At 71.8% G+C, this 55,994-nt stretch carries 51 protein-coding genes, 3 tRNA genes and 1 pseudogene (1 of these 55 running past the window's edge); 20 read left to right on the forward strand and 35 right to left on the reverse strand.

Features of this window, described 5'->3' with window-relative positions; translation table 11 throughout:
* Positions 1 to 122 precede the first annotated feature (122 nt).
* Both ABD269_RS15680 and ABD269_RS15685 read right to left on the reverse strand, forming a co-directional pair.
* A complete protein-coding gene (locus ABD269_RS15680; RefSeq protein ID WP_344118377.1) occupies positions 123 to 311 on the reverse strand; it encodes a DUF397 domain-containing protein in 189 nt (62 codons plus the stop codon).
* Complete coding sequence (locus tag ABD269_RS15685; protein WP_344118378.1) at positions 308 to 1,123, reverse strand: helix-turn-helix domain-containing protein; 816 nt, start codon at positions 1,121 to 1,123, stop codon at positions 308 to 310. The genes ABD269_RS15680 and ABD269_RS15685 overlap by 4 nt, the downstream gene beginning before the upstream one ends.
* Positions 1,124 to 1,280: 157 nt before the next feature.
* Here ABD269_RS15685 and ABD269_RS15690 point away from each other — a divergent pair, with 157 nt between their 5' ends.
* Entirely contained in the window at positions 1,281 to 1,712 is a 432-nt protein-coding gene (locus ABD269_RS15690; RefSeq protein WP_344118379.1) for a cupin domain-containing protein, read from the forward strand.
* A gap of 690 nt (positions 1,713 to 2,402) precedes the next feature.
* Here the strand turns inward: ABD269_RS15690 and ABD269_RS15695 are convergent.
* A complete protein-coding gene (locus ABD269_RS15695) occupies positions 2,403 to 5,090 on the reverse strand; it encodes an AAA family ATPase (RefSeq protein ID WP_344118380.1) in 2,688 nt (895 codons plus the stop codon).
* A gap of 157 nt (positions 5,091 to 5,247) precedes the next feature.
* Between ABD269_RS15695 and ABD269_RS15700 the strand changes: the two genes are divergently transcribed.
* A complete protein-coding gene (locus ABD269_RS15700; RefSeq protein ID WP_344118381.1) occupies positions 5,248 to 6,096 on the forward strand; it encodes a catalase in 849 nt (282 codons plus the stop codon).
* Between the two features lie 381 nt (positions 6,097 to 6,477).
* Here the strand turns inward: ABD269_RS15700 and ABD269_RS15705 are convergent, their stop codons facing one another.
* Complete coding sequence (locus ABD269_RS15705; RefSeq protein WP_344118382.1) at positions 6,478 to 10,650, reverse strand: PAS domain-containing protein; 4,173 nt, start codon at positions 10,648 to 10,650, stop codon at positions 6,478 to 6,480.
* 224 nt (positions 10,651 to 10,874) lie between these two features.
* A complete protein-coding gene (locus ABD269_RS15710) occupies positions 10,875 to 11,318 on the reverse strand; it encodes an SSI family serine proteinase inhibitor (protein ID WP_344118383.1) in 444 nt (147 codons plus the stop codon).
* Between the two features lie 269 nt (positions 11,319 to 11,587).
* On the opposite strand from ABD269_RS15710, the gene ABD269_RS15715 reads away from it, so the two are divergent.
* From ABD269_RS15715 to ABD269_RS15725, 3 genes are all read left to right on the forward strand, one after another.
* Positions 11,588 to 11,678 (forward strand) — tRNA-Ser (locus tag ABD269_RS15715).
* 233 nt (positions 11,679 to 11,911) lie between these two features.
* A tRNA-Arg gene (locus ABD269_RS15720) sits at positions 11,912 to 11,984 on the forward strand.
* Positions 11,985 to 12,032: 48 nt separating this feature from the next.
* Positions 12,033 to 12,106, forward strand: a tRNA-Met gene (locus ABD269_RS15725).
* 64 nt (positions 12,107 to 12,170) lie between these two features.
* Here the strand turns inward: ABD269_RS15725 and ABD269_RS15730 are convergent.
* Positions 12,171 to 13,055, reverse strand: a complete 885-nt coding sequence (locus ABD269_RS15730) for a TIGR03620 family F420-dependent LLM class oxidoreductase (RefSeq protein ID WP_344118384.1) — start codon at positions 13,053 to 13,055, stop codon at positions 12,171 to 12,173.
* Between the two features lie 124 nt (positions 13,056 to 13,179).
* Here ABD269_RS15730 and ABD269_RS15735 point away from each other — a divergent pair, with 124 nt between their 5' ends.
* The 6 genes from ABD269_RS15735 (at position 13,180) to ABD269_RS15760 (ending at position 21,594) form a co-directional block, all read left to right on the forward strand.
* Positions 13,180 to 13,920 carry a response regulator transcription factor gene (locus tag ABD269_RS15735; RefSeq protein ID WP_344118385.1) on the forward strand — a complete coding sequence of 247 codons (741 nt, stop codon included), beginning with the start codon at positions 13,180 to 13,182 and terminating at the stop codon, positions 13,918 to 13,920.
* A 50-nt stretch (positions 13,921 to 13,970) separates the two neighbouring features.
* Positions 13,971 to 15,422 (forward strand): sensor histidine kinase, encoded by a 1,452-nt coding sequence (locus tag ABD269_RS15740; RefSeq protein ID WP_344118386.1) that lies wholly within the window; start codon positions 13,971 to 13,973, stop codon positions 15,420 to 15,422.
* A gap of 50 nt (positions 15,423 to 15,472) precedes the next feature.
* Positions 15,473 to 16,741 carry a bifunctional glycosyltransferase family 2/GtrA family protein gene (locus tag ABD269_RS15745; RefSeq protein WP_344118387.1) on the forward strand — a complete coding sequence of 423 codons (1,269 nt, stop codon included), beginning with the start codon at positions 15,473 to 15,475 and terminating at the stop codon, positions 16,739 to 16,741.
* Positions 16,738 to 18,798, forward strand: coding sequence for an ArnT family glycosyltransferase (locus tag ABD269_RS15750; RefSeq protein ID WP_425572900.1), 2,061 nt, complete (start codon positions 16,738 to 16,740; stop codon positions 18,796 to 18,798). Before ABD269_RS15745 ends, ABD269_RS15750 begins: the two co-directional genes overlap by 4 nt.
* A 93-nt stretch (positions 18,799 to 18,891) precedes the next feature.
* Positions 18,892 to 20,382 (forward strand): MFS transporter, encoded by a 1,491-nt coding sequence (locus tag ABD269_RS15755; RefSeq protein ID WP_301894406.1) that lies wholly within the window; start codon positions 18,892 to 18,894, stop codon positions 20,380 to 20,382.
* 450 nt (positions 20,383 to 20,832) lie between these two features.
* Positions 20,833 to 21,594 (forward strand): TetR/AcrR family transcriptional regulator, encoded by a 762-nt coding sequence (locus ABD269_RS15760; RefSeq protein WP_344118388.1) that lies wholly within the window; start codon positions 20,833 to 20,835, stop codon positions 21,592 to 21,594.
* A gap of 199 nt (positions 21,595 to 21,793) precedes the next feature.
* Here the strand turns inward: ABD269_RS15760 and ABD269_RS15765 are convergent.
* Positions 21,794 to 23,347: pseudogene (locus ABD269_RS15765) on the reverse strand (MDR family MFS transporter); the annotation flags it as partial.
* Positions 23,348 to 23,481: 134 nt separating this feature from the next.
* Positions 23,482 to 23,931 (reverse strand): MarR family winged helix-turn-helix transcriptional regulator, encoded by a 450-nt coding sequence (locus ABD269_RS15770; RefSeq protein ID WP_301893944.1) that lies wholly within the window; start codon positions 23,929 to 23,931, stop codon positions 23,482 to 23,484.
* A 208-nt stretch (positions 23,932 to 24,139) separates the two neighbouring features.
* Between ABD269_RS15770 and ABD269_RS15775 the strand changes: the two genes are divergently transcribed.
* Positions 24,140 to 24,379, forward strand: coding sequence for a hypothetical protein (locus ABD269_RS15775; protein WP_344118390.1), 240 nt, complete (start codon positions 24,140 to 24,142; stop codon positions 24,377 to 24,379).
* Positions 24,380 to 24,601: 222 nt separating this feature from the next.
* Here the strand turns inward: ABD269_RS15775 and ABD269_RS15780 are convergent, their stop codons facing one another.
* From ABD269_RS15780 to ABD269_RS15800, 5 genes are all read right to left on the reverse strand, one after another.
* Positions 24,602 to 25,309 carry a hypothetical protein gene (locus tag ABD269_RS15780; protein ID WP_344118391.1) on the reverse strand — a complete coding sequence of 236 codons (708 nt, stop codon included), beginning with the start codon at positions 25,307 to 25,309 and terminating at the stop codon, positions 24,602 to 24,604.
* Between the two features lie 67 nt (positions 25,310 to 25,376).
* A complete protein-coding gene (locus ABD269_RS15785) occupies positions 25,377 to 26,210 on the reverse strand; it encodes an RNA polymerase sigma factor SigF (protein WP_116212976.1) in 834 nt (277 codons plus the stop codon).
* 185 nt (positions 26,211 to 26,395) lie between these two features.
* Positions 26,396 to 27,364, reverse strand: a complete 969-nt coding sequence (locus tag ABD269_RS15790; RefSeq protein WP_301893938.1) for an RNA polymerase sigma factor SigF — start codon at positions 27,362 to 27,364, stop codon at positions 26,396 to 26,398.
* Positions 27,365 to 27,504: 140 nt separating this feature from the next.
* Entirely contained in the window at positions 27,505 to 27,798 is a 294-nt protein-coding gene (locus ABD269_RS15795; RefSeq protein WP_301893936.1) for a Dabb family protein, read from the reverse strand.
* Positions 27,799 to 27,808: 10 nt separating this feature from the next.
* A complete protein-coding gene (locus tag ABD269_RS15800) occupies positions 27,809 to 27,973 on the reverse strand; it encodes a hypothetical protein (protein WP_301893934.1) in 165 nt (54 codons plus the stop codon).
* Between the two features lie 584 nt (positions 27,974 to 28,557).
* Here ABD269_RS15800 and ABD269_RS15805 point away from each other — a divergent pair.
* Complete coding sequence (locus tag ABD269_RS15805) at positions 28,558 to 28,929, forward strand: STAS domain-containing protein (protein WP_344118392.1); 372 nt, start codon at positions 28,558 to 28,560, stop codon at positions 28,927 to 28,929.
* A 33-nt stretch (positions 28,930 to 28,962) separates the two neighbouring features.
* Here ABD269_RS15805 and ABD269_RS15810 read toward each other — a convergent pair whose 3' ends face one another.
* The 6 genes from ABD269_RS15810 to ABD269_RS15835 form a co-directional block, all read right to left on the reverse strand.
* On the reverse strand, positions 28,963 to 29,280 hold the full coding sequence (locus ABD269_RS15810) for a cupin domain-containing protein (protein WP_301893930.1): 318 nt from the start codon (positions 29,278 to 29,280) through the stop codon (positions 28,963 to 28,965).
* Positions 29,277 to 29,567 (reverse strand): hypothetical protein, encoded by a 291-nt coding sequence (locus ABD269_RS15815; protein WP_344118393.1) that lies wholly within the window; start codon positions 29,565 to 29,567, stop codon positions 29,277 to 29,279. The genes ABD269_RS15810 and ABD269_RS15815 overlap by 4 nt, the downstream gene beginning before the upstream one ends.
* Complete coding sequence (locus tag ABD269_RS15820) at positions 29,564 to 30,634, reverse strand: type III polyketide synthase (protein ID WP_344118394.1); 1,071 nt, start codon at positions 30,632 to 30,634, stop codon at positions 29,564 to 29,566. Before ABD269_RS15820 ends, ABD269_RS15815 begins: the two co-directional genes overlap by 4 nt.
* Before the next feature lie 219 nt (positions 30,635 to 30,853).
* Positions 30,854 to 31,567 (reverse strand): SDR family oxidoreductase, encoded by a 714-nt coding sequence (locus ABD269_RS15825; RefSeq protein ID WP_344118395.1) that lies wholly within the window; start codon positions 31,565 to 31,567, stop codon positions 30,854 to 30,856.
* Positions 31,564 to 31,971, reverse strand: a complete 408-nt coding sequence (locus ABD269_RS15830; RefSeq protein ID WP_344118396.1) for a 5-carboxymethyl-2-hydroxymuconate Delta-isomerase — start codon at positions 31,969 to 31,971, stop codon at positions 31,564 to 31,566. Before ABD269_RS15830 ends, ABD269_RS15825 begins: the two co-directional genes overlap by 4 nt.
* A gap of 165 nt (positions 31,972 to 32,136) precedes the next feature.
* The gene (locus ABD269_RS15835) at positions 32,137 to 33,570 is read right to left on the reverse strand and encodes an MFS transporter (RefSeq protein WP_344118397.1); all 1,434 of its coding nucleotides are present in this window, start codon (positions 33,568 to 33,570) and stop codon (positions 32,137 to 32,139) included.
* 196 nt (positions 33,571 to 33,766) lie between these two features.
* Between ABD269_RS15835 and ABD269_RS15840 the strand changes: the two genes are divergently transcribed.
* A complete protein-coding gene (locus tag ABD269_RS15840; RefSeq protein ID WP_344118398.1) occupies positions 33,767 to 34,132 on the forward strand; it encodes an ArsR/SmtB family transcription factor in 366 nt (121 codons plus the stop codon).
* Here ABD269_RS15840 and ABD269_RS15845 read toward each other — a convergent pair.
* The 13 genes from ABD269_RS15845 to ABD269_RS15905 form a co-directional block, all read right to left on the reverse strand.
* The gene (locus ABD269_RS15845) at positions 34,035 to 35,420 is read right to left on the reverse strand and encodes a hypothetical protein (protein ID WP_344118399.1); all 1,386 of its coding nucleotides are present in this window, start codon (positions 35,418 to 35,420) and stop codon (positions 34,035 to 34,037) included. The two genes, ABD269_RS15840 and ABD269_RS15845, sit on opposite strands and share 98 nt — an antisense overlap.
* A gap of 2 nt (positions 35,421 to 35,422) precedes the next feature.
* Positions 35,423 to 36,325, reverse strand: coding sequence for an FAH family protein (locus ABD269_RS15850; RefSeq protein WP_344118400.1), 903 nt, complete (start codon positions 36,323 to 36,325; stop codon positions 35,423 to 35,425).
* Between the two features lie 126 nt (positions 36,326 to 36,451).
* A complete protein-coding gene (locus ABD269_RS15855; protein WP_344118401.1) occupies positions 36,452 to 38,200 on the reverse strand; it encodes a thiamine pyrophosphate-binding protein in 1,749 nt (582 codons plus the stop codon).
* Complete coding sequence (locus ABD269_RS15860; protein WP_344118402.1) at positions 38,197 to 39,381, reverse strand: mandelate racemase/muconate lactonizing enzyme family protein; 1,185 nt, start codon at positions 39,379 to 39,381, stop codon at positions 38,197 to 38,199. Before ABD269_RS15860 ends, ABD269_RS15855 begins: the two co-directional genes overlap by 4 nt.
* A complete protein-coding gene (locus ABD269_RS15865; RefSeq protein WP_301893918.1) occupies positions 39,374 to 40,252 on the reverse strand; it encodes an alpha/beta hydrolase in 879 nt (292 codons plus the stop codon). The genes ABD269_RS15860 and ABD269_RS15865 overlap by 8 nt, the downstream gene beginning before the upstream one ends.
* Before the next feature lie 16 nt (positions 40,253 to 40,268).
* Complete coding sequence (locus tag ABD269_RS15870; protein ID WP_344118403.1) at positions 40,269 to 41,933, reverse strand: GH3 family acyl-acid amido synthetase; 1,665 nt, start codon at positions 41,931 to 41,933, stop codon at positions 40,269 to 40,271.
* A 222-nt stretch (positions 41,934 to 42,155) separates the two neighbouring features.
* Positions 42,156 to 43,148 carry an aldo/keto reductase gene (locus ABD269_RS15875; RefSeq protein WP_344118404.1) on the reverse strand — a complete coding sequence of 331 codons (993 nt, stop codon included), beginning with the start codon at positions 43,146 to 43,148 and terminating at the stop codon, positions 42,156 to 42,158.
* Positions 43,149 to 43,257: 109 nt separating this feature from the next.
* Positions 43,258 to 43,440, reverse strand: a complete 183-nt coding sequence (locus tag ABD269_RS15880; protein ID WP_116212992.1) for a MerR family transcriptional regulator — start codon at positions 43,438 to 43,440, stop codon at positions 43,258 to 43,260.
* Complete coding sequence (locus ABD269_RS15885; protein ID WP_344118405.1) at positions 43,437 to 44,099, reverse strand: OvmZ protein; 663 nt, start codon at positions 44,097 to 44,099, stop codon at positions 43,437 to 43,439. Before ABD269_RS15885 ends, ABD269_RS15880 begins: the two co-directional genes overlap by 4 nt.
* 255 nt (positions 44,100 to 44,354) lie before the next feature.
* Positions 44,355 to 44,972 carry a TetR family transcriptional regulator gene (locus ABD269_RS15890; RefSeq protein WP_344118406.1) on the reverse strand — a complete coding sequence of 206 codons (618 nt, stop codon included), beginning with the start codon at positions 44,970 to 44,972 and terminating at the stop codon, positions 44,355 to 44,357.
* Positions 44,973 to 45,114: 142 nt separating this feature from the next.
* Entirely contained in the window at positions 45,115 to 45,792 is a 678-nt protein-coding gene (locus ABD269_RS15895) for an HAD family hydrolase (RefSeq protein ID WP_344118407.1), read from the reverse strand.
* Complete coding sequence (locus ABD269_RS15900; RefSeq protein ID WP_344118408.1) at positions 45,789 to 46,931, reverse strand: acyl-CoA dehydrogenase family protein; 1,143 nt, start codon at positions 46,929 to 46,931, stop codon at positions 45,789 to 45,791. Before ABD269_RS15900 ends, ABD269_RS15895 begins: the two co-directional genes overlap by 4 nt.
* Positions 46,925 to 48,016 carry a ScbA/BarX family gamma-butyrolactone biosynthesis protein gene (locus ABD269_RS15905; protein ID WP_344118409.1) on the reverse strand — a complete coding sequence of 364 codons (1,092 nt, stop codon included), beginning with the start codon at positions 48,014 to 48,016 and terminating at the stop codon, positions 46,925 to 46,927. The genes ABD269_RS15900 and ABD269_RS15905 overlap by 7 nt, the downstream gene beginning before the upstream one ends.
* A 190-nt stretch (positions 48,017 to 48,206) precedes the next feature.
* On the opposite strand from ABD269_RS15905, the gene ABD269_RS15910 reads away from it, so the two are divergent.
* Positions 48,207 to 48,833: a ScbR family autoregulator-binding transcription factor gene (locus tag ABD269_RS15910; RefSeq protein WP_240351452.1), complete on the forward strand. Its 627-nt coding sequence runs from the start codon at positions 48,207 to 48,209 to the stop codon at positions 48,831 to 48,833.
* A gap of 184 nt (positions 48,834 to 49,017) precedes the next feature.
* Here the strand turns inward: ABD269_RS15910 and ABD269_RS15915 are convergent, their stop codons facing one another.
* Positions 49,018 to 49,752 (reverse strand): alpha/beta hydrolase, encoded by a 735-nt coding sequence (locus ABD269_RS15915; protein ID WP_344118410.1) that lies wholly within the window; start codon positions 49,750 to 49,752, stop codon positions 49,018 to 49,020.
* A 100-nt stretch (positions 49,753 to 49,852) separates the two neighbouring features.
* Between ABD269_RS15915 and ABD269_RS15920 the strand changes: the two genes are divergently transcribed.
* Positions 49,853 to 50,476, forward strand: a complete 624-nt coding sequence (locus tag ABD269_RS15920; protein WP_301893903.1) for a LysE family translocator — start codon at positions 49,853 to 49,855, stop codon at positions 50,474 to 50,476.
* A 72-nt stretch (positions 50,477 to 50,548) separates the two neighbouring features.
* Here ABD269_RS15920 and ABD269_RS15925 read toward each other — a convergent pair whose 3' ends face one another.
* On the reverse strand, positions 50,549 to 51,502 hold the full coding sequence (locus ABD269_RS15925) for an aromatase/cyclase (RefSeq protein WP_344118411.1): 954 nt from the start codon (positions 51,500 to 51,502) through the stop codon (positions 50,549 to 50,551).
* 227 nt (positions 51,503 to 51,729) lie between these two features.
* Between ABD269_RS15925 and ABD269_RS15930 the strand changes: the two genes are divergently transcribed.
* From ABD269_RS15930 to ABD269_RS15940, 3 genes are read left to right on the forward strand one after another with little or no spacing between them, the layout of a single operon-like run.
* On the forward strand, positions 51,730 to 52,995 hold the full coding sequence (locus ABD269_RS15930; protein ID WP_344118412.1) for a beta-ketoacyl-[acyl-carrier-protein] synthase family protein: 1,266 nt from the start codon (positions 51,730 to 51,732) through the stop codon (positions 52,993 to 52,995).
* The gene (locus tag ABD269_RS15935; protein WP_344118413.1) at positions 52,992 to 54,215 is read left to right on the forward strand and encodes a ketosynthase chain-length factor; all 1,224 of its coding nucleotides are present in this window, start codon (positions 52,992 to 52,994) and stop codon (positions 54,213 to 54,215) included. Before ABD269_RS15930 ends, ABD269_RS15935 begins: the two co-directional genes overlap by 4 nt.
* Positions 54,216 to 54,249: 34 nt before the next feature.
* Positions 54,250 to 54,504 carry an acyl carrier protein gene (locus tag ABD269_RS15940; RefSeq protein WP_301893895.1) on the forward strand — a complete coding sequence of 85 codons (255 nt, stop codon included), beginning with the start codon at positions 54,250 to 54,252 and terminating at the stop codon, positions 54,502 to 54,504.
* A gap of 75 nt (positions 54,505 to 54,579) precedes the next feature.
* Here ABD269_RS15940 and ABD269_RS15945 read toward each other — a convergent pair whose 3' ends face one another.
* A complete protein-coding gene (locus ABD269_RS15945; RefSeq protein WP_344118415.1) occupies positions 54,580 to 55,611 on the reverse strand; it encodes an LLM class flavin-dependent oxidoreductase in 1,032 nt (343 codons plus the stop codon).
* A gap of 181 nt (positions 55,612 to 55,792) precedes the next feature.
* Here ABD269_RS15945 and ABD269_RS15950 point away from each other — a divergent pair, with 181 nt between their 5' ends.
* Positions 55,793 to 55,994: the beginning of an SDR family oxidoreductase gene (locus ABD269_RS15950; RefSeq protein WP_344118416.1), read on the forward strand. The gene runs 536 nt beyond the window's last position; the window shows 202 of its 738 coding nt (coding positions 1-202); its start codon is at positions 55,793 to 55,795; the stop codon falls past the right edge of the window.

Here is a 55,994-nt window from a genome sequence, read left to right on the forward strand (position 1 = left end):
GCCACTCGACTACCTAAAGTCATACAACTTGTGGTACGCGGGAGTTGGGAGGGTGGGTGGGTTCAGCCCTCCACCCATTCCTTGGAGAAGTCGCTCGAATCCCGACCCCCGTCCCCCGAAGCTCAAGCGTCGGCGGACGCGTAGGTTATGAAATCCGCCCAAGCGGGGGCGGGTATGGCGAGTTGGGGGCCATGCCCGAGCTTCGAGTCTCGGACGTGGATGGTGTGCGAGCGGTTCGCGACTTCGACGCAACTCTTGTCTGCCTCCTCAGTGCTGTAGCTCGATTTGAACCACTGCAACGCGTCCCTCATAGCTCCTCCGACAGTTCGCTGATGAACTTTCTGGACTCTTCCTCGCTGAGCGCCTGCATGCGGAGCATGGCGAAGCGCTTTGTCATGCTGCTGGCCCTCTTGCCGTCGCAGTCCAGCTGAGAAGTGCTGTAGTTCTCCGTGTAGACGAGTTGCTCGCCTTCCGCGCTCTCCAGCAGCGTGAACGCACCGGTCATGCCCGGGAAGTAGCCTTGCCCGGTCGGCAGGATCTGGATGAACACATTGCGCTGCTCGTCGACATCGAGCAGGTGACGGAGCTGCCCCTTCATCGTCTCGGCTCCGCCCAGCATGGTGCGCAGAGCGGGCTCGAAGATCACGAAGTTGAACAGCGCGGTCGGCTCATCCAGCCGCTTCTGACGGTTCATGCGCAGCGCGACGCCGTTCTCGATTTCTTCGTCGCGGACGGGAGGAACACCGCACCGCATGAGCGTTCTCGCGTACTCCTCGGTCTGCAACAGACCCGGAATGATGACGAGCTCGAAGTTGTGCAAGGCGAGGGCTTCGGCCTCAGCTGCCACGTACTCCGGAACCTGCGGAGCTGTCGGTTCCGGCTGGAGATACGGGCACGCCGCCAGCAGCAGACCCTGCGCCCCGCACATCTGGTCGGCGACTTCGAGAACGCGGCGGGACGGTTTGCGGCGTCCCTGTTCCATCGACTTGATTGTTTCTACGCCGTAGTTGGACTCTCTGGCCAGGTCCTCGCGGCTGACGCCCGCGATCGCTCGCCAGGACTTGAGTTGATCGCCGCAGTACCGCCATGACACCGGCGGGTTGGCAATGCCGCGCATCAGCATTGGGGCTCACCTCACGCTACGTACCCTCATGGTCCCCGCGCACGCTAGACCTGCCCAGGGCTTCGCAAGCCCTATACGAGAAAAGTTCGCCCGCACGGGTGTGCTGTGCCTGGCGAGAAGTGATCCAGGGCTTCGGAGGGGCTGTTGTACTGCGCGCATGGCTGATCAGAAGCAGTGCACGGTGGTCCGTACCGGAGAGTACGAGGGCATCCAGGGCGGTACGTTCGGGGCGGGCATCAGTGCTCAGTCGGCGGGGGCGGAGCGGCTGTGCCTCCACCGGCTGGTGATGCCTGCGGGTACCCGGGGGCGTCCGCATCTTCATGAGGGCCATGAATCGGCCATTTTCATTCAATCGGGCCAGGTGGAGGTGTGGCACGGGGAGGGGCTGGCCGAGCATGTGGTGCTGGGGGCGGGCGACTACATCCACATCCCGGCGGATACCCCGCACATGCCGGTGAACAGCGGTTCCGAGGACATGGTGTGCGTGGTCGCGCGGACGGATCCGGAGGAGCAGGAGGGGGTCCAGCTGCTGGATCTGCCGGCTTGGCTGGAATCGCGGCTCGGCTTGCTGGTGGTGGGGGTGGGCTGAGCCGGTCTGTGGGCGGGTGGCCGCGACACTCTGTTGCGCTGAAGGTTGCCCGGGCGGGATGTGTGCGCGCTAGGCTGGGAGGCGTCTGGTCGTCGCCGGATTTCGGCGGCTGGATGTAGTTGAAGAGGCCCCCGCCACGGACCGGTATCCGCAGCGAGGGCCAACCGGAAGCAAGTTCCGGCCGGAGGCTTATCCTTCAAGCCTCCGGTCACTTCCCTCGCGACCACCTCCACAGTTCCCGGATCACCGCAGCGATCCGTTCCCGCAGAGACGGCTTCCGGTGGCGTCCTGTCATCGGACGCCCCCCTTTCATTACGCGGCCAAGATCCGGTGGCCGCTCCGGAGGAACCCGGCTGTCCGGGCCCTCCGCGAAGCCCGACAACTGTCGGCTCCTCCTTGAAGGGGGGCGCCCGCTCGGGGGCGCCACGGGACACGCTATCCCGTATCGGTCTCAACTCACGCTGAATTGTGGGAAGTTCTGTGGTTGCGAGATGTCGCACATGGGAACGGGTCATCGATCGATACGGTGATCGATCCGCGATGCGTTCTGAGGGGTGCCGCCTTTTGTTTCCCCCACCCCGCCCCTTCCCGAACTGGGGCTCGCGCCCCAGACCCCCGGCTGCGGGCCGGTGGTCGGGTTGTGCCCACCCGTTCCGCCCTGCGGAACGATTGCCCACAACCAGGTGCCTACTACGACGTCAAGCGCAAGCCGTTGTCGAAGTCCACGCGCGCCAGATCCGCGCGGGAAGTTATCCCCACCTTGGGGAAGACGTTCGACAAGTGGTGGCCCACTGTCCGTGGGCTGATCAGGAGTTGGGCTGCTATTTCGCGGTTCGTGAGGCCTTCCGCCGCCAGGCGGGCCACGCGGAGTTCCTGGGGGGTGAGGGAGATGCCGGGGGTGGGGGAGCGGCGGAGTTGTTGGCCGGTTAGTTCTTGTTCGTGGAGGGCGCGTTCCAGGAGGGTGGGGGCGCCCAGGCGGCGGAATGTCTCGGCTGCTTCGGCGAGTTGGATGCGGGCCTCCGTGCGGCGGCGGACGCGGCGGAGCCATTCGCCGTAGAGGAGGCGGGTGCGGGCCTGTTCGAAGGGGCGGGCCGGGCGGCCGTCCAGGGCGTGCAGGAAGTGGGAGTTCTTCGCCGTCGGGTCCTCGGTGAGGAGGGCCTCGCAGCGGTGCGCGGCGGACTTCGCCCAGGCCGTGCCCGTACGGTCGGCCCAGCGGGTCAGCAGCCGTACGTGCGGGAGGGCGGCGTCCGGGTGGTCGGCCCGTACGGCCGCCTCGGCCGTGTCCGCGGCGGCGAGCAGGGCGAACGTGCCGTGCGCGGCGGCGTGGCCCGGTTCCGAGATGCGGGACAGCCACTGGAGGGCCTCGTCCGCGCGCCCGGCCTGCAGGGCGGCCAGGCCGCGGCTCCAGTGGGCGGCGGCGGTGAGGGCCCGTATGCCGCGTGGCACGGATATCTCCAGCGTGCGGTCGGTCTGGGCCGTGACCGTCTCCTCGTCGCCGCGCAGGGCGGCGAGCCAGGCCAGGACGCTGCGGCACTGCGTGGCCGCGTGATCGGCGCCGATCTCCTCGGCCAGGCACAGGGCCTCGGTCGCTTCGGCGGTGGCGTCGCCCCACCGGCCGCGCACGGCGTCGAGGGACGCGGTCTGCGGCACGGTCAGGACGATGGCGGTGGCCGCGTCCGTGCGCCGCAACTCGGCGATCTTCCGCCGGAACGCCTCGGCCAGGGCCTCCTCCGCACCCCAGGCCACGCCGAGCGACGCGGGCGGAATGAGGCGCCAGCTACTGGCGCCGAGGCGGGCGACGGTGTCCTCGGTGAGGGCGGGCGGGGCGCCGTCCTCGCGCCACCAGCCGACGAGGGGCGGCACGTCGGGGAGGGTGGCGAGGACGTCGAGGGCGGCGGCGTGGAGGGCGGGCGCGCCCGCGGTCCAGCCGGCGCGTACGGCCATGGTGGCCAGTTCGAGCTTCTTCCCGGGCCGGGAGACGGCGCGCACGTCGCGCATGAGGTGGCGGTGGGCCGTCCTCTGGTCGCCGTACCCGAACTCGATCAGTCCGCGCAGTCCGCCGCTGAGCTCCGCGACGGCGTCCTCGGAGGACAGGTGCGTCGCCCTCGCCAGCAACTCCCTTGCCGCGGGCACCTGTCCGGCCTCCCACGCGGCGCGCGCACCGCGTGCCAGCCGGACCGCCGCCCCGTCGGGGCAGGGGGACAGCTCGGCGGCGCGCCGCAGGATCTGCGCGGCGGACGCGCAGCCGCCGCGCGCCCAGGCCCGGTCGGCGACGGCGACCAGGAGCGCGGCGACGTCCTCGTCGGGCCCGTCGCAGGCGGAGGCCAGATGCCAGGCGCGCAGCTCGTCGGCGTCCTCACCGGCTCCGGCGAGGACACAGGCGAGGGCCCGGTGCGCGGCCTGCCGTTCGGTGAAGGGCGCCTCCTCGTAGACCACGGTCCGTACGAGCGGGTGGCGGATGCGGACGCGGTCGCCGTGGGTGTCGAGGAGGCCGTGGCGGAGCGCCTCGTCCCAGGCGGCCGTGCCGACGCCGAGGGTGTCGGCCGCTTCGCGCAGGGCCCAGCGCTCGCCGCGTTCCTCGGCGGCGGCGAGCAGCAACAGGGTGCGGGTGCGGGGGCCGAGCGCCTCGACGCGGGCGTTGAAGGCGCGCCGCAACCGCGGCCCGACGGCGACGCGTTCACCGGGTGCGGACGGCCCGGCGGCCTCCAGCGCGCCCGGCAGCTCCTGGAGGGCCAGCGGATTGCCGCCCGCCGTGCGGACCGTACGGGCGAGGAGCCGCTCCCCGGCCGAGGGCGTCGCGGCCGCCGCGAGCCGGCGCGCGTCGGTGTCGTCGAGTCCGCCGAGCCCCAGCGCGGGGAGCTGCGCCCAGGGGCCGGTGGCCGGGTCGGCGTGGGAGGTGAGGAGCAGGGCGACGGGCTCGGTGCGCAGGCGGCGCACGACGAAGCAGAGGCACTCGACGGTGGGCGCGTCCAGCCACTGGGCGTCGTCGGCGACCAGCAGGACCGGCTGTTCGCCGCCGAGTTCGGAGAGCAGGGTGAGGACGGCGGCGCCGATGAGGAAGCGGTCGGGGACGTCACCGCTGTGGCCGAGCGCACCGCGCAGCGCGGCGGCCTGCGGTGCGGGCAGGGCGCCGATGCGGTCCACGACGGGCCACAGCAGTTCGTGCAGCGCGGCGAAGGCGAGCCCGGACTCCATGCGGGTGCCACGGCAGCTCAGCACGGTGAAGTCGGTGGCGGAGGCGGTCGCGTACTCCAGCAGCGCCGTCTTGCCGATGCCGGGGTCCCCCCAGAGCACCAGTCCCGCCCCTGTGCCCTCGCGCGCCCCGGTGAGGACGCGGTCGAGCTCTGTCTGTTCCTGGTGCCGTCCGTACAGCGTCATTTGACGGAGATTTTATAAGGGCTCATCTCACATCCCAGGTATGGAAATCCATGGGGAATGTCACGGCCGACACGGGGCGGAATATCCAATTCCGTTGTGGGGGGTACGGATACGGTGACGGATCCGCTCTGCGCGCCCCGGCCCTAGCGTTCCCGGCATGCGCACCCTTGCATCTGCCGATTCCCTTCTCGACGACGTGGCCGCGGCGGTCCGCGGTGACGCCTCCTGCGGTGTTCTGGCCACTGGGCGCTTCACCCCGGCCGCCGAGGCGGGTGAGCTCAGCGCGGCGGCGCTCTTCGCCGGGCCGTCGGTGCCGGTGACGGTCCGCTTCTCCAGCGCGGTCGGTGGCTTCGGCGGTTTTGGTGGCTTCGGCGATCAGGGGCTCGCCGTCCGCTTCCACGTCGGGGCCGAGCAGGACATGGACCTCCTGGCCTCCACCCTGCCTGTCCTCGCCGTCCGCAACGTACTGGGCATGCTCGAATTCCTGCGGGCCACCAACTCCGGTGATGCTGCGGCTGTTTCCGATTTCTTCGGACGTCATCCGGAAGCGGCCACGGCCATGGCTCTCGCCGAGGATGCGCTGCCTGCGGAGAGCTTCACGGGCGTGACGTATCACGCGGTGCACACGTTCGGGCTGGTGGACGAGGACGGGCGGACGACGTGGGCGCGCCTCAGCTGGGAGCCCTGGTGGCCTCTCGCCCCGCTCTCCCGCGAGGAAGCGCTCGGCCGGCCCGCGGACTATCTGACGCGGGGGCTCGCGGGGCGGCTGCCTTCGGGGTTTCGGCTGGTCGCGCGGTTTGCCGGGGCGGAGGATTTGGGGGTGTTGCATGATCCGACGCGGTTGTGGGCTTCGGGGGCTGGTCTTATGGCCGAGCTTGGGGAACTCATGCTGGATGGGGTGGGGGTGGGTGAGTCACCCGACTTTGATCCGTTGCGGCTGCCGCTGGGGTTTGAGGCGCCGCGGGATGATCTGTTCGGCGTGCGGGTTGCTGGCTCCCCCAGCTAGCGCTGGGAGGTGCCCCCAGCGGCGGGGTTTTCCCCCACCCCGCCCCTTCCCGAAACTGGGGCTCGTGCCCCGGACCCCCGGCTGTCCCGCCGTTGCCGCCTGCGGCGGGAGCTCCCTTCGGGAGCGTCCTCAAACGCCGGACGGGCTGAATTCGCACCCCGAAGCCCAAGCACCCTCCCGGGGTTGATGCCGTCCACCGGCGTGAGGGGGCGGGACGCGCAGGGGTGACGCGGGACGTAAAGCGAAGCAGTCCCGTGTTACCCCGGAGCGGCACGCCCCCGCCCGTCAGCGACGGCGAAGAACCCCACACCCAGCCCGGCCGGCGCTTGAGGCCGCGCCCGCAGGGCGCCCCGCCGCAGGCGCAACGGACCCGCACCCCGATCAGCCCAACTTCGAGAGCAGATCCACGATCCGCCCCTGAACCTCCGCACTCGTCGAGCGTTCCGCCAGGAAAAGCACCGTCTCCCCCGCCGCGAGCATCGCCAGTTGCGTCGGGTCCATGCCCGCTGACGTGTAGACGACGAGCGGCGTGCGGCTCAGGAGGCCGCCTGCGCGGAGCCAGTCGATGATGCCTGCGCGGCGGCGGCGGACCTGCATGAGGTCCATGACGACGAGGTTCGGGCGGAGTTCGGCGGCGAGGGTGGCCGCTTCGGCGTCGGTGGCCGCGTGGGCGACCTGCATGCCGCGTCGTTCGAGGGTCGCGGCCAGGGCGTCGGCGATCTCCTGCTGTTCCTCGATCAGGAGGACGCGGGAGGGGTGCATCTCGCTGTCGCGCGGGGCGAGGGCCTTGAGGAGGACGGCCGGGTCCGCTCCGTACGCCGCTTCCTTCGCCGCCTGCCCCAGGCCGGCCGTCACCAGCACCGGGACCTCCGCCGCACCGGCAGCCTCGCGCAGCGACTGAAGGGCGGTCCGGGTGATCGGGCCGGTCAGCGGGTCGACGAACAGGGCGGCCGGGTATGCCGCTATCTGCGCGTCGACCTCTTCGCGCGAGTGGACGATGACCGGGCGGTAGCCGCGTTCTGTGAGCGCCGTCTGGGTGGAGGCGTCGGGGGCGGGCCAGACGAGGAGCCGGCGGGGGTTGTCCAGCGGCTCCGGCGGGAGCTCGTCGTCCATCGGGGGGCGCGGCGTGTTGACGACCTCGACCGCGCCGTTGGGGCCGTCGAGCGGCTCGGGTCCTTCCGAGCCCTCGTCCGGAGCCCCTATGGCGAACGCGCGGCCCTGCGGCGCGCCGGGCGACTGCGGGCGGGCGGTCGCGGCCGACGGGGTGGGCGTCTGGCGCTCCTCCTCGGAGGGGTTGCCCAGCTTGCGGCGCCTGCCCGAGCCGACGGGCGTGCCGCCGGGGGGCGTCTCACCGGCGCCGGGCCCCTGGCCGAGCATGCGGACGCTGATGGGCCGGGCCGCCTCGCCCTGTGGCGCGGCCGCCCCCGGCTCCTCGGCGAGCGCGCGCCGCGCGCGGCGGCGGCCGGTGGGCGCGGCGGCGTCCGCGTGGGGATCCGGGTGCGCGGCGCCGCCGGGGCGGACCTCGCCGCCGGGCGCGTCCGTGTCCTGAGGGTGCGCGGAACCGTACGGCGCGCCGCCGGTCACCTTGGGCAGGCCCTGGTGCGGGGTGTCGTCCATGGCGGTGGCGGCGCCGTCGGGCTCGCTCGCCGCGACGACGGGGCGCGCCTGCTGCTGCACCCTGCTCACGGCCGCGGCGGCCGGGTCGACGGGTGCGCTCGCCGCCGGGGCGGGCGCCGGGGGCTGTCCCGTACCGCCGGGCGCGGCGTACGGAGCGGGTCCGGTCGGCGCGGTGCGGGTTTCGGCCCGGTCCTGGTGCGGAGCGGTGGGGTGGGCGCCCGTGTGCCCGGGAGCGCCCTCAACGGGTGAGCTGGCGTTGCCGGGTGCGGGGTGCGCGCCCGGGCGTCCCGGAACCGCGGGCGTGGCCGCGTCGACCGGCGCCGGGTTCGTCCGGGGCTGATCCTGCTGCGGGGCAGCCGCTGTTGTCGTACCGCCCGGTGCGGGGTGGCCTCCAGGCTGGCCCTGATGCGCGGGGCCCGCCTCGGGACGGACCGGGTGCGGTGCGTCCGCCGTGTTCGGGCCGCCTGCCACCGCGAACGGTGCGGGGCCCTGGACCGGGTCGGCCAGGAACGCCGCGGTGCCGCCCTCGGGGGCGTACGGCGCGGGTCCGCTCGGTGCGGGACCGCTCGGTGCGCCGCCACCCGGCTGCACCGGAGCCGCGGGCATGGCGATGGCACCAGGGGTGGAAGGGTGCTCGGGCCGGGCTGCGTCCGGGCTGCTCGCGGTGTCGCCGCCTCCGGCCAGGAAGGCCGCGGTTCCGCCCTGGTGGGGTGCACCCGGCGGAGCCGTGGGCGCGGGCTTGGGGGCCGGTGCCGGGGGAGTCTGCGGGGCGGGCGGCGCGGTGTCGCCGTTCCCGGACACGAACGCTGCGGTCCGGCCCAGCTCGGGAGCCGGCGGGGCCGCCACGTCCTGCCGCTGGTCGGCAGTGTCGGCCGGGGAGCCCTTCTCCTCGGCAGACGGGGCCGGCGAGGTCGGCGGGGCCTGCGGGGTCGGCGGCGTCGCCGGGGCCGGGGGGAGGGCGAACGCGGTGCGGGGAAGGTCCGGTTCGGCGTTGGCCTGGCCCGGGATGGGGCGTTCCGGCGCCTCCGTGACGCCTCGCCGCGCGCGGCGGCCGGTCGGGGCCGGGGCCGTGGGGTCGGGCGTGCGGTCCGCTTCCGCGGGCGGCAGCGCGAAGGCCGTGCGCGGGGCCTCGGGTTCCGCGGGCCGCTGCTCCCGCCGGGCGCGCCGCCCGGTCGGCGCGGGCGTGCCCTGCGGCGGCACGAGCCCGGCACCCTCGGTGCCCTGGCCCGGCGCGCCGTTCCGCCCGTGGCGGCCCTCCGCCGCCACGGCCTGCTCCTCGTCGGCGCGGGGGCGCGCCCGGCGCCGCCCGGTCGGCTGGGGCTCGGGCTGCTCCCCGGCGCCCTCGGCCTCGGCGTTCGCCCCGGACGGGGGCTGCGACGCCGCCGTGCCACGGGCCCGCTGCGCGGGCACCGGCATGACCGTCGTCGCGTTCATCGTGTCCATGGCCGCCCACCGCTCGGGCGAGGCGGTCACCGGCCCGGCCTCCGCGGAGACCGGGACCTCCAGGACGTAGGCGCTGCCGCCCGCTCCCGGCATGTCATGGGCCTGGAGCACACCGCCGTGCCCGCGGACGATGCCGCGCACGATCGGCCCGTGGACCGGGTCGCCACCCGCGTACGGGCCGCGCACCTCGATGCGCACGACCTCGCCGCGCTGTGCCGCCGCGACGACGATCGTCGAATCCCCGGAGCCGGAAGCGGCGGCGGGGGCGGAGGTGTTGCCCGTGGCGTCGACGCCCGCCACATCGGCGATCAGATGCGCCAGCGCCTGCGCGAACCGCTCCGCGTCGACCTCCGCCTCGATCGCGGGGGCGTGCACCGCGAACTGCGCGCGCCCCGGACCGATCAGCTCGATCGCACCCTCGACACCGGCCGCCACGACCTCGTCGAGCGGGACGGCCTCCTTGGTCAGCTTGGTCTCGCCCGCGTCCAGCTGCTGATAGGCCAGGACATTGTCGACAAGAGTCGACATCCGGGCGTATCCGGCCGAAAGGTGATGGAGGATCTGATTCGCCTCGGGCCACAGCTGTCCGGCCGGGTCGTCGGCCAGCGTGCCGAGCTCGCCGCGCAGTTGCTCCAGCGGTCCCCGCAGCGACGTCTCCAGGACGGCCAGCAGCTGGGCGTGGCGGGCGGCCAGCGCGTCGTGGGCCCGGCGGTCGGTGAAGGTCATCACCGCGCCGACGAGCTGGTCGCCGTCGCGCACGGGCGCGGTCGTCAGGTCGACGGGCACCGCGCGCCCGTCCTTCGCCCACAGCACCTGCCCGCGCACCCGGTGCTTGCGCCCGGACCGCAGGGTGTCGGCGATCGGCGACTCCTCGTACGGGAAGGGCGTGCCGTCCCCGCGGGAGTGGTGGATCAGCGGGTGCAGCTCCTGGCCGCCGAGGTCGCTGGCGCGGTAGCCGAGGATCTGCGCGGCGGAGGGGTTGACGAGGACGACCTTGCCCGCGATGTCGACGCCGACGACGCCCTCGGCCGCCGCGCGCAGGATCATCTCCGTCTGGCGCTGCTGGCGAGCGAGTTCGGCCTCGGTGTCGAGCGTCCCGGTGAGGTCGCGGACTACGAGCATCAGCAGCTCGTCACCGGTGTAGGAGGAGTGGTCGGCGTACGGGGTGCGGCCGTCCTCCAGGTTGGCGCTCGTCACCTCGACGGGGAACTGCGAACCGTCCGTGCGCCGCGCGATCATCCGCGTCGGCTTGGTGCGGCCGTCGTCGCTGTCGGGCAGCCGCATCGAACCGGGGATGCGCCGGGAGTCGAAGTCCGGCAGCAGGGAGAGCAGTCCGCGCCCCACGAGGCCGGTGCCGGGGACCTCGAAGGTCTCCAGAGCTATGTGGTTGGCGTTGACGACCGTGCCGTTGCAGTTGACGAGCAACAAGGCGTCGGGGAGGGCATCGAGTATGGCTGCGAGGCGAGCAGCGCCTCGGGATGGCCTGCTGCTCACGACGACGCTTCCTCCCTGGATACCGCAACCTTGCAGACTGCGCCGGACGGGCAGCGCGCTTCTCCGGCGCCCCTCCTGGCGTGTCACTGAGGGGAAGTCTACGGGCTGCGGAGGCGGGCGCGACGGCGGATGACGCGTGCGGCGGGGCGCACGGACCGGCCGCCGTCCGGTCGCCCCCGGGCCGTTGCGGGGCGTCCCGCCGCAGGCCGGACATGCCTCTTCTGTCAGTCCTCGTCGGAGACTTCCGGGTTGCCGAGCAGCTCGGAGAAGCGGTTCCAGCGCGCCGTTTCGCACCCGTTCGTCCGGTTGAAGTCCGTGTCCACCGGCCGTCCCGCCCAGCGGCCGGAGACATGGGCGCGCTGCGGGCCGCTGTAGATCATCGTGCAGATCTGGTTCCTGGGCACGGGCGCGAAGAGGTCCTTGCCCCAGTGCGTCTGCTTGTCGAGCTGCTCGCACGCCTCCTTGGGGTGCCGGTGGGTGCCGCCGGCGGGGTGGCAGTACAGCTCGAACCGTCCGTCGAGGTGCCCGGCCTCGGTGACGGTCACCGTGAGGTGGTCGCCGCCGGTCCCCGGCTGCGGCAGCGGGAGTGGCGCCGCAGAGACCGCGGGGGCGGCGAGCAGCGCGGGGGCCAGTGCGGCGGCGGTGAGGGCGAGCCTGCGGAGCAGCATGCGAAAACTCCAGGGTGACGACGGGAGCACGGCAGCCGGACGACCGGGGGACGGGCGTGCGCACCGGGGGGCCGGTGGCGCGGCCGGCGGGCCGGAAGGGCCCGACCGGACCCTTCACCCCTCTAACGCCCGAGAACGCAACGCGTTGCGCGCCGGAAACATCTTTGCCCCAGCCGGTGAGTGCCCGGTACCGTAGGGAGCGATTGGTGGCCGACCGCAAGGCTGTGTCATCATCTGCAAGCACCACTCGCGCCTGCGCGGGTGAGCGTGGAGGCGTCGCCTAGTCCGGTCTATGGCGCCGCACTGCTAATGCGGTTTGGGACTTAAATCCCATCGAGGGTTCAAATCCCTCCGCCTCCGCTTGTGTGTGGCCCCGGCCGTCTTCCGAGACGGCCGGGGCTTCTTGCTTTCCCGGCGGCAGGCTGTGCCGGGAAGGTGATCACCGAGGGCTCCAGGGCCCTGTCCGTGATCTTGCCGGAGGGGTGTTTTCGCAGGTCATCCTGCATGTGGGTAATGGATTTCGCGTCGCGGCGGAGTTCATGTAATGTTGTCCACGCAACGCCGACCGGCAAGAAAAACCGCCGGGAAGCCGAGCGCTCGTAGCTTAACGGATAGAGCACTTGACTACGGATCAAGAGGTTGCAGGTTCGAATCCTGCCGAGCGCACAGCCGAGAGACCGGTGCCACTTTTGTTGGAACCGGCCTTTCGACCGTCGCGGGGTGGAGCAGCTCGGTAGCTCGCTGGGCTCATAACCCAGAGGTCGCAGGTTCAAATCCTGTCCCCGCTACTAAGACCGCAGGCCCGGCACTCTTCGGAGTGCCGGGCCTGCGGCGTTTTCCGGCCGCGGCCGGTCAGCCGGTCAGCGGCAGCGCCCCGGCGAGGGCGCGCCACTCGGCGAGCGGGAGCTCGCCCGTCCTGCGCCGGGCCGGGTCCAGGACCACCTGGACGGCCACGTGATCGGCGCCCGCCGCGAGGAAGGCGTCCACCCGGGCGCGGACCGCCGCCGCGTCGCCGAGCGCGAAGACCGCGTCGAGCAGCCGGTCGCTGCCGTTGCCCTCGAAGTCCCGCTCCTCGAAGCCGAGCCGCAGCAGGTTGTTCGTGTAGTTGGGCATCGGCAGGTAGAAGGAGAGGTAGTCGCGGGCCGACCGCCGGGCGCGGTCCAGGTCGTCGTCGAGGACCACCTTCAGCTCCGGGGCGAGCAGCGCGCCCCCGCCCAGCAGCTCGCGCGCCTGCGCGGTGTGCTCGGCGGTGACGAGGTACGGCACGGCCCCCGCCGCCCGGTCGCGGGCCAGCCGCAGCATGCGGGGCCCGAGCGCGGCCAGCATCCGCCGTCCCGCGGGCGGACCGCCCGGGGCGGCGTCGAGCTCGTCCAGATACGCGGTCATCGCGGAGTACGGGCGCGCGTACCCCTCGACCATGTGGCGGTGGCTGACGCCCAGGCCCACGACGAACCGCTCCCGCAGGGCGGGGGCGAGGGCGGCGTACGCGGCGGCGATCCGGGCGGCCGGGTGCTGCCAGATGCTGATGATGCTCGTCCCCACGCTCACCCGCCCGGTCGCCTCCAGCACGTGCGCCGCGCGGGTGACGTCCGGGCTGCCGCCGATCCACAGCGTGCCGTAGCCCAGCTCCTCCAACTCCGCGGCCGCCGACCGGATTTCACCGAGCCGGCCCGGGTCGTCCTGCCGCAGTTCGTTGCTCCAGACGCCGATCCTGCCGAGCTCTGTGATGGGTGCCATGGGGCCGTCAACCGGAGGGTGATTGCTCATATTCCCCACCGTACGGAAGGGGCACCGCGGATTCTCAGACGAATCACAGGGAGCCGAAAGAAGCCTCTCAGCCTGCTCCCTCAGGATCACCCGTATGACCTCGATCTCGCCTGCCGCGCGAACGGAACTGCTCCACGACGACGGAAGTGCCGTACGGGTGCTGGTCGTCGACGACGAGGCACCGCTGGCCGAGCTGCTGTGCCTCGCCCTGCGCTACGAGGGGTGGGAGGTGCGGACCGCCGCCGACGGCGCCGGGGCGCTGCGCGCCGCCCGCGACTTCCGGCCCGACGCCGTCGTCCTCGACGTGATGCTGCCCGACATGGACGGACTGACCGTCCTCGGGCGGCTGCGGCGCGAACACTCCGACGTCCCCGTGCTGTTCCTCACCGCCAAGGACGCCGTCGAGGACCGGATCGCCGGGCTCACGGCGGGCGGCGACGACTACGTCACCAAGCCGTTCAGCCTGGAGGAGGTCGTGGCCCGGCTGCGCGGCCTGCTGCGGCGCGCCCGTACGGTGGCCCCGCGCGCGGACTGCGTGCTCACCGTCGGGGACCTCGTCATGGACGAGGACAGCCACGAGGTGTCGCGGGGCGGCACGGAGATCCACCTGACGGCGACGGAGTTCGAGCTGCTGCGCTTCCTGATGCGCAATCCCCGGCGGGTGCTCAGCAAGCCGCAGATCCTGGACCGGGTGTGGTCGTACGACTTCGGGGGGCAGGCGAATGTGGTGGAGCTCTACATCTCGTATCTGCGGCGGAAGATCGACGCCGGTCGCGAGCCGATGATTCACACGCGGCGCGGGGTGGGGTACCTGATCAAGCCGGCCGTGGTGTGAGGGTGCGCGGTTTCTTTCCCCGGTCCCGGGAGAAGAAGCGCGCTCGGTCGTTGCGGACGCGGCTCGTCGTTTCCACTGTCGTGCTCGTCGCCGTCGTCTGCGCGGTCATCGGGACGGTCACCACCATCGTGCTGCGCAGTTACCTCTACGGGCAGTTGGACACGCAGCTCAAGGATGTCGCGCGGCGGGCTGCCGGGCCGCCCGGGGGGCATCGGTTCACGGATCCGTACGACACCGATCCGCTGGGGTTCCTGCGCTCGGGCGGGCAGCCCATCGGGGCCGTGGGCGCGGTCACCGAGGGCAGCCGGCTGGCGGACGCGGCCGTCAGCGCCACCGGCTTTCCCCGGCCCGTGCTCGACCCGCTCACCGACGAGCAGCGCACCGCCCTCGACCGGCTCGCCCGCGACGGGCGGCCGCACGACCTGGACCTGCCGGAGCGGGGCGACTACCGCGCGATGTCCGTCGTCTCCGGGGACGGCACGATGTCCTACCTCGTCGGCATCCCCACCGCCGCCGCGCAGGACACGCTCGACACGCTCGTCCTGGTGGAGGTCTGCGTCACCGCCGCGGGGCTCGTCGCCGCGGGCATCGCCGGTGCCGCCAACGTAGGCATCGCCCTGCGCCCGCTGCGTCGCGTCGCCGCCACCGCCACCCGGGTCTCCGAACTGCCCCTGCACAGCGGCGAGGTGGCCCTCCACGAGCGGGTCCCCGACGCCGAGGCCGACCCGCGCACGGAGGTCGGGCAGGTCGGGGCGGCGCTCAACAGGATGCTGGGGCACGTCGGTTCGGCGCTGGCCGCGCGCCAGGAGAGCGAGACGCGCGTCCGGCAGTTCGTCGCCGACGCCAGCCATGAACTCCGCACGCCCCTGGCCTCCATCCGCGGCTACGCCGAGCTCACCCGCCGGGGGAGCGAGGAGACCGGGCCCGCGACCCGGCACGCGCTGGGCCGCATCGAGTCCGAGGCGCACCGGATGACCGGGCTGGTCGAGGACCTGCTGCTGCTCGCGCGCCTCGACGCCGGGCGCCCGCTCGCCCACGCCGACCTCGACCTGTCGCCACTCGCCGTCGACGCCGTGAGCGACGCGCGGGCGGCCGGGCCCGGCCACAAGTGGCGCCTGGACCTGCCCGCGGAACCCGCCGAGGTGCGCGGCGACCCCGCCCGTCTCCACCAGGTGCTGGTCAACCTCCTCGCCAACGCCCGTACGCACACGCCGCCCGGCACCACCGTGACCGCCCGGGTGCGCGACCGGGGGCCGCGGGTGGTGCTGGAGATCGAGGACGACGGGCCGGGCATCCCCGCGGAGCTGCTCCCGCACGTCTTCGAACGCTTCGCGCGCGGCGACGCCTCCCGCTCCCGCGCGGCCGGCGGCACCGGCCTCGGCCTCGCGATCGTCCGCGCGGTCGTCGCGGCGCACGCCGGGCGCGTGACGGTGGACAGCGCGCCCGGCCGCACGGTCTTCACCGTCGAACTGCCCACGCGGGCACGGCCTTTCACAGGGTGATCACAGGCTGACCACACGGCCGGGACAGCGGGGACCGGAAGGGTCGGCGCATGACCCAGCCACCTCCTGGCGCGGCCCTCCCGGCGCGCGTCCCGCTGTCCGCAGAACGGGCCGCGACGGTGCTCGACGTCGTGATCCCCGTGTACAACGAAGAGGACGACCTGGAGCGGTGCGTACGCCGCCTCCACGCGCACCTCACGGACACCTTCCCGTACGCCTTCCGGATCACCATCGCCGACAACGCGAGCACCGACCGCACGCCCGAGGTCTCCGCCCTCCTCGACGACTCCATCGAGGAGGTCACCGCCGTCCGGCTGGAGCAGAAGGGGCGCGGGCGCGCGCTGCGCACCGTCTGGTCGCTGTCGGACGCGCCGGTGCTCGCCTACATGGACGTCGACCTGTCGACCGACCTCAACGCGCTGCTCCCGCTCGTCGCCCCGCTGATCTCCGGCCACTCCGACCTCGCCATCGGGTCGCGGCTGGCGGGCGGCTCGCGGGTGGTGCGGGGCACGAAGCGGGAGTTCGTCTCCCGCGCGTACAACCTCATCCTGCGGACCGGGCTCGCCGCCCGCTTCTCCGACGCGCAGTGCGGCTTCAAGGCCATCCGCAAGGACGTCGCCGAACGGCTGCTGCCGCTGGTCGAGGACACCGGCTGGTTCTTCGACACGGAGCTGCTGGTGCTCGCCGAGCGGGCGGGGCTGCGGATCCACGAGGTGCCGGTCGACTGGGTCGACGACCCGGACAGCTCCGTGCACATCGTCCGGACGGCGACCGACGACCTGCGGGGCGTCTGGCGGGTGGGGCGCGCGCTGGCCACCGGCGCGCTGCCGCTGGACCGGCTGCGCCGCCCGTTCGGCGACGACCCGCGCGACCGGGCGGTGCCGGGCGTGCCGGGCGGACTGGCCCGGCAGGCGGTCGGCTTCTGCCTGGTCGGCGCGGTCAGCACCTGCTTCTACCTCGCGCTCTACGCCCTCTTCCGTACGGGCACGGGCGCGCAGACCGCGAACGCGGCGGCGCTGCTGCTGTCCGCGATCGCCAACACGGCGGCCAACCGGCGGCTGACCTTCGGGGTGCGGGGGCGGGACCGCGCGATCCGCCACCAGGCGCAGGGTCTCGTGGTCTTCGCGATCGGACTCGCCTTGACGAGCGGCTCGCTCGCGGCTCTGGACGTGACAAGCGGTCCTCACTCCCACGGAGCGGAGGTGGCCGTGCTGATCACGGCCAATCTGGCGGCTACGGCGTTGCGCTTTCTGCTGCTGCGGGCGTGGGTTTTTGCGCCTGCGCCTGCGTTGAACGATCAATCTGGGAGCGTCCGTTGAGTGCCGGCATTTTTCCCCTGTCCCGCCCCTTCCCGAAACTGAGGGCAAGCCCCCAGACCCCCGAAGAACGCTCACGCCGCAGGCGTCACGGTGCCGCGCTCGGCGCGCTGCTCCTCGCCACCGGCCTCCTCTACCTCTGGGGGCTCGACAAGTCCGGCTACGCGAACCAGTTCTACGCCGCCGCCGCGCAAGCGGGCAGCGCCAGTTGGAAGGCGTTCTTCTTCGGGTCGTCCGATGCCGCGAACGCGATCACCGTCGACAAGCCGCCCGCCTCGCTCTGGCCGATGGGGCTGTCCGTGCGGGTCTTCGGGCTGAGCTCGTGGGCGATCCTGGTGCCCGAGGTGCTCATGGGGGTGGCCACGGTCGGGGTGCTGTACGCGACCGTACGCCGGTCCTTCGGCCGGGCGGCCGGGCTGCTGGCGGGCGGGGTCCTCGCGGTCACTCCCGTCGCCGCGCTGATGTTCCGCTTCGACAACCCCGACGCGCTCCTCTGCCTGCTGATGGTGTGCGCTGTCGCCTGTGTGCTGCGCGCGCTGGAGGGTGCGCACACGCGGTGGCTGCTGCTCGCGGCGCTCTGCTTCGGTCTCGGCTTCCTGACGAAGACGCTCCAGGCGTGGCTGATCCTTCCGGCCCTCGCCGTGCTGTACGCGTTCTGCGCACCGGCCGCGCCCCTGCGCCGGGTGCGTCAACTGCTGCTCGCGGGACTGGTCCTGGTGGTGTCGGGCGGCTGGTGGGTCGCGGCAGTGGAGCTGTGGCCCGCGTCCTCCCGCCCGTACATCGGCGGCTCGCAGCACAACAGCTTCCTGGAGCTGACCTTCGGCTACAACGGCCTCGGGCGCATCAACGGCAACGAGACCGGCAGCGTCGGCGGGGGCGGCGGCCCGGGCGGCGGCCGGTGGGGGGACACGGGGCTCACCCGGATGTTCAACGCCTCCACGGGCGGCCAGATCTCCTGGCTGCTGCCCGCCGCGCTGGTGCTGCTGGTGGCCGGTCTGTGGCTGCTGCGGCGCGCGGCGCGACGGCCGGGGGACGACGGGCGGCGGCCCGCGTTCCTCGCGTGGGGCGGTGCCCTGTTGATGACCTTCGCGGTCTTCAGCTTCATGTCCGGGATCTTCCACGAGTACTACACCGTCGCGCTCGCCCCGTACGTGGCCGCCCTCGTCGCCATGGGCGCGGCCCTGGCGTGGGAGCGCCGCGCACACGCGCTGCTGTCCCTGGCGACGGTGGGCACGGCGGGCTGGGCGTACGTACTGCTGGACCGCACCCCGCACTGGCTGCCCTGGCTGAAGTGGGCGGTGCTCGCGGCGGGCGTCCTCGCGGGCGGTGCGCTGCTGCTCGTACGGCGGACGGGCAAGGGGTTCGCGCGGGGTGCGGTGGCGCTGGCGGTGGGGAGCGCGCTGGCGGCCCCGTTCGCGTACACGCTGAACACCGTGAACAGCGCGCACGGCGGGTCGATCGTGACGGCCGGACCGGCGGGCGCGCGCGGGCACTTCGGGCAGGGGGCGCGCTCCCGGCCGGGGAAGCCGGGCGGCGAGCGGCCGATCGGTTTCCCGGGCACGGGCGCTCCCGGCGGCCCCGGTGGCCCCGGCGGTGGGCGGACCGGTGACGCCGGCCGGGCAGGTTGGCCGGGCGGGCCCGGTGGTGCGGGCGGCATGGGCGGGCTGCTCGGCGGCCAGAAGGTGTCCGCCGCGGCGGCCGCCGCGCTGAAGCAGGACGCCGGGAAGTACACCTGGGCCGCGGCCGCTGTCGGCTCGCAGAACGCCGCGGGCTACCAACTCGCCACGCAGGTGCCGGTGATGTCCGTGGGCGGCTTCAACGGCAGCGACCCGTCGCCGACGCTCCGGCAGTTCCAGGCGTACGTGAAGGCGGGGAAGGTGCACTGGTTCATCGCCTCCGGGGAGTCGCGCGGCGGCGGCCTGGGCGGCGAACGGGGAGGTCAGGGCGGTGGCCGCGAGGCGCGCGGGTACTCGGCGGAGATCTCGTCCTGGGTCGCGGCGCACTTCACGAAGGTGACGGTCGGCACGGCCACGTTCTACGACCTGACGAAGGCCCGATAAAAAGCTGTTGTACAGCGTAGAGCGACTCTTGTACGGTGTACGACGACAGCCAGTCGTACACCGTACAAGGGGGGCCGTGTGACCGCCACGACCATGAACACTTCCGACGCCGCCGGGCAACGACCCGAGCGCAATCCGGCCCGTTGGGTCATCCTCGGCGTCATCTGCCTCGCGCAGCTCACGGTCCTCCTGGACAACACGATCCTGACCGTGGCGGTCCCCTCCCTCACCGAGGAACTCGGGGCCTCCACCGCGGACGTGCAGTGGATGATGAACGCCTATTCGCTGGTGCAGGCGGGACTGCTGCTCACCGCGGGCAACGCCGCCGACCGCTACGGCCGCAAGAAGATGCTGGCCACCGGGCTCGCCCTGTTCGGGATCGGCTCGCTCGTGGCCGGGCTCGCCCAGTCCACCGCGCAACTGATCGCCGCCCGCGCCGGCATGGGCATAGGCGGGGCGCTGCTGATGACCACGACGCTCGCCGTCGTCGTCCAGGTCTTCGACGACGAGGAGCGCACCAAGGCGATCGGCCTGTGGGGCGGGGTGAGCTCGCTCGGCTTCGCCGCCGGGCCGCTCATCGGCGGCGCGCTGCTCAACCACTTCTGGTGGGGCTCGATCTTCCTGATCAACCTGCCGGTGGCGCTGGTCGGCCTGGTGGCCGTCCTCAAGCTCGTGCCCGAGTCCAAGAACCCGACGGGCGACCGGCCGGACCTACTCGGCGCGCTCCTCTCCACGGTCGGCATGTCCGGCATCACCTTCGCGATCATCTCCGGCCCCGCCCACGGCTGGACCTCCGGACGGGTGGTGACCGCGGCCCTCATCGGTGCGGCCGCGCTCACCGCCTTCGCCCTGTGGGAGCGGCGCATTCCGTTCCCGATGCTGGACATGACCTTCTTCCGCAACAGCCGCTTCGTGGGCGCCGTCGCGGGCGGCATCCTCGTGGCCTTCGGGATGGGCGGCTCGTTCTTCCTGCTCACGCAGCACCTCCAGCTCGTCCTCGGCTACGACCCGCTGCAGACGGGCCTGCGGATGACGCCGCTCGCGCTGGTGATCGTCGTCCTCAACCTCACGGGCGTGGGCGCCCGGCTGCTGCCCAAGGTGGGCACGCCCGTCGCCATCGCCGGGGGCATGGGCCTGCTCGCCGCAGGGCTCGCGTCGATCGCGGTGCTCGGCGCGCACGGTTACGCGGGGATGTTCCTGGGCCTGGTGCTGATGGGCGTCGGCATCGCGCTCTCCATGCCGGCCATGGCCAACGCGATCATGTCCGCGATCCCGCCGGAGAAGGCGGGCGTGGGCGCGGGCGTCAACGGCACGCTCCAGGAGTCCGGCAACGGCCTGGGCGTGGCGGTGCTGGGCGCCGTCCTCAACTCCCGCTTCGCGGCGCTGGTCCCCGCGGTGGCGGCGGGGGCGGGCTCTCTCCCGGCAGCGCTCTCGCGGGCCTCGTCCGCGGCCGACCGCGCGGAGATCCGCGACGCGTTCGCCTCCGGCGTGCAGGCGAGTCAGCTGGTGGGTGCGGCGGCTGTGCTTGCGGGTGGCGTCCTCGCGGCGATCCTGCTGCGCCGGGCGGAGCGCGCCGGCAGGTGACCCGGGCCCCGGGTGCGGGTCCGTTGCCGCCTGCGGTGGGGGCGCCCTGCGGGGCCTTTCCCCCACCCCGCCCCTTCCCGAAACCGGGGCGCGTGCCCCGGGCCCCCGGCTGCGAGCCGGTCCGCCGCCTGCGGCGGGAGCGCCCTGCGGGCGCGTCCTCAAACGCCGGACGGGCTGAATATCCAGCCCGCCCGGCGTTTGAGGACAGCGCGCGAAGCGTGCTTCGGGGTCTGGGGCGGAGCCCCAGTTACGGGAAGGGGCGGGGTAGGGGAACAAGCCCGCCGGGCCGCACCCGACCGGGGGTCCGGGGCGGAGCCCCGGCCTCGGCGGAGCCGAGCATCAGACGCTGCGGGAAGGGGCGGGGCTGGGGAACAAGCCCGCCGCAGGCGCCGACGGGCCCGCACCCCCAACTAACATTCCGTACGTATCACCCGTAAGAAAGGGAATCGCATGGCGAGCACCAGTCGCGCGGACACCCCGCAGGCCAGCGTGTGGTTGTCCCGGAAGCCCGTTCCCAAGCGGAAGGGGGACGCCGAGGGCGGCGCGCTCGATCTGGAGCGGATCGTGGCCGCCACGGTGCGGCTGCTCGACGCCGAGGGGCTCGCGAAGTTCTCGATGCGGCGGCTGGCCGCCGAGCTCGGGGTGACCGCCATGTCCGTCTATTGGTACGTCGACACCAAGGACGACCTCCTGGAGATCGTCCTCGACGGGATCAACGGCACGATGGTGGTCCCGGACGTCTCCCAGGAGGACGGGGACTGGCGCGAGCAGCTGCGCCTCCTCGCCGTGGAGTACCGCAAGATGCTCTCCAGCCACACCTGGGTCACCCAGCTGCTTGGCCGCTATCTCAACATCGGCCCGAGCTCGATGGCGTACACCAACGCCTGCCTGGCCGTCATCCGGCGCAGCGGGGTGGGGGAGGAGCGGATCACCGGGGCGCTGTCGGCCGTCTTCCAGTTCGTCTACGGCTTCTGCACGGCCGAGGGCCTGTTCATGGAGCGCTGCAACGCCGCGGGCCTGACGGAGGACGAGTACTTCAAGCTGCTGATGTCAGAGGTCTCGGAACGCTACGACTACGAGGAGTCGTTCAAGGAGGCCGTCGACCTGATGGAGTCGCAGTCCGCCCTGACCCGGGAGGAGCGTCGCGAACAGGACTTCGGCTATGCCCTGGACACGGTGATCGCGGGCATCGAGGCCATGCGCGACCGCTGACCCCGACCCGGACCGCCCGCCGGGTACGGCAGAGCCCCGGTGGTGGCGCGCAGGCCGTCCCCTGCCTTTGCGCGCGCCGTCACCGGGGCTCGTCGTCCGGGACCGTTCATGCCGTTCCGGTCCCGGCTTCCGCCGGCGGGGGCACGACTCCGCTCGTGCCGCACCCCCGCCGCCGGGGTCTGTGTCAGCCGGCCTGCCGGGCCGGCTCGGCGTCCGCCGCGGACGTGGACCCGGAAGCCGCCGCCTGCGTACCGGACTTGCTCTTCAGAGCGACCTCCTTGATGAAGAGGGTCACGATGAAGGCCAGCAGCCCGCAGGGCGCCGCGTAGAGGAAGACGTCGCCGACGCCGTGCCCGTACGCGCTCTCGAAGACCTGCCGGAGCGGGGCGGGCATGTCGGACAGCTTGGGGATGCCGCCGCCGGAGCCGCTCTTGCCGAGGGCCGCCGCGGCCTTCGGGCCGAGGGCGGTGATGCCGTCCTTGACGTAGTCCGGGACCCGGTTGGCGAAGACCGCGCCGAGCGCCGAGACGCCGACCGCACCGCCGAGGGAGCGGAAGAAGGTGACGACGGAGCTGGCGGCGCCGAGGTCCTGCGGGGCGACCTGGTTCTGCGCGGCGAGCACGAGGTTCTGCATCATCATGCCCATGCCGAGGCCGACCAGGGCCATGTAGATCGCCAGGTGCCAGTACGGGGTGTCGTAGCGCATCGTGCCGAGCAGGCCGAGGCCCGCCGTCAGCAGCACACCGCCGGAGACCAGCCAGGCCTTCCAGCGGCCCGTCTTGGTGATGATCTGGCCCGAGACGGTCGACGAGATGAACAGGCCGCCGATCATCGGGATCGTCATCACGCCGGACATCGTCGGCGTCTTGCCGCGGGCGAGCTGGAAGTACTGCGAGAAGAAGACGGTGCCGCTGAACATCGCGACGCCGACGAACAGGCTCGCGATCGAGGCGAGGGAGATCGTCTTGTTGCGGAACAGCCGCAGCGGAATGATCGGCTCCGCCGCCTTGGACTCGACGAGGACGAAGAGCGCGCCGAGCGCGATCGAGCCGCCGACCATGACGTAGGTCTGCCAGGAGATCCAGTCGTAGTTCTTGCCGGCCAGGGTCACCCAGATCAGCAGCAGGGTGACGGAGGCGCTGATGAAGAACGCGCCCAGCCAGTCGACCTTGACGTCCCGCTTCACGACCGGGAGCTTCAGGGTCTTCTGGAGCACGATCAGCGCGATGATCGCGAAGGGCACACCGACGTAGAAGCACCAGCGCCAGCCGAGCCAGTCGGTGTCGGTGATGACGCCGCCGAGCAGCGGGCCGCCGACCGTGGCGACGGCGAAGGTGGCGCCGAGGTAACCGCTGTAACGCCCGCGCTCACGCGGGGAGATCATCGCGGCCATGACGATCTGGGCGAGGGCCGAGAGACCGCCGACGCCGATGCCCTGGACGACTCGGCAGGCGATCAGCATGCCCGTGTTCTGGGAGAGACCGGCCACGACGGAACCACCGACGTAGACGATCAGGGCTATCTGGACCAGCAGCTTCTTGCTGAAGAGGTCCGAGAGCTTGCCCCAGAGCGGGGTGGACGCGGTCATCGCCAGCAGCGAGGCCGTGACCACCCAGGTCAGGGAGGACTGGCTGCCGTGCAGATCGTGGATGATCTCCGGCAGCGCGTTGGAGACGATCGTCGACGACAGGATCGCGACGAACATGCCGAGCAGCAGCCCGGACAGCGCCTCCATGATCTGGCGGTGCGTCATGGGGGCGGCGTCGGAGCCGGAGTGGCCTCCGTGCTTGGTGTGTCCGCCCCCCACACCGGCGGGTGTGGTCTTGGCCATTGATTTCCTTACTGCCGATAGTGCGTGTGTGGGGTTGGTGTGTCCGCGGGGCGCGGCTACGGCTGCGGAGCGCGCAGCCGGCAGCCGCCGAAGCTCTCGCGGAGCCGGCCCAGCAGTTCGGTGAGCCGGACGACGTCCTCGTCGGGCCAGTCGCTGAGGCAGGCGGTGAGCGCCCGGGTGTACCGGGCCGAAACCTGCTCCAGCATCTCCACCCCCTGCGGGCTGATGCTGAGCAGCCGGGAGCGCTTGTCGAGCGGGTCGGGGTGCCGGTCGAGCCAGCCGCGCTCGGCCGCGTACGCGACATGGCGGCTGGTCACCGACATGTCGATGCCCAGGAGTTCGGCCAGCTTGCTCATCCGGACCTCGCCGCACTGCTTGAGCAGCGCGAGCGTCATCGCCGACGCGGGCGGGCACTCCGGGGGGAGCACGCGGCTCAGGTCGCGCCGGACGGCGGCGACGGCCCCGAGCTGGCGGCTGAGTTCCTCGTACTGCTCCTGTGCTGCCACTCGACGCACGCCTCCACTTCAGTTGCTCAGGGCAACCATAAGACCAGAACTTGGTTGCTGAAGGCAAACGAAATGGGGACTCTCCGGGTAAAGGAAACCTCAAGGTCTGCCCGGTGAGGTGTAAAGCGGCAGGTGGGGGGTGTGCGGATGCGCTTTGTACGCGGCCCGGCGCGCGAAACCCGGGGCTCCTTCGCTAGGGTCCTGGCCTATGGCCAACCCCCATCAGCACCCCCAGCAGAACCCCGAGGGCTACGACCCGGCGGGGAGCACCCAGATGTTCCGTGCGTTCGTGGACGAGGGCCCCGGTGGGGGCGGCGGCGGTGGCGGTCGCGCGGCTGCGCGCGCGGCTGCGCCTGCGGCTTCCGGGCCGCGGGTCGGGGTCACTGTCGCTGTGATCGCGGCGATCGCGGTCGTGGTGGCGGCGGTGGCTTGGCTGGCGCTCAGTTAGTGACCTGGGGTGGGTGAGGTAGCCAGTGCCCTGGGTGGGTGCGGGTTGCTTGCGCCTGCGGCGGGCTTGTTCCCCACCCCGCCCCTTCCCGAAACTGGGGCTCCGCCCCAGACCCCGAAGCACGCTTCGCGCGCTGTCCTCAAACGCCGGACGGGCTGATTCAGCCCGTCCGGCGTTTGAGGACGCGCCCGCAGGGCGCTCCCGCCGAAGGCGGCAACGGGCCTACGACCAAGTCGCCGCCGCCACCCGCGTCTCCACCCGCATACCCAACGGCACGCGCCACTCGTCCACACACACCACCCACGTCCCTTCCACCTCGCGTCCCGCGAGAATCGGCGCGGGCAGCGAGCGCGTGGAAGGGAGCGTCGCCCAGTTGATGCCGAGCGCGTCGATGACGTGCGTGCCGAAGGTGATCGTGCCCGCGGTGATCGGTGGGCCGGTGGGGTTGGTGAAGGTCACGGTGACCTTTTCGCACCATCGGCGGCCGTCGGGGTCCGGCTCCCGGTGGGGGTCGCCGACGCGGAGGTCCGCCGGGCTGCTCGCGGGCGGCGAAGGGGGCGAGGGGCGCGACGGGCGCGGAGGGGCGGGGGTCGGCCCGGAGGGTGCGGGGCCGTGGGTCGCTGCGCGAGGGCTCGGGCCGGCCGAGGTCGTCGGCGGGCTCACGGGACTCGGCGGGGCCTTGGAACTCGGCGGGGCCTTGGGTGAAGGCGGAGCCGAAGAAGCGTCGCTTTCGCCGTCGAGTGGAATCAGCTCCACACCGCCCTCGGGCGGAACGGCGCCGTCGACGGACCGGGACGAGCCGGGTCCGGCGGCTCCCGTCGCGACATAGGCGTCACGGCCGCTGCCACCGCATCCCGAGAGCAGGGCGCCCAGGGCGAGCGCGGCGGCCCCGGCGGAAGCGGAGGCGGAGACTAGCGTCTTCCGTCGCATCGGCCCAGTGTGGCTGACGCGGCGTCAGGTGTACATATGGGTGGACGGTCCCCCGTTGATCCCGTCCTCAGTCGGCGATGAGCCCCTCGCGCAGCTGTGACAGCGTGCGGGTCAGCAGCCGGGAGACGTGCATCTGGGAGATGCCGACCTCCTCGCCGATCTGCGACTGCGTCATGTTGGCGAAGAAGCGCAGCATGATGATCTGCCGCTCCCGCGGCGGCAGCTTGGCCAGCAGCGGCTTGAGGGACTCGCGGTACTCGACGCCCTCCAGCGCGCTGTCCTCATAGCCCAGCCGGTCGGCGAGCGAGCCCTCGCCGCCGTCGTCCTCGGGGGACGGCGAATCCAGTGAACTGGCCGTATAGGCGTTGCCGACCGCCAGCCCGTCGACCACGTCGTCCTCGGACACACCGAGGCACAGGGCCAGTTCGGGGACGGTGGGGGAGCGGTCGAGCTTCTGGGCGAGCTCGTCGCTGGCCTTGGTCAGGGCCAGTCGCAGCTCCTGGAGCCGGCGCGGCACGCGCACGGACCAACTGGTGTCCCGGAAGAACCGCTTGATCTCGCCGACGACGGTCGGCATCGCGAAGGTCGGGAACTCCACCCCCCGTTCGCAGTCGAACCGGTCGATCGCCTTGATCAGGCCGATCGTGCCGACCTGGACGATGTCCTCCATCGGCTCGTTGCGGCTGCGGAAGCGGGCCGCCGCGTAGCGCACGAGCGGCAGATTGAGCTCGATGAGAGTGTCGCGGACGTACGTACGCTCCGCGCTGTCCCGGTCGAGCGTGGCCAGCCGCAGGAACAACGAGCGGGAGAGGGTGCGGGTGTCGATGGCTTCGCAGTCGTCGAGCACGGCGTGCGGTGCGTCGTTGGCGAGCACCTTCGCGCTGCCCAGGTCTACGGACATGCCACCCCCTTGAGGTCGCGGACGGGTCACAGCAAGTCCCTCGTACGAGGGTCGGCCTCCACCTGAATACCGGACGCCGGGCTGTGGCAAACGCAGTTCCAGCAGAATGTCACATGTCGGCAACACGCTGTAGCGTCAAGTCGACATATCTGCCCGCTGGCCTCAAGGGCCTTCACCCTTGAGGGTTACGCGTCGATTCGATTTGCGGAACGCAGCCGGGCGAAGCTCCTGGAGAGCAGCCGGGACACGTGCATCTGGGAGACGCCCAGTTCGGCGCTGATCTGGGACTGCGTCAGATTGCTGTAGTAGCGCAGCAGCAGGATGCGCTGTTCGCGCTCCGGCAGTTGGACGAGCAGGTGGCGCACGAGGTCACGGTGTTCGACCCCGGCCAGCGCCGGGTCCTCGTAGCCGAGCCGGTCCAGCAGGCCGGGCAGGCCGTCGCCCTCCTGGGCCGCCTCCAGCGAGGTGGCGTGATACGAACGCCCGGCCTCGATGCAGGCCAGCACCTCGTCCTCGGGGATCCGCAGCCGCTCGGCGATCTCGGCGGTGGTGGGCGTCCGCCCGTGCAGCACCGTCAGGTCCTCGCTCGCGCCGTTGACCTGCACCCACAGCTCGTGCAGCCGGCGGGGGACGTGCACGGTGCGGACGTTGTCGCGGAAGTAGCGCTTGATCTCGCCGACGACGGTCGGCATCGCGAAGGTCGGGAACTGCACCCCGCGGTCGGGATCGAACCGGTCGATGGCGTTGATCAGGCCGATCGTGCCGACCTGGACGACGTCCTCCATGGGCTCGTTGCGGCTGCGGAAGCGGGCCGCGGCGTAGCGCACCAGCGGGAGGTTGGCCTCGATCAGGGCGGCCCGTACGCGCGTGTGCTCGGACGTGCCGGGCTGGAGGGTGACGAACTCCTTGAAGAGGACCTGGGTCAGCGCCCTGGCGTCCGCACCCCGGCTCCTGGGCTCCTCGGGCTCGTCCCCGGGGTCGTCGGGGGCGGGGGCCGCCCGCTCCTCCGGCGCCGGGGGGCGGGCCTCGGGGGCGGGCTTGTGGGCCTCCGCGGAGGCGGGGGGCTGGTCGCGTTGGAGGGGGGCTTCGGGGACGGTACGGGCCGACACGGTCACGCCACCCTTCACGGTCAACTCTCCGGCAAAAGCGGTCATAGCATCACAAGACATGTGCACTGTGTGCAAGCACCGCATAGCGCCGTGTTGAGGGCAAAAAAGGGCCCCTCGCCGAGGTCGGCGAAGGGCCCTCTGGGTCGTGCGGAGACCGCGATCCCGGCAGGTCGGCCGGGGTTCCCTCAGAACGGGTAGTCGGCGATCACCCATGTGGCGAATTCGCGCCACTGCGCGACGCCCGCCTGGTGCGCGGGGTGGTCGAGGTAGCGCTGGAGCGCCTCGGTGTCGTCGACGGCGGAGTTGATGGCGTAGTCGTACGCGATCGGCCGGTCCGTGACGTTCCAGGCGGACTCCCAGAAGCGCAGCTCGGGAATCTGCTTGCCGAGCTCCTCGAACGCCTGCACGCCGGCGGCGACGCGCGGGTCGTCGCGCTCGACGCCCTCGTTGAGCTTGAACAGGACGAGGTGACGGATCACGGTTCTGCCCTTACTTGATGAGCTGGGTCATAAACTCGCCGACGCTCTTGGCGGCGTCCGAGATGCCTTCGAACCCTACCTGGACGAGTTCCGCCGACCGCGCCGGGGAGTGGATGATCGTGTACGCCACAAAGATGATGACGGCGTAGAACGCGATCTTCTTCGCCTGTGCCACGGCCCCACAGCCTCCCCTGCTGTCCCCGATGCCCCTATGGTCGCGAGAGTCTAACCGTACGTATGGACGAAATGCTGGACCGGCGGCTCCGGGGAGCCACCGGGGAGGTACGGGACCTCACGGCACCTTTAAGGACCAAAGGCCCGCCAAGGGGGGTCCTTCGCCCGCCGGTCGGGCCCGGGCGCGGGCGGAGGATGGGGGTAAGCACATCGGATCTGGCAGGAATCCGGTGGGCCAGGGACATGGACCTCACTGCGGGGTCCGGGCCGCGATTCCCCCCGACTGCGGCCCGTACTTGGAGGACCGTGTCCTCATCGGGGGAGGCGGCCGCCTCGACCAGGTGTCGCTTCCCCCGTCCTTCACCTCGCGCTTTCCCACCGCCTTCGGGGCCCGGTCACGGTGCGCACGCCCATCCCGCGCGCCTCCCGTGGCGCGCAGCGCACTCCACTTCGTCCCGGCACGCGCCTCTGCCCCTCAATGCCTCAAGAGCTCACACCCTTGCGACGAAGGTGAGAAGTACGTACTGCCGGGGCACCAGAAAGGCATACGGCATATGCGGCCGAGGGAGGTCGGTGAGGGGCGACATGGGCGCGGACGAACCCGCCTTCGCCATGCGGGAGCGCGTGGCGTACGGCGCCATCATCATTGAACTGCACGGAGAAATCGACATCTTGGCGGAGCAGCTGCTCGGCCCGCGCGTGGACACGCTGACGGAGCGGTTCCGCGCCGACATCGTCATCGATCTCCGCCGGGTCACCTTTCTGGACGCCAGCGGACTGCGGCTGTTGCTGAGGGCGCGTCACCGGATGCGGGACCGGGGCGGGCGGCTGCGCCTCGTACGGGGGATTCCGCGGGTGGCGAAGGTGATGCGGATCGCCGGAGTCGACACGGCGTTCACCTTCGTGGACGCCTTCCCGGCCGTCGCCGACCCGCAGGACGGCAGCGTGCCGGCGTAGTGACCGCGGCGCCGGTCACCACGCCGGCCCGCTTCAGCCGCCTCTCGACGTCAGACCCAGGAGGCGGACCCGTCTCTCCGCGGTGCGCAGCTCGCCGCGGGCGTCGGGCGGTATGAGGACCACCTGGCCCGCGTGGGCGCGGACCGGGTCGGTCTCCTCCAGGGCGAGGGTGATGTCGCCCTCCAGGACGATCAGGGCCGTCTCGGTGCCCGGCTCCGGGGTCAGGCGGAAGCGCTCCGCTTCGCACAGCTGCCAGTGCTGCGCGTCGTCGCACCCGGAGTGCAGGACGCCCGACGGCAGCATGCGCTGGAGGATCGCCGTGGCGGAGCCGGTGGCGGGGGAGAGGATCACTGTTCGGGCCTCCGGCTCGTGACGTCCAGGGTGACGGGGATGCAGCGGTCCGGGTCGCGCAGCGTGAAGAGCGTGTGCGCCCCGGTCGGGATCGGCATGTCGGGCCCGGGGCAGGCGGGATCCGCCGTCACGTGCACGACCAGCTCGGTGAACGGGGCCCAGGCGGTGGGCCGTTCCGTCGCCGGGACGTCCACCAGCTCCAGGCCGCGGATCGGCCCGGACAGCAGGCCGGTCATGTCGACCGCGCCCGCCCCGATCAGGTCCAGCACCACGGGTGCCGCGCTCATGACCGCTCCTCCGCTCCGGTGGGCCCGCACCACGTCGCCCGGCACGCCGCGGCCGTGAAGCCGGGGCCGAAGCCGATGAGGACGCCGGTGTCGCCGGTGGCGGGCGGTTCGTCGTACGTACGGGCCAGCACGTCGAGCACGGCCACGGCGCCGAGGTTGCCGCGCTGCTGGAGGCTCTCCCAGGAGTGGCGGGTGACGTCGGGGTCGCAGCCGAGGCCCTTGGCGAGATCCATGAGGATGCGCGGGCCGCCCGTGTGGGCGACCGTGAACTGCGGCTTCCAGGCGCCCGTGTCCGCCCCGAGCCACTCCCGCAGGTGCGGCATCAGGTCGCCCACGCCCTTGAGTGCGGCCGGGGTGCTGCCGAAGTGGAACCCCCGGTCGTCCAGGGTCATCTCATAGCGCTCGGTGCTGTCCGGCACGACGTACTCCCAGGTGTCGTCCACCCGGAACGCGGCCCCCGCCGGGCGGGCGTCGCCCACCACGCAGGCGCCGGCCGAGTCGCCGAACAGCGCCTTGTAGATCATCGCTTCCATGCTGTCGTCGCTGTGCTGGTAGACCGAGCTCAGGATCTCCCCGGCCACGATGAGCACGCGCTGCCCCGGGTGGGCCGCGAGGTACTCGGCGGCGCGCACCAGCGCGTGGGCGCCGCCCGCGCAGCCGAGCTGGGTCATGGGGATCCGGCTGACGGTGGAGCGCAGCCCCAGGGCGTTGACGAGGTGGACGTCAAGACCGGGGACCGCGAACGCCGTGGCGTGGCTGGTGATCAGGCAGTCGACGTCCACCGGGCCGAGCCCGCCGGTGCGAAGCGCCTCGCGGGCGGCCCGCTCGGCGAGTTCGCACAGATCGGCGTACGCCTCTGCGTTGCTCTCCGCGGAGGGCCGGTCGGCGGCCACGGTGGCCAGCGGCCGGGCGAAGCGGCGGTGCTGGACACCGGTCGAGTCCAGGACGCGCAGGATGGCGGGGAGCCGGGGGTGGTCGGGGTGCGCGCGGACGATGTCGTCCTGGATCTCCTTGAGCGTGACTTCGTGGGGTGGCAGTGCGACGACCGGGCGGTTGACGTAGATCATGACTGCTCCGTGGTGGGAAAGAACGCTGTTGTGTGTGCTGTGCGATGAGCTCCGGGCGGTGTTGTGGGGGTGCCCGCGGTTCGTTTGCTGTCCGTTCGTTGCCGGGGCTCCGCCCCGGACCCCGGTCCTCAAACGCCGGACGGGCTGGAGTTCGCGAACCGTGGTTCTCGAACTGCGGCTGTCCAGCCCGTCCTCGGCGTTGAGGTTCCGGAAGGTCGGTCAGGCGATCGAGCCGCCGCCGTCGATGAACAGGGTCGTGCCGGTGGTGTACGGGTTGCCCGCCGTGAAGAGGACCGCCTCCGCGATGTCCTCGGGCTCGCCCACGCGTGCGACGGGCAGCCGCGCCGTGGCCGCCTCGTACATCGCCTCGCGGTTCGCCTCGGGGAGCGCGTCCCACAGCGGGGTCTTCAGCAGGCCCGGCGAGACCGCGTTGACGCGCAGCGGCGCGTACTCCAGGGCCAGCCCGCGGACCAGTGCCTCCAGGGCGGCGTTGATCGCGCTCTGCAGCGCGGCCGCCTTTCCGGGGCGTACGGACAGATAGCCCGTGACGAGCGTCAGCGAGCCGGACGGCCGGACGGTCAGCGCGCGGGCAAGGCGGTACGCGCCCCAGAACTTGCTGTCCATCGCGGCGTACGCGTCCTCCAGGGGCAGGGTGTCCACCCGGCCCATGGGGGTGTCCGCCGCCGATATGACGACGTGGTCGAACTCGCCCGCCGAGGCGGCGAATTCCTCGACCGCGGCGTTGTCGGTGATGTCGAGCGGCTGCCCGGTGGCCCGGTCGCCGAGTGTGGCCAGCGCCGCCTCGATCTTCTCCTTGGAACGGGAGGCGATGGTGACATGGGCGCCGAGCGTGGCGAACCGCCGGGCGGTGGCCAGGCCGACGCCGGAGCTGCCTCCCACGACGAGGACGCGCTTTCCTTGGTATTCGGTCACGGTGCGGTGCTCTCCTGTAGTGACGGGACCTGGGGGACCAGGTCCTCGGAACGGGTACGGGAATAGCTCTCGCGGTTCAGCTCGGTGATCTGAACCGATATGTCGCAGGAGGTCTCGGCCATCGTCCGGTGGAAGTGCCGGCCCAGCACGCGGAGTGCTTCCTGGCTGATCAGGCGCTTCGCCTCCGCCGGCTTGCCGGCGAAGGTGCGGATGTCGAGGTTGACGAAGGCCTGCTCGTAGGTGCCGTCGCCGATGAAGGCGTTCAGGCGGACGGCCCTGCTCTTGAAGTCCTGGACACGGAAGCCGCCGACTTCCGAGAGCGCGGCATGCAGTTCCCTGAAGAGGTGCTCGACGTCGACCTGTTCACGGATGTTGCCCGAGTGCTCGAGCATGAGGTGCGGCATGCGCTTTCCTTTCTGCGGGGTGGTGATGCCGGCGTATACCTCCTTCTCTGGCTTGCCTTTTGGGCATCTACCGACGGCGGATACGCCGGCAATGACAGAACCGCCGGCGCGGGGCCGACGGTTCTGGGTCTGTGTGCGCGCGAAGCGTGCTTCGCCTGCGGTGGGTTACTTCGCCGGGACGGGCGTCTTCGCCGGGGTCGGGGCGGTCGTGGCCTTCGCCTTGGTGGCGCGGTGGATGCCGAAGGCGCTGAGCAGGATGCACAGGACCAGTGCCGCCACCGCCCAGCCCAGAGCCGACTGGAGGCCCGAAGTGAACGTGTCGGCGTCCGCGTGGCCGACGATCAGGCCCATGACGGCTACACCGATCAGGCCGCCGAGCTGGCGGGAGGCGTTGAGGACGCCGGAGGCGATGCCGATGTTGCCGGAGTCGACCGCGGAGAGCATGGCGTTGGTCATGGCCGGGACGACCAGGCCGATGCCGAAGCCCGCCACCAGGAACTGCGCGATGATCGCGACGTACGAGCCGGAGTTCACGGCCGGGAGGGTCGCGAGGTAGCCGACCGCCGCCAGGGTGCTGCCGGTCATCAGGACCGTGCGGGCGCCGTAGCGCCTGGCGAGCGGGCCGCAGGCCAGGTTGGCGATCATGATCGTGGCGGTCATCGGGAGGAACGCGAGGCCGGCGACGATCGGGGAGTAGCTCCAGGCCGTCTGGAAGAACAGGCTGAAGACGAAGATCAGTCCGTAGAAGGCGAAGTTGACCAGGACGCCGATCAGCGAGGTCGAGGTGAACGCCTTGCGGCCGAAGAGGTGCAGCGGCAGCATCGGGTCGCTGCTCTTCTTCTCGGCGACCAGGAAGGCGATGGTGGCGACCACGAAGACGGCCAGGCAGGTGACGACGACCGAGGAGCCCCAGCCCTTGCCGTTGGCCTCGATGATGGCCGCGGTGAAGGTGCCGAGCGCGACGACGGCCAGGACCTGGCCGAGGACGTCGAAGGAGCGGCGCGGCGCCTGCGGGTCACGGACGGTGCCGGGCGCGTTGACCTGGGTCAGCCAGATGCCGATGATCGCGATCGGGACGTTGACGAAGAAGATCGAGCGCCAGCCGAGCTGGTCGATGAGCACACCGCCGACCACCGGGCCGAGGGCGAGGGCGAGACCGCCGGCGGCGGCCCACAGGCTCACGGCCTTGGCGCGCTCGGTGGCGTCGGGGAAGGACTTGTTCACGATCGACAGCGAGGACGGGACGATCATCGCCGCACCCAGGCCCTGGATCACCCGGGAGATGATCAGCGCGACCAGGGTGGTGGAGGCGCCGCAGGCGAAGGACGCCACGGCGAAGAGCGCGAAGCCCACCTGGTAGATCCGCTTGGGGTCGAAGCGGTCGCCCAGCGCGCCGGTGGACAGCAGGAACGCGGCGAACGTGAGGGTGTAGCCGTTGATCACCCACTCGAGCCCGGAGAGGCTGCCGCCGAAGTCCTTGCTCAGCGCGTCGGTCGCGACGTTGACCACGCTGACATCGAGGATGACGACGACGAACCCGAGGCAGGCCGCGAGCAGCGACAGCTTCCTCTTCGCAGTACTGGGTTCACTCTGGGACATGCCTATTCCTAAGGTCGGTGAAGGGCAGGGGGAGGTGCGGGGAAAGTGGGGACCGGGGCGGGCCGGGGGAGTACCCGCCCCGGGGTCGGCGGGAGCCGGGGACGCACGACTCGAATAGACTGTTCGACGTGAGGCGAACACGTAAACTGTACGCAGAACATCGAACACTTTGCAATCGTTCGTCAGAAAGGCCGTCATGACCAGGGAAAACGTCGCGGCGTCGGCGCCGCATCGCACGCCACCGGAGCACGTCCATCCCCGGGACGTGGCCTTGGAGACCGCGCTGGCCGCGCTCTCCGACCCCGTACGGCTCACGCTCGTGCGGGAATTGGCGGGGAGCGAGGACTGGGAACGCACCTGCGGAAGCTTCGACGTGCCCGTCCGCAAGGCCGCGCTGAGCCATCACTTCGCGGTGCTGCGCTCGGCCGGGCTCATCGAGCAGCGCGACGCGGGCGCCAAGCGGATCAACCGGTTGCGTAAGGCCGAGTTCGAGGAGTGCTTCCCCGGACTGCTCGACCTCGTCCTGCGGGACGCGGCCGTGCGGCCGGGACGGCCGGGATAGCGACGGAGCCGTACGGCGGGCGCGGCCCCGGGTCCTCCCCGGGCGCCGCGGCCACAGCCAGGGCGACGCGCTCCCGCAGCAGCTTCGCCGTGCCGTCCACGACGGCCCGGTCGACGCTCGGCGTGCCGTAGGACAGCGCCAGGCCGAAGGCGCCCCGGAAGGTCGAAAGGTGCAGCACCAGACCGTAGTTGGCGCCGGTGCGGCTGACCACCGTACGGAATCCGGTCACCCGCTCCGCGTGCGCCCCCAGCGAGGCGTCGACCGGGCCCACATTGGTGATGCAGATGCCCGGAGAGCTGCCGGCGGCCGCCGTGGCCTGGACCGCGGCGCGGATCTCCCGGTGGTCGCGGGCCGCCGGCCGCCAGGTGGCGTCGGCCGCCCGGAAGCCGTCCCGGTACGCCTGGGCGTGGTCCTTGAAGCTCCCGCCGTCGAGCCGCAGCGGCGCCCGTACGACGCTGATGTAGCAGCCGAGATCGGTCAGGTGCTCCGTCTCGGCGTAGCGGCGGCGCAGGGATACGGCCGTGAAGAACTCGACCTCGTCGCGGCCGGTGGTCAGGGCGAAGGACTCGGCGAGCGCCGTCGCGAAGAACTGATTGACCGTCAACCCTCGGCGGCGGCAGTAGAGTTTGACGGCCGCCGACTCCGCCGCCGACAGGTCGACGGGCACGAACGCCGCGCCCCGCTCCGGCCACGGCGCGCGCACCGCGAAGGGGATCGGGTCCACGGGCGCGTCCGGCACGTCCTCCGCCTCCGGGACGTCCGCCTCGGGGACCCGGTAGGTGAGCTCGTCGCCGTTGCGGGAGAAGGGCTCCGGCTCCCCGTCGGACGGGGTCCCGAAGAGCTCCTCCAGCAGCACCCGCAGCGTGCCGCCGGTGGAGTGGCCGTCGGATATGGCGTGGTTGCGGGTGAAGTAGAGGTGCGTGACCCCCGCCTTCTCGTCGGCGGCCGTCCGCAGCCGCCACAGGGCGCCGCCCGTCGGCAGGACGTCGTTGAGCTCCTCGCCCTGGAGGTCCTCGGGCGAGCGCCCGGCGGGCAGCGGGCCCCGGCGCAGCTGCTCCGGCTCCGGCCCGGGGCCCTCGCGGAACCACAGCGAGCCGTCCCGCTCCTCGATGCGCGCCCTGAGCAGCGGCAGCCTTCGTGCCCAGCGCTCCACGGCGTCGCGCAGCTCCGTGTCACCGAGCAGGGAGTCGACGCTGACCCAGGTGGTGACCTGGGTGTTCCCCTTGAGCAGGCCGTGGGTGTAGGCGAAGGACGCCTCCACGTCGCTGAGCTTGCGGATGAGCTCCACGGTCACTCCACCGGCCTTTCGGCGCCGTCCCAGGTGATCACGTTGGTCAGGGTCACGCCGTGGCTCGCCACGTCGATGGTGAGCCGGTCGCCGTCCCCGATGCGGAAGCCCGCGTGGAAGCTGCTGCGGTCCGCGCCGATGAAGACGTAGTGGACGCGGCCGGGGTGGTGCAGCGGCGGGTAGGAGAAGAGGTGCTCCATCATGCCGTCGAGGCGGTAGGCGAGGGCGTCGGTGCCGGTGCTGAAGCCGCCCTCCCACGCGGTCGCGCCGTCCCGCTCGACGGAGACCTTGCCGGTCACCGAGCGCGGCGGCTCGCCGGAGAAGAACCAGGGCGAGACGGCCGCGTCGCACAGCTTGGCGTACGAGAGGTGGCCGTTGTTGCGCTTGAACCGCCCGATGTCGGTGAGGTCGTTGCCGAAGGTGTAGCCGACGTAGTGGGGCGTGCCCTGCTCGTCGTCGAGGTAGATCAGGACGACCTCGGCCTCCTCGCACACGGCGACGGCCGCGGCGGGCACGGTCAGCGGGTCGCCCGCGACCTTCAGGGAGGTGCCGAGGCCCTTGAAGAACCAGTTGGGCTGGGGGCGCTCCCCGCCGTCCGCCGGCTCGTCGGTCACCTTGACGTTGTGGGTCTGCATGAACCCGCTGACCAGGGCGTTCCCCAGTTCGGTGGGCAGCAGCGGCGGCAGGTGGCGTACCTCGTGGCGGCGGTCGGCCGGCACGGTGACGGCCGGGCCGTCCGCGGTGACGGCGGCGGCGAACGCGGCGGGGTCGTAACCGGCGGCCGCCAGCTGGGCGCCGAGGTCGTCACCCGCCGTCCGGTAGAGGTGCAGCGGTGCTCCGTCGGCGGGCTCGTCGAAGCCGATGAGCCGCTCGCCCTGGTACGTGCATGCGAAGAACTGTGTCACGGCGGAACGCCCTCCATGGACGTCGGTGAACTCCCGGGGGAGCCGGTGGGTTTGGGGGAGAAGGGGCCGGGGCGGGCGGTGTCCGGTGGCGGGGGAGGCCCGCCCGCCCCGGGGTTGTGCCGCCGGTCACTCCATGAGGATTTCCACGAGCGCCGGCCTGCCGTTGGCCTTGATGAACTCGACCGCCTCGCGGACGGCCGGCGCGACGTCGGCGATGGCCTCGACCCGCGGCAGCGCGTGGATGTTGTACGACTGCGCGAGGGTCACGAAGTCCACCGGGTTGTCGTAGAAGCTCGTCGCGATGTGCGCGCGGTCGATGTCGCGGTCGCGGTTGCCCGCGATCCGCGCGGCGTGCTGCGTCGAGTTCAGGTAGAGGCGGTTGTTCATGACGATCGTCAGCAGCGGGACCTCGTAAGCGGACAGCGTCCACAGGGCGCTGGGGGTGTAGAGGAAGTCGCCGTCGGACTGGAGGTCGATGACGATCTGCCCGTCGTCCTTGTGGGCGAGGGCGGCGCCGACCGACGCGCCGAGGCCGTAGCCGAGCCCGCCGCCGCCGTTGAGGCCGAGGTAGCTCTGCGGCCGCTCCAGGGGCCAGAGCTTCTTGACCCAGCCGTCGATGGTGAGGCTGCCGGTGTTGGCCAGCACCCAGGTCTCGTCGCGGACGGCGCGGTGGATCTCGTCCACGGCGGCCGCCACGTTGATGATCTCGTTGCCCTTGGCCTCCGCGGCCTGCCCGGCCCACTCGGCGCGGGCGCGGAGGTGGGCGGCGGAGATCTTCTTGACGCGCTCGTCGCGCCGGGCGGTGAACTCCGGGGTGGCGAACGAGGCGTCATCGGCCCGCTCGCGCAGGGCGTTGACGCTGCCGAGGGCGTCGGCGGCCACGGCCTGGTCGACGGGGACGAACTGCTGGTAGTCCGCAGCCCACTTGCTGGTCAGCAGGTCGTTGGCGCCGATGGTGACGACGTGGGCGCCGTTCGCGGGCTTCCCGTGGTCGTCGAGCTCCAGGAACGAGCCGAGCGCGCCCGCGAGGTCCTGCACCTCCAGGGCGAGCACCAGGTCCGCGTCCTCCAGCAGGCCCGCGGTCGCCCCGGAGAGGTTGAGCTCGTGGGTGCTGGGGAAGTTCATCCGGTTGCCGCGGTCGACCACGGCCAGCCCCAGGCGCTCCGCGAGGGCGGTCAGCGGGGCGACGGTGCGCGGGTCCTGGCCGGAGAAGTCCGTTATCAACACGGGCAGTCGGCTGTCCCGCAGCCGCGTCGCGAGGCCGTCGGCGGACAGCGCGTCCAGCGGCGGCAGCTCGGTGGCCTGCGCGGCCGTCTTCGGCAGCAGCCGTACGTCGTCCTGGAGCGGCTGCTCCTGGATGTCGAAGTCCAGGGCCACGAAGACGGGCGCCTTCATCGGCGTGTTCATCAGCTTGAACCCGCGGTAGAGGGACTCGACGGTGGCGCGCTGGCTGGTCGGCTGGTCGCACCACTTCACATAGTCCTTGACCACGGACTCGATGTTCTGCGAGGTGTGGATCCAGTCGATCCACGGCCGCCGCTTCCCCGCGTCCAGCGGGCCGTTGCCACCGAGCACGAACAGCGGCACCCGGTCGCACCAGGCGTTGAAGATGGCCATCGAGGCGTGCAGCAGGCCGACGTTGGCGTGCACGAAGACGCCCATGTGCCGGTTGCTCGCCTTGTGGTAGCCGTGGGCGATCGCGACGGCGATCTCCTCGTGGCAGGCCATGACGATCTCCGGGGCGATCTCCGCGTTGTCCTCGTGGACGAGCGAGTCGTGGACGCCGCGGAAGGACGCTCCGGGGTTGAAGGTCACGTAGTCGATGTCCTGCTGGCGCAGGAACTCGACGATCACGTCGGAGAAGTACTTGGTCATGCCTCGGCCTTCGCTGCTGCCACGAGGGGCTGCCATTGATCGGTGTCCCCGGCGGCCCTGAGCACTGCCCAGTCGCCGGCGCTGTCGTCGAGGGCCATCCCGAACCCGGCGCCGTCGACGGGCGAGATGGTGTTGGAGTCGCGGTCCACGGCCGGCGGCGGGGTGACGATCATCCGCTCGAAGAAGCGGTCCGACTGGCCCGCCTCGACCGTGATCGCGTCCCGGTGCCGGAAGGCGAGCGCGCGCCCCGCGGCGATCAGCGGCCCGGTCTCCGCGACCTGGACCCCGACCTGGAACCCGATGCCGTGCTGCCGGGCGAAGTCGATGATCTCCGCCGAGCGGAGCAGCCCGCCGCACTTGGCGACGCGGATGTTGAACGCGTCGGCTGCGCCGGTCCGCACCGCCGTGCGGGCGTCGTCGAGCGAGCACAGCGACTCGTCCAGCATGATCGACACCCCGGTGGCGAGCCGCAGTTCGCGCAGCTCGGTCCAGGCGCCCTTGCGCAGCGGCTCCTCGATCAGGTCCGCGCCGCACCCGGCGAGCAGCTTGATGTGGTGGAGCGCGTCGTCGTAGGACCAGCTCATATTGGCGTCGACCATGACGGGCACGTCCGGGCCCAGCGCCTCGCGGACCGCGGTGACGGTCCGGGCGTCGCGCTCGATGTCGTCGGACGCCTTGACCTTCACGAAGTGGAACGGGCCGCGGGTCGCCAGGAACTCCTCCACCCCGATGCCCAGGTCGATGACCTGGGACACCGGCAGCGGGTCGCCGGCGCCCCGGCCGGGCCCGGCGGGGCGGATCAGCTCGCCCACGCCGAGCCCGAGCCGGTGGCCGAGGAGGTCGAGCACCGCGGTCTCCAGCAGGCAGATCAGGTTGTTCCCGCCGGAGATGCCGAAGGTCCGCTCGAAGCCGTCCCGGCGCAGCAGAGCGGCGAGTTCGGCGCTGTCGGCGGTCCGCAGCCGCTCCAGCAGGCGCCGCATCGGCACCCTCTGGAGCTCCCTGCGCACGCCGTCCGTGCTCTCACCGGTGACGTACGGGCGCGGGGCGCACTCGCCGAGCCCGTCCACGCCGTCGACGGTCAGCTTCAGGACGAGGCCGTCGGACCGGCGGCGGCGCGCCGCGGGGTGGTCGAAGCCCACCCGCATCGGCAGCGCCACGTGGTACAGCCGTGCCTCATCCATGGTGGTCCAGGCCCGGTATCAGCGTGTAGGTGGAGGACCAGTTGACGAGGCTGGTGCGGACGTCGGTGTAGTAGAGGTAGTGCTGGTTGGTGGGGAACTTGATGATGCCGCCGCGCCCCTCCGTCATCTCGATGAACGTCTTGTGGGCGTCGTCGAGGTCGACGATCGGGTCGGTGAGCCCGGAGACGTAGCCCATCGGCACCGGCGGGAGCTCGCGCTCGGGCTCCATGTAGAGCTTCTCCAGGCCGAGGAGCGTGGCGCGGGAGCGTCTGGTGAGCTGCCGGACGGCGAGGTCGTCGTTGTCGATGTAGTGCTGGTACTTCACGCTGTCGGTGAAGTCCGTGGACTTCAGCGCGGCGTCCCACAGCTCCGTGCCCGTCTCCTTCGCCAGCGCCTCCCGCTCCTCCGGGGAGAGGGTGGCGTGCAGCTTGCCGAGCCAGGTCGAGCAGAAGACGGCGGAGTCGTAGGGGACGTCGAAGTCCTGGTGCTGCATCAGCGCGGCGAGGAACGAGCCGCCCAGGCAGTGCCCGAAGAGCTGGAGGGGCACCTCGTCGCCGATGATGCAGCGCACGGTGGCGAGGGCCGCGGCGTAGTCGCCGAGGACGGTGTCGACGTCCGGGATGTCGTTGCGCTCGCCGTCGCTGATGCCGCTGCCGCGGCGGTCGAGGACGAAGAGGGCGATGTCGTTGTTCGCGTACTGCGGGCCGACTTCCCACAGCCAGCCCGCATGGCTCTGCAGGCCGTGGAAATAGAAGATCGCGCCCTTGAGGTTCTTGGGGCGCCACAAGTGCAGCGCGAGGTCGGCGCCGTCGCGGCGCACGTGGATGATCTCCTTGCGGGTGTTCTGCGGGGGGCGCTTCAGCTCCAGCATGGGTGCCTCTTCCAGGTCAGTCGCCGACGATGTCGGCGACGAATGCGATGTCCTGCTGAAATGGCTTGTACTTGTACTGGGTGGCGTTGCCGGCGAGCCGCCGGCTCTCGACGTGCGCGTTGATCGCGTCGTGCGGCACGGTGACGACCTCGATGGCCCCCAGCCGTCCGCTGTCGCGCTTGGACGCGTACTCGATGTTGATCGTCCTGAGCTCCTCGTCGATCCGCTCCGACAGCGGGGCGTCGATGTCCTTGTCGCTGCCGTGGCTCTCGACGAGGGCGACGTAGTGCGGGGGCTCGCCCCACTGCGGGCCGCACATGTACAGGCCCATGTCGAGGCCGAGTCCGGCGACGCCCTGCTCGATGGCCTGGGTCACCTGGGCCTCGGTGATCTTCTCGCCGGTGAAGGAGTGGAAGACGCCGTCACGGCGCAGGAAGTGGATCCACGGCACGCCGCCCTCGACGCGGTCGACGTGGTAGATGTCGCCGGTCCACAGCCGGTAGAGGCCGTTGCCCTGCGACATGATCAGGTGGTAGTCCTCGCCCGCCTCGACCTCGTCGAAGAGGAGCGTGGGGACGGCCTCGCCGCGCTCGACGAGCTCGCCGAGCGGCACGCCCGCCGGGACGAACTCGAAGAACGCCTGGTTGATCGCGAGCGGCTGGCTGTGCGCGGTGTCGTCCACCGGGATGGTGGTGACGCCCTCGGTGCCGCAGCTCATGAAGGGGAGCTTGGCGACGCCGGGGAAGACCGCGTCGAGCTTGCTCTGGTAGAGCCCGGCGGACGCCGACAGCCAGCAGCTGTAGAGCGTCAGCGAGGGCCAGACGTCCTTGAGGCTGAAGGCCGGGTCGGCCAGCACCGCCTCCAGGCGGTCGGCGGCGGCCGGGTCGGGCTCGCCCCACGGCTCGCCCTCCACCGTGCCCTCGCGCAGGTCCCGCACCAGGCTCTTGCCGTGCACCGCGATGAGGTCGCGCAGCGAGATCAGGGTGCTGGGGTTGATCGAGGAGATGTAGTGCAGGTTCTTGCCGAGGAGGTGGCGGATGCGGTGGTACATCCGGCCCTCGTGGGTGGTGGGGGTGTCGGGGCCGAACCAGGGCGCCTCGTACCACGGCGGGTTCCAGTCCCGGGTGTTGATCTGCGGGTGCCGGTTGCTGACGGCCTGGTGCTCCACGCCGTGCACGAAGTCGGTGACGTCCTCGCGGACCGTCTGGGTGTCGAGCGTGGCGTAGGGGTGGGCGAGCAGCTCGGGGTGGTGCTCCAGATAGGTGCCCCACATCGCCATCATCGCGGGGATGCGGTAGGTCAGCAGCCAGTGCAGCGTGTACGGGACGCGCTTGGGGGTGCCGGTGGTGCCGCTGGTCTTGAGCCAGCGCAGGACCGGGCTGCACGTCAGTGTGCCGCCCTTGGTGCGGGTCTCCCGCTCGATGACCTCGGCGAAGTCGTCGTAGCGCATGATCGGGACGGCCGAGCGGAAGGAGGTGGCGTCCTTCGCGAGCGCGTCGTAGCCCCGCTCCTTCCAGTGCAGCGAGGCCGCGCTGACACCGATGATGTCGTCGAGCACGCGCTCCTGGGCCGCCCCGGGGTTCTTGAGGTCCGCGAGCAGCCGCTCGTGCGCCTGCCGGCACTCCTCGATGAAGCGGCCCCGGCGCGCCTTCCAGTGTTTCTGCCAATCCGATATGGACATGTCCACTTCTCTCCGCATGGGTTCGACTGGGTGAGGGAGGGTGAAGCAAGTAGGGCCGGCGAAAATGCCGAGCACCGGCGGAGGGGGAGGCCGCCGGTGCTCGGAGTCGGGGAGCTGCATTTTCCCGGGGGACAACCCCCGGACCCCCGGCCGGAACCACAGGCTCATGGGGGCGCCCGAAAGGTCATCGCGCGGTAAACGTGAGTAAGAGGGGCCGCTGGCTCAGCGGTCGATGAAGGCCATCATCCGCTCGTTGTAGCGGGGACCGGCCACCTGCGAGGAGTTGACGGCTTCCTCGATCTCGCGGAGCAGCTCCGCGTCGAGCCGCACCCCGGCCGCACTGAGGTTCTCCTCCAGGTAGGTGCGGCGCTTGGTGCCCGGGATGGGCACGATGTCGTCGCCCTGGTGCAGCACCCACGCGATGGCCAGCTGGGCGGGGGTGAGGCCGTGGCGGCCGGCGAGATCCTTGATCTTCGCGGCGATCGCCATGTTGTGGTCGTAGTTCTCGCCCTGGAGGCGCGGGTCGTGGCTGCGGAAGTCGTCCTCGGGGTAGTTCTCGGCGCGGTCGACGCTGCCGGTGAGGAAGCCGCGGCCGAGCGGACAGAAGCCGATGAGGCCGATGCCCAGCTCGCGGAGGGCCGGCAGCACGCCGTCCTCCAGGTTGCGCTCCCACACCGAGTACTCGCTCTGGAGCACGGACAGCGGGTGCACGGCGTGGGCGCGGCGGATGGTGTTCTCGCCGGCCTCGCACAGGCCGAGGTAGCGGACCTTGCCCTGCTCGACGAACTCCGCCATGGTGCCGATCACGTCCTCGATCGGGACGTCGGGGTCGACGCGGTGCTGGTAGAGAACGTCGATGTGGTCCGTCCGCAGCCGCCGCAGCGAGGCCTCCACGACCTCCCGGATGTGCTCCGGGCGGCTGTTGACCTTGGCGGTCGAGCCGTCCTTCAGCTTCATGGGGAAGCCGAACTTGGTGGCGACGACGACCTGGTCGCGCTTGCCCTGGAGGGCCTTGCCGAGCAGCTCCTCGTTGTCGTACGGGCCGTAGGCCTCGGCGGTGTCGAGCATGGTGACGCCGAGCTCCAGGGCCCGGTGGATCGTCGCGATCGACTCCGTGTCGTCGGTGGCGCCGTACCACTGGCTCATGCCCATGCAGCCGAGGCCGATCTGCGCGACCTCGAGGCCCTGGCTGCCGAGCTTGCGGTGTTCCAGCAACGTGCTTCTCCGTTCAAGAGGTTGGTCTTCACAAGGGCGGTGCGTGCCGATGACGTGCGAGGGGGGTGAAGGTGTGCCCGGCCGGGCGGGGGGAGGCCCGGCCGGAGTCTCAGGGGCGCGATCCGCGGACGAGCTCGGCGAGTTCGTCGAGGTCGTACGTGGCGCGCCGGGCCGTGCCGTAGCGGGTGATGCGCCCGCGGTGGGCCCACTGGCGGATGGTGCCCTCGGTGACCCCGAGGGCGAGGGCGGCGACATTGGTGGGGACGCGGCGGGCGCGCTCCGCGGGGGTCATACCGCGGCCACCTCCTTGCGGCGGTCGCCGAGCCGGAGCCACATGCTGGGGGGAAGCGTGTGCCCGGCGTCGCAGACCAGCCCGCGCAGGGCCGCCTTGCTGCTGCCGATCGAGGAGATCGACACCGTGCCGTGGCAGCCCGGTTCGGGGCAGTCGCCGACCGGGGTCGGCTCCACGGGGTCGGGGTCGATCACCCGGCGCATGCTGCCGACGAGCTGCATGATCTCGTCGGCCGCCTCGCCGGCGGCCGGGTGGGCCGCCAGCCAGGCGAGCTGGGAGCGCAGGAACGCGGCCAGCGCCGGGACGGTGCGTGCGGGGGGCGTCGCGAGGGCGCGCTCCTCGACGACGAGGTCGGCCCAGGAGACGAGGGTGCACAGGGCCCGTTCGCGGACGCTCGCGGTGTGCGGGTCGATCGGCAGGCGGAGCTCACGGCTTCCGGAGACGCGCGGTGACATCCAGGCCCGGCCCGGCCCGCCCAGCTCGTGGTCGCTCTCGGCGTGGAGGCCGGGGAGCTCGGCGAGCTGGTCGGACAGCCGCTCCCGGCAGGGCCCGCAGAGGCGGGAACCCGTGCCGGTGCGGCGGGTGCGCGGGTGGGGGTCGTCGTGGTCACGGCGGCACCGGGGCGAAGCGCACAGGGGGCCTGCGGTGTCGGTGGACACGCGGGGTTCCTGTGCGGCGAAGGCCTGTAGGCGGGTCACCAGTCCCATCTCCTGTTCATCCACGTTAAATACCCTCCCGAAGGAATGTTTTTAGCTTGTGGGGATCCGCTGGGGAGAGTCAAGGGAATTGAGCGAAGGACGCGTTCAACGTCGGGGTCCAGAAGACACAGTGGCTCGCGAAGAAGCGTGACACATGTGCCGCCCGCCGCGCAACCCCCGATTTCCCGAAGGTCGCTGATCGGGCGTCATGCCTGGTCACGGGGCGTCCTCGCGGGCACGGAAGGCGAGTTGGGGGTGGGGGCTGAGCAGGTCGAGGAGCATCGCCCAGTCCTCCTCCAGGGGGGAGAGGCGGTCGTCGAGGGCCGGTGCGCCCGGTGCGTAGGGCGCGCCCCAGGCGACCGCCAGGAGCAGCCTGACGATGCGGTCGGGGGCGTACGAGGCCAGGATGGCGCCCTCCTCCTGCCCGCGCCGGGCCAGGGTCGCCAGGCAGTCCCGTATCTCCGACAGGGTCCTGGACCCGCGGTCGGTGGTGATGCCCCCGTCCGCGAACAGCCTTAGCGCCGCCCGCATCCGTACGTCCGACTCCAGCCTCCTGGCCAGGCTCAACGCGGCCGCCAGCAGCGTCGCGGGGGCCGGCCGGTCCAGGTCGCCCCAGGTCGCGCGGATGTCGTCCCAGGCGTCGGCGAAGTGCTGGAGCAGGGCGTGTGCCAGGTCCTCCTTGGACGGGAAGTGGGCGTAGAGGGCGCCTTTGGTCATGCCGATGCGGGTCGCCACCGTCTGCAGGACGGTGTTGGCGTAGCCGTGCCGGGCGAACTCCTCGGCGGCGGCGTTGAGTACATGTTCCCTGGTCCGCCTGGCGCGTTCCTGGATCACCGGGTCCTCCGTTTCTCTGTATGAGCCCCCGTGGTTGCCAAAAAGATACCCCCTGGAAGGAATGTTTTATGCCGTCACAACGCAGAACGGGCCGGATTTGGCTGAGCCCAGCCAAATCCGGCCCGTCCGGGGGTCCCCGTGCCTACAGCGGCGCGGGCAGCTCCAACGGCCCCGTCTCGCACGGGAGGCGCAACCAGCGCTCGCGCACGGCGTGTTCGGCGAGCACGGGGTCCGCGCCCACCGCCGCCGGCGTGCCCACGCTCCTCAGGAGCGGGAGGTCGCTCGCGTGGTCGCCGTAGGCGTAGCAGTCCTCGGGCGAGGCCCCGGCGGCCGCCATCAACACCGCCGCGGCATCGGCCTTCCCCTCGCCGATCATCGGGCGGACGATCTCGCCGGTCAGCACCCCGGAGGCGTCGACGCGCTGCGACGTGCACAGGATGCGGTCCGCGCCCAGGTCGGCGGCGAGCGGCGCCAGGCAGGGCCACAGCGAGCCGGAGACGAGCACGACCATGTGGCCGAGGGCCCGGTGCCGGCGCAGCGCGGTGACGGCGGGGATGACGAAGGCGTGCGGGTCCGTGCGGAAGTCGCGGTACCACTCGCGGCCCGCCGTCTGCAGCTCGTGGGCGGGCACGCCCGTGAAGCGCCGGTAGTAGGCGCGGTTGAGCTCGCTCCGGTCCTTCCCGGTGAGCGCGGTCGCCTCCGGGCAGCCGGACTCGCCCGGTGGGTGGAGTGCGTCCCACCAGTCCCGGAAGAGCAGCATGCTCTTGCCGTTGATCAGCGTCTCGTCGACATCGAAAAAGGCCACCGGCCGTACGGTCATGACCCGTTGGCCTCCTTGTCGGTATCGGGGCAGGTGTCGGGGAAGGCCGCGTCGGCGTAGGCCGCGGCGGCCGTGTCGAAGTCCAGCGTCGCGTGTGCGGCGGCGGCGGTGACGTCGCGCCACTTCTGTTGCAGGGGGTTGCCGTCGGCGAGCGCGCTTGCGCCGCCGGCGTGGAAGAGCCGGTCCACGGCCTGTGCGCACAGGGCGGCGGCCATGGCCGCGTCGCGCCTGCACTCGGCGACCGCCTCGGGCGTCACCACCGCGCCGTCCGCCCGCTGCGCCACATCGGTCAGCAGCAAGCGGGCAGCCTTGAGCTTCGCCGAGGACTCGGCGACGAGGTGCCGGGCCGCGGGCGTCCGGGCGGCGGCCCGCCCGTCGGCCCGCTCGCGGCCCGCCGTGGCGGCGACCCACAGGGTGTGCGCGGACTCCGCCGCGCCCAGCAGCGGCGCGGCGAACTGCAGCGCCGCCACCATCGGGAACGGCACGGCGTGACACCGCGCCGCACCCGGCCTCGGGGCGAGCAACTCGCCCAGGGCGAAGGTCCGGTGGGCCGGTACGAACAGGTGGTCCGCCGTGGCCGTGTTGCTTCCCGTGCCGCGCAGTCCGAGCGGCCGCCAGGTGTCGAGCACGGTCACCTCGTCCCGCGGCACGGCGAAGATCCGGTGCTCCCGCCCGGCGGGGCCGTCCGTCCAGCTGGCCAGCAGGATCCAGTCCGCGTGGTCCACGCCGCTGGCGTACGCCCAGCGGCCGCTCAGGTGCCAGCCGCCCGGGTGGGGCGTCGCCTCGCCCTGCGGCGGGACGACCGACGCGGCGATCCGTACGTCGGGACCGGCGCCCCACAGGTCCTGCTGCCCCTGCTCGGGGAGGTAGGAGGCGAGGCGGCCGTGCGCGGCGTAGAGCGCGGCGCACCAAGCGGCGGAGGCGCAGGCCCCGGCGACCGAGGCGGTCGCGGCGAGGAAGTCGGTGAAGGTGCCCTCGTGGCCGCCCCAGCGGCGCGGCACGAAGTGCCGGGCGAACCCGGCGGCGCGCACGGCGTCCGCCGTGTCGGGCGTCAATCGGCGCTGTTCCTCGGCAAGTCGGGCGTCGCGCCGGGCGGTCGGCAGCACCGCTTCCGGTGCGATCCCGGTGGCGGTCAGCATGTGACGGCCTCCCAGTCGGCGAGCAGCGTCCAGGACGGCGCGGCGCCGACGAAGCGGGCACTGGTCAGCGTCCGGTCGCCCTGCACCGCGGCCGCCTCGAACCCGGCGCGCGACGGGCCCGGCTCGGGAAGGGGGCGGACGATGATGTCGATGGGGTGGTCGAGCTCGCCGAAGCAGTTGAACTCGGCCTCCAGCGAGGAGACCATCCACGGCACCAGCCGGGAGACCGCGCCGAACTCCCTTGCGTACGAGGCGTGGGCCGCCTGGTTCAGCGCCTCCAGCAGCACCATGCCCGGTACGTGGTCGGAGTCGTGGTCGAAGTGCACCGGGTGGCCGCGGTCCATGCGCAGCCGCCAGGTGTCCTCGGGGGCGCCCGGCGCCTCCGCCAGCAGGACGTCCCGGTCCTGGTGGCGGCCGACGGTGCCGGGGGAGAGGGCGAAGGTGCCCGCCGCGGGGTCGTCCGTGGCGCACGCCGGGTCGAGCGCGGGGCGGTTGCGGTGCCGCACCACGTCGTACGCCCCCTGGGGGAGGACGGCCCAGCGGAAGTCGGCGCGGCCGTACCAACGCCCGTGAATATAAAGGGAGACCGACAGCTGCATGCTGAAGCGGTCCGGCCGGGTGGAGGTCCGGACGCAGGTGACGTCGAGGACGACGGGCAGGGCGGCGCTCTCGTCGAAGGGCAGGCCCCGTGGGACGATGTCCGTGCTGAGGTGGCTGAGCACGAAGTGCTGCCCGTCGGCCGGTATCCCGTAGAAGGTGTGCGAGAGATAGATGGCCGACTGCCGCATGGACTCGACCAGCAGCGTCGGGTCGCCGGCCCCGGACGGGCCCGGCCGGTAGAGCAGGTGGTCGGGGGACCAGGCCGCCGCCACGAGGAACCGGTCGGCGCCCACCTGTTCCGCGTCGGTGAGCAGAACCTGGCTGTCGGCGGCCTTGTGGACCAGACGGCGCTCGACGGTGGGAGCGAATCTGAGCCGACGGGTGCTGCCGAGAGCGTTGTTGACGATCTCCATCGCGTCGGCGGCGGCAACGGTGGTGGTGGCCGGGCGCGACGTGGCAGCGGAAACGGTGTGAACAGCCTGCACGATTGGACTCCCCCCCTGTGGAGCGCCGACGGGGTTTCCCTCGCCGGTGCGTGCTCCGGGTACGACACTCAGTGCTTGATGAAACCGAAAATATACCTGCGGGAAGGTATATTGCAAGGGAGAGGTTCGGGAGTCGTCCCCGGTGCCCCGGCCGCCTCTCTCCGCCGCCCCCATCGACAGGAGAAGAAGTGTGACGACCAGGCAGCGAAAGACCCCCGTTCGTGCCACTGCCGACCTCAAGCAGGACCGCGCCATCCGCACCAGGGCGCAGACCCTGCACGTGGCCGCCCAGCTCTTCGCCGAACGGGGCTTCCGGGCCACCTCCATGCAGCACGTCGCCGAGCGGCTCGGCATGACGAAGGGGGCCGTCTACTTCCACTTCCCGACGAAGGAGTCCCTCGCGGTCGCCATCGTCGAGGAGCACTACGGGCGTTGGCCCATGGTGGTGAAGGAGGTGCAGGCGGAGGGGCTGAGCCCCATGCGCACCGCGGAGGAGATCCTCAACCGCGCGGCGGTCGCCTTCCGCGACGACCCCGTCATGCAGGCGGGCGCCCGGCTTCAGCTCGAGCGCCCGCACATTGACGCGGAGTTGCCCACTCCGTATCTGGAGTGGACGCAGCTGCTGACGTCCCTGCTGGTCACTGCCCGCTACAGCGGCGAGCTCCGGGAAGGGATCGATCCGGAGGCGGGGGCGCGGACGTTGGTGTCGGCGTTCTTCGGGATGCAGCACATTTCTGATGTGCTTGCGCATAGGGCGGACATTGTGGAGCGGTGGGGTGAGGTCAGGGAGCTGACGTTTTTCGCGCTTCGGGCGTAGCCCGGTTGTTTGGACGGGTGCGGTCCGCTGCGCCTGCGGCGGGCTTTGTCCCCTATCCCGCCCCTTCCCGAAACTGGGGCTTCGCCCCAGACCCCGGACCGCGCTTCGCGCGGTGTCCTCAAACGCCGGACGGGCTGGATTTTCCAGCCCGTCCGGCGTTTGAGGACAAGCCCGCCGCAGGCGCTCAGGCGCGCAGCCCCGAGGCCGCCGACAGGATCGCCTCCACCGTCGCCTCCCCGCCCAGCCGCGCCCGCTCCGACGCGCTCGGGACGCAGCGGCCCGCCACCGCGTCGTACTCGCTCATGACGACACCCGCATGGTCGGACACCGGCTCGACCAGCCGTACCGGCCAGGACCGTGCGGCGAGCGCTTCGGCGAAGACGCGGGAGTGGGTCACGTCGAGCTCGTCCTCGGTGCCGTGCACCAGGTGGACGGCGGCGGCCTCCGGGGCGTGCGCCACGACGTCGTCCAGCGGTGCCGTGCCGGTCGTGCGTGCGGGTACGTCGTAGCGGCCCGCTATGCCGACCACGGCGGTGGGGCGCGGGGTGTCGAAGAGGTCGGGGCGTGTCACGAGGCCCACCGCGGCGCCCGCCCCCGCGGACCAGCCGGCGACGACGAGGCGGTCGGGGTCCGCGCCGTGACCGGCCGCTTCCTTGCGGACGAACTCGAGGGAGTCCAGCAGGTGTGCCCGGCCGCGGTCGGGCGCGTCGGAGCGCCAGTCGGGGGCGAACACCATGGTCCCGCCCGCCGCGACGGCCTCCGCGACCGGGCGGAGTATGTCCCGCTCGTCCGGGCCGATTCCGTGCCAGATCAGCACGGCGGGGAGCGGGTCGGGGCCGCATCTCGCGGAGGGGCGGTAGATGTCGACGGCCTTGCCGTTGGCCATGCGGGCGGTGGCGCGGGTCACTTCGGGTTGCATGATCACGGGCTCCTCTTCGCGTGCGCTGATCCGTAATCTTCTCGTGCAGGCGGCTCCGCCAGGGCCCCTGTGCCAACGGCCGTCACCGCAAGGGAGTTCCATGGTCAGCGTTCACGCGTTCCTCGGCATGGCTGCCGTCGCCCTGGGGATGGTGCTGACCCCGGGGCCGAACATGATGTATCTGGTGTCGCGGTCGGTGACCCAGGGACGGCGGGCGGGGCTGATCTCGCTGCTGGGCGTGGCGGTGGGGTTCTTCGTCTATCTCCTGGCCGCGATCGCCGGGATAGCGACCCTCTTCGCCCTGGTCCCCGCCGTCTACACCACGGTCAAGCTCGCCGGCGCCGCCTATCTCGCCTATCTGGCCTGGAAGGCGCTCAAGCCCGGCGGGGTCTCCGCCTTCGACCCGCAGCCGCTGCCGCCGGACCCGCCGCGGAAGCTGTTCACGATGGGGCTGGTCACCAACCTCCTCAACCCCAAGATCGCCATTCTCTATATCTCGGTCCTGCCGCAGTTCGTCGACCCGGGCCATGGCTCGGTCGCCTTCCAGAGTCTGCTGCTGGGGCTCACGCAGATCGTCATCGCGGTCACCGTCAACGGGCTCATCGCGATGACCGCGGGCTCCATCGCCGGTTTCCTGAAGCAGCGGCCGCGCTGGCTGCGGATGCAGCGCTATGTGATGGGCGTGATGCTGGCGGGGATCTCGGTGCGGGTGGCGTCGACCTGAGCCGGACCGCATGTGCACGGAGCCGCTCCCCTTCTCCAGGGGGGCGGCTCCGTGGTCCGTGGGGCGCCGCCGTCAGCTCTCCGTGTGCCGGGCGGACGTGTGCGCCGCGGCGTGGGCGAGCGTGGCCCGGCTGTTGGCGCCGAGGGCCTGGGTGATGTAGGCGCGGGCGTCGTCCAGGGTGCTGTCCGCCCCCAACGCCTCCTTCAGCGCGGCCGGGTTGAGGACGACGGTGTGGCGGGCGGTGACGTGCGCGCCGAGCTCGTCCTCGCTGAAGGTCCAGCTGCCGCTGTGCCCGAGGAGCAGGGCCGGTGCGGAGGTCTGCTTGTAGACGATCCGCTCGCCGGGGAAGCAGAGCCGGATCGACTCGGTGGTGTGCGCGGAGCCGTCCTTCGTCACGGTCTCCATGCGCAGCCGCTGGATGCCGGTCTCCGGCTCGGTGAGGTCGACCTTGCCCACGTGCGGCAGGAGCTCGGGCCAGAGGTCGGCGCGGTCGATGAACTCGTACGCGTCCTTCGCGGCGCCCGGCATGTCGACGACGTCCTCGAAGGCGAAGACCACGTCGTCCACGGGGTGGCCGAGCTCGGCTATGCGGGCCAGCGCCGCGAGCTCCTTGGGGCTGTTGCGGTCCAGGCCCGCGTTGATCCACTCGATGTTCTCCGGGGCGTCGTCGACGGCCTGGAACTCGTGGACGAGCAGGACCTCGGTGTGCCCGTCGGCCAGCTCCTTGAAGAGCCATTCGCCGCCCATGGAGGCGATCGGCGGCCGGCTGTGGTCCTGCGCGAAGGTCACCCGCAGGGTGTCGGGGTCCAGCGTGCGGCGGGAGGTCCAGTTGCGCACCTCGTCGCCCACCACGGCCCACAGGCGGAAGCGCTCGGCCCGGTCGCCCTTCTCGATGTGCCGCACGTGGACGCTCGGCCCGAAGACCGCGGGCCAGCGGGTGACGTCGGCGACCAGGTCGTACAGCACGCGGGCCGGTGCGGCGACGACGGCGGAGTGCTCGGTGCGGTGAACGCGCAGGTCCGGCATGCGGCGCCCCTTCCCCAGGGTGGATTTCACTGACGCCGCCGACTATGCGGACGCGATCTGGAGCGGGCCTGGAGAATCGCTGCCGCGGTGCGAATTCCCTTGTGGCGGCGTCCTTATCCGGGATCCAGGTTCTCTCCAGATGGCCCCCGCAGCCTGATTCAGGCCGAGCACGCGGAAGACGGGGAAAGGAACCGAACCACAATGTTCTGCACATACGGAGGCCGGGGATGACCCGGCGCGTAGTGATCACCGGGATCGGTGTGCGCGCTCCCGGGGGGAACGGGACCGAGGCGTTCTGGGACCTGCTGACCGCGGGGCGCACCGCGACCCGGGACATCTCCTTCTTCGACGCCTCGCCGTTCCGCTCCCGCATCGCGGGCGAGGTGGACTTCGACGCGGTGGCCGAGGGGTTCGGCCCGCGGGAGATCCGCCGGATGGACCGCGCGACCCAGTTCGCGGTCGCCTGCGCCCGGGAGGCCCTGCTCGACAGCGGCCTGGAGACCGGCGGCCTCGACCCGCACCGGGTGGGCGTCACCCTGGGCAGCGCGGTCGCCTCCGCGACCAGCCTGGAGAACGAGTACCTGGTGATGTCGGACGCGGGCAAGGAGTGGCTGGTCGACCCCGACCACCTCTCCCCGCACATGTTCGACTACCACAGCCCCGGCATCATGTCGGCCGAGGTCGCCTGGGCCATGGGCGCCGAGGGGCCGGTGACGATGGTCTCCGACGGCTGCACCTCGGGCCTGGACTCCGTCGGCTACGCGGCCCGGCTGATCCGCGAGGGCTCCGTCGACACGGTCGTGGCGGGCGCAGCGGACACCCCGATCTCGCCGATCGTGGTCGCCTGCTTCGACGCGATCAAGGCGACGACCTCGCGCAACGACGACCCCGCGCACGCCTCCCGGCCCTTCGACGGCAGCCGCAACGGCTTCGTACTCGCCGAGGGCGCGGCGATGTTCGTTCTGGAGGAGTACGAGGCCGCCAAGGCCCGCGGCGCCCACATCTACGCGGAGATCGGCGGCTACGCGACGCGCTGCAACGCGTACCACATGACCGGTCTGAAGAAGGACGGCCGCGAGATGGCCGAGGCCATCCGGGTCGCGCTCGACGAGGCCCGCCTGGACCGTACGACGATCGACTACGTCAACGCGCACGGCTCCGGCACCAAGCAGAACGACCGCCACGAGACCGCGGCGTTCAAGCGCAGCCTCGGCGAGCACGCGTACAACGTGCCGGTCAGCTCCATCAAGTCCATGGTCGGCCACTCGCTCGGCGCCATCGGCTCCGTCGAGATCGCCGCCTCGCTGCTCGCCATCGAGCACGGTGTCATCCCGCCCACGGCGAACCTGCACACCCCCGACCCCGAATGCGACCTGGACTACGTCCCGTTGACCGCGCGCGAGCAGCGCGTGGACACCGTCCTGACGGTGGGCAGCGGCTTCGGCGGCTTCCAGAGCGCGATGGTCCTGCACCGCCCGGAGGTGGCCGCGTGAGCCAGTCGACGGTCATCACCGGAATCTCGGTCCTGGCACCCAACGGACTGGGTGCCGAACAGTACTGGAAGGCCCTGCTGGCGGGCGAGAACGGCATCGCCGAGCTGTCCCGCTTCGACGCCTCCCGCTACGCATCGAAGCTCGCCGGAGAGGTCCGCGGCTTCGACGCCAAGGACCACCTGCCCGGCCGGCTGCTGCCCCAGACCGACATCTCCACCCGCTACGGGCTGGTCGCGGCGGACTGGGCGCTCGCCGACGCGGGCGTGGACGCCGGCACCCTGACCGACTACGACAAGGGCGTCGTCACCTCCAACTCCCAGGGCGGGTTCGAGTTCACCCACCGCGAGTTCCACAAGCTGTGGAGCAAGGGGCCGGAGTTCGTCAGCGTCTACGAGTCCTTCGCCTGGTTCTACGCCGTGAACACGGGCCAGATCTCCATCCGCAACACGATGCGCGGCCCCGGTGCCGCACTCGTCGGCGAGCAGGCCGGCGGCCTGGACGCGCTGGGCCACGCCCGCCGCACGGTGCGCTCGGGCACCAAGCTGGTGCTGTCCGGCGGCGTCGACTCCGCCTTCGACCCGTGGGGCTGGGCGTCGCAGCTGTCGAGCGGCCGGGTGAGCACGGTGGCCGATCCGCGCCGCGCCTTCCTGCCCTTCGACGCCGACGCGAGCGGCTATGTGCCGGGCGAGGGCGGCGCGATGCTCATCCTGGAGGACGCCGCCTCCGCCCGTGAGCGCGGCGCCGGGAACATCTACGGCGAGCTCGCCGGCTACGCCTCGACGTTCGACCCGAAGCCCGGCTCCGGACGGCCTTCGGGCCTGCGCCGCGCGGCCGAACTGGCCCTGGCCGACGCCGGTCTGCGGCCCGGGGACATCGACGTCGTCTTCGCCGACGCCTCCGGCGTCCCGGCGCTCGACCGCGACGAGGCCGAGGCGATCCGCGGCGTCTTCGGCGCGGGCGGCGTGCCGGTCACGGCCCCGAAGTCGCTGACGGGGCGCATGTACGCGGGCGGTGGCCCGGCGGACGTGGTCGCGGCGCTGCTGGCGATCCGCGACCAGGTGATCCCGCACACCGCGCACGTCACCCGGGTGCCGCAGGAGTACGGCCTGGACGTGGTGCGGGACGAGCCGCGCGACGTCCCGGTCAAGGCGGCCCTGGTGCTCGCCCGCGGCCGCTGGGGCTTCAACTCCGCGGTCGTCGTGACCGGCCCCTCCCTCTGATCATCCGGCTCCCCACACAAGGAAGTTGACCACCATGGCATCCCTCACCTTCTCCGACCTGTTCCGCATCCTGACCGAGTGCGCCGGGGCCGACGACACCACCGCCGTGTCCGAGGACAGCCTGGACAGCTCCTTCGAGGACCTGGGCTACGACTCCCTCGCCCTGATGGAGAGCGCCGCCCGGATCAAGCAGGAGTACGGCGTGGACCTGTCGGACGACGTGCTCTCCGACATCGAGACCCCGCGCGCGCTGCTCGACCTGGTCAACGGCGCCGCCGTGGCCGCCTGACCGCCTCGCGCGCACACCTGAGAGCGCCCCGCCCGGGAGATCCGGGCGGGGCGCTCGCGCGAGCGGGGGCAGGCGTCAGCCGACGCCGGAGACCTCCAGTGCCTCCGCGGCCAGGCGCAGGATGCGCAGCCTGCCGTCGTGGTCGGTGCGGGCCGGGGACAGCATGACGCCCAGCGTCGTCACCCCCGCCTCCGCGAACTCCCGCATCCGCTCGGCGACCCGGGGCACCGGTCCGACCATCGCTGTGCGGTCGACGAAGCCCGCCGGGATCGCCCGCGCGGCCCCGGCCCGGTCGCCCGCCGAGATGCGCTCCGTGAACCGCTCCATCTCCGCCTCGTAGCCCATGCGGCGCGCCATCGAGCAGTAGAAATTGGTCGCCGGGTCGCCGATGCCGAGCATGTAGACGTAGTGGTCGCGGAGTTGGTCCACCGCGCTCTCCACGTCGTCGGCGAAGGCCGTCGGCAGGCTGGGCAGCACGTCGAAGCCCGCCATGTCCCGGCCCGCGCGCTCCCGGCCCGCGCGGATGCCCGCGACGGCCCCGGCGACGGCCTCCGGGGAGGTGAACACCCCGATCCAGCCGTCGGCGATCTCCCCTGCCAGCTTCAGGGAGCCCGCGCCCACCGCCGCGAGGTAGACGGGGATGTGCGGGCGCGGCAGCTCGGTGGTGATGTGCAGCGGCGCGCCCGTGCGGCCCGCCGCGGGCAGCCGGAAGTGCTCCCCCTCGTAGCGCAGGGGTTCGCCGCGCAGCGCCCGGCGCACGATGTCCACGTATTCGCGGGTGCGTGCCAGCGGCTTGTCGAAGGGCACGCCGTACCAGCCGTCCGAGACGTCGGGGTTGGACACCCCGAGGCCGAGCCGGAACCGTCCGCCGCTGAGCGCGTCCAGCGTGGCCGCGGTCAGGGCGGCGAGGCCCGGCGGCCGGGCGGGGATCTGCATGATCCCCGACGCGAGGCCGATGCGCCGGGTGCGGCCCGCGGCCAGCCCCAGCACGCTCACGGCGTCGTTGCGGTAGCCCTCCCCGGACAACACCACGCCGTAGTCGAGCTCTTCGGCGGCGCGCGCCAGTTCGCCCGCCCCTTGATAGACCAGATTTGCCGCAAGTCGCACCGGGAACAGCCTCCGTCGCTTTCCGTGAGCAATGTGCTGCGAGCCTCCGGCACCCGGCTGTACCCCGTATGGACATTTCCTGGAGCGCCGGACGGCGCCGGACGCGGCCGTCTGGAGGGAATCTCCAGATGGGCTGCACACAGTGAGGGGCGTTCGTCAGCCCAAGGAGAGGAACGTCGGTATGGCCGACTTGTCGGGAAAGAGGGCCCTGGTCACCGCGGCGTCGCGGGGCATCGGCCGGGGCATCGCGCTGCGGCTGGCCGCGGCGGGGGCCCGGGTCGCCGTGAACTACAGGGAGAACGCCGGGGCCGCCCGGGAGGTGGTCGACGAGATCGTCCGCGGCGGGGGCGAGGCCTTCGCGGTGCGCGCGGACCTCGGCGGCG

Origin of the sequence: Streptomyces blastmyceticus, from assembly GCF_039521185.1 — a bacterium.
GTDB classification, from domain to species: Bacteria; Actinomycetota; Actinomycetes; order Streptomycetales; family Streptomycetaceae; genus Streptomyces; species Streptomyces blastmyceticus.

Bases quoted from the DNA above. Each gene is read 5' to 3' on its own strand.
- ABD269_RS15680 (WP_344118377.1), bottom strand. From the start codon at position 311: ATGAGGGACGCGTTGCAGTGGTTCAAATCGAGCTACAGCACTGAGGAG.
- ABD269_RS15685 (WP_344118378.1), bottom strand. From the start codon at position 1,123: ATGCTGATGCGCGGCATTGCCAACCCGCCGGTGTCATGGCGGTACTGC.
- ABD269_RS15690 (WP_344118379.1), top strand. From the start codon at position 1,281: ATGGCTGATCAGAAGCAGTGCACGGTGGTCCGTACCGGAGAGTACGAG.
- ABD269_RS15695 (WP_344118380.1), bottom strand. From the start codon at position 5,090: ATGACGCTGTACGGACGGCACCAGGAACAGACAGAGCTCGACCGCGTC.
- ABD269_RS15700 (WP_344118381.1), top strand. From the start codon at position 5,248: ATGCGCACCCTTGCATCTGCCGATTCCCTTCTCGACGACGTGGCCGCG.
- ABD269_RS15710 (WP_344118383.1), bottom strand. From the start codon at position 11,318: ATGCTGCTCCGCAGGCTCGCCCTCACCGCCGCCGCACTGGCCCCCGCG.
- ABD269_RS15730 (WP_344118384.1), bottom strand. From the start codon at position 13,055: ATGGCACCCATCACAGAGCTCGGCAGGATCGGCGTCTGGAGCAACGAA.
- ABD269_RS15735 (WP_344118385.1), top strand. From the start codon at position 13,180: ATGACCTCGATCTCGCCTGCCGCGCGAACGGAACTGCTCCACGACGAC.
- ABD269_RS15745 (WP_344118387.1), top strand. From the start codon at position 15,473: ATGACCCAGCCACCTCCTGGCGCGGCCCTCCCGGCGCGCGTCCCGCTG.
- ABD269_RS15755 (WP_301894406.1), top strand. From the start codon at position 18,892: ATGAACACTTCCGACGCCGCCGGGCAACGACCCGAGCGCAATCCGGCC.
- ABD269_RS15760 (WP_344118388.1), top strand. From the start codon at position 20,833: ATGGCGAGCACCAGTCGCGCGGACACCCCGCAGGCCAGCGTGTGGTTG.
- ABD269_RS15775 (WP_344118390.1), top strand. From the start codon at position 24,140: ATGGCCAACCCCCATCAGCACCCCCAGCAGAACCCCGAGGGCTACGAC.
- ABD269_RS15780 (WP_344118391.1), bottom strand. From the start codon at position 25,309: ATGCGACGGAAGACGCTAGTCTCCGCCTCCGCTTCCGCCGGGGCCGCC.
- ABD269_RS15785 (WP_116212976.1), bottom strand. From the start codon at position 26,210: ATGTCCGTAGACCTGGGCAGCGCGAAGGTGCTCGCCAACGACGCACCG.
- ABD269_RS15790 (WP_301893938.1), bottom strand. From the start codon at position 27,364: ATGACCGCTTTTGCCGGAGAGTTGACCGTGAAGGGTGGCGTGACCGTG.
- ABD269_RS15805 (WP_344118392.1), top strand. From the start codon at position 28,558: ATGGGCGCGGACGAACCCGCCTTCGCCATGCGGGAGCGCGTGGCGTAC.
- ABD269_RS15815 (WP_344118393.1), bottom strand. From the start codon at position 29,567: ATGAGCGCGGCACCCGTGGTGCTGGACCTGATCGGGGCGGGCGCGGTC.
- ABD269_RS15820 (WP_344118394.1), bottom strand. From the start codon at position 30,634: ATGATCTACGTCAACCGCCCGGTCGTCGCACTGCCACCCCACGAAGTC.
- ABD269_RS15830 (WP_344118396.1), bottom strand. From the start codon at position 31,971: ATGCCGCACCTCATGCTCGAGCACTCGGGCAACATCCGTGAACAGGTC.
- ABD269_RS15835 (WP_344118397.1), bottom strand. From the start codon at position 33,570: ATGTCCCAGAGTGAACCCAGTACTGCGAAGAGGAAGCTGTCGCTGCTC.
- ABD269_RS15840 (WP_344118398.1), top strand. From the start codon at position 33,767: ATGACCAGGGAAAACGTCGCGGCGTCGGCGCCGCATCGCACGCCACCG.
- ABD269_RS15855 (WP_344118401.1), bottom strand. From the start codon at position 38,200: ATGACCAAGTACTTCTCCGACGTGATCGTCGAGTTCCTGCGCCAGCAG.
- ABD269_RS15860 (WP_344118402.1), bottom strand. From the start codon at position 39,381: ATGGATGAGGCACGGCTGTACCACGTGGCGCTGCCGATGCGGGTGGGC.
- ABD269_RS15865 (WP_301893918.1), bottom strand. From the start codon at position 40,252: ATGCTGGAGCTGAAGCGCCCCCCGCAGAACACCCGCAAGGAGATCATC.
- ABD269_RS15870 (WP_344118403.1), bottom strand. From the start codon at position 41,933: ATGTCCATATCGGATTGGCAGAAACACTGGAAGGCGCGCCGGGGCCGC.
- ABD269_RS15880 (WP_116212992.1), bottom strand. From the start codon at position 43,440: ATGACCCCCGCGGAGCGCGCCCGCCGCGTCCCCACCAATGTCGCCGCC.
- ABD269_RS15895 (WP_344118407.1), bottom strand. From the start codon at position 45,792: ATGACCGTACGGCCGGTGGCCTTTTTCGATGTCGACGAGACGCTGATC.
- ABD269_RS15900 (WP_344118408.1), bottom strand. From the start codon at position 46,931: ATGCTGACCGCCACCGGGATCGCACCGGAAGCGGTGCTGCCGACCGCC.
- ABD269_RS15915 (WP_344118410.1), bottom strand. From the start codon at position 49,752: ATGCAACCCGAAGTGACCCGCGCCACCGCCCGCATGGCCAACGGCAAG.
- ABD269_RS15920 (WP_301893903.1), top strand. From the start codon at position 49,853: ATGGTCAGCGTTCACGCGTTCCTCGGCATGGCTGCCGTCGCCCTGGGG.
- ABD269_RS15925 (WP_344118411.1), bottom strand. From the start codon at position 51,502: ATGCCGGACCTGCGCGTTCACCGCACCGAGCACTCCGCCGTCGTCGCC.
- ABD269_RS15930 (WP_344118412.1), top strand. From the start codon at position 51,730: ATGACCCGGCGCGTAGTGATCACCGGGATCGGTGTGCGCGCTCCCGGG.
- ABD269_RS15940 (WP_301893895.1), top strand. From the start codon at position 54,250: ATGGCATCCCTCACCTTCTCCGACCTGTTCCGCATCCTGACCGAGTGC.